Raw genomic sequence first — 57671 nt, forward strand, 5'->3', positions numbered from 1 at the left:
TAATTCCTGGGCAGGAAGGGCAGGTGCAAGAGTGGGTGTTCCCCGGCTCATGTGTTCAGTTCGGGGCAAGGATATTGAGTGCCTATGGATCTCGAAATCGCGGTCATCGACGATGACGACTCGTTCCGAGTGGCACTCGTGGAATCGCTGTCTTCGCTGGGATATCAGGCCGACGGATATTCCTCTGCCGAAGACTATATTGGCAGGGTAGGCGGCAAGTTATTCAGTTGCGTCGTCACGGACATTCATATGCCCGGAATGAGCGGACTGGATTTGATGCAGCGCCTGTTCGCCGAAGGCTCGACAACCCCCGTCGTGTTGATCACGGCACGTTCCGATACCAATCTTGAGGCGAAGGCGGCGGCGGCGGGGGCGGTCTGCCTGCTCAGAAAGCCATTCGAGATAAACGACCTGATCGGCTGCATCGAAGGCGCTGTAAGCGACTGAGCGTTGCCGATCGTTCAATTTCGAGGATACGCGAACTGGCTATATGACACGCTTTAGCTGCCTGCAGATGCGTAGCGCGCTTGCCAAAGCTTTCTGAACTTGCTGCAGACGCTGTCAAAAAAGCAAAATACTCACGAGCGAGCGATAAGGTGCGGTTCAACGCGGCGGAAGCCAGCGATCCAGGCCAGGAGTGGTCGGAAGGTGTTGTCGCGTTGCGCAGGATTCGGCGCAACGCGAGCAATGATGCTACAGGCGCTCCGGTCACCGTGCTCGCGGCTTGTGAGCCTCCGGCCTCAGATGGCCCGAACGGGCTTGCTCATGAATACGGGCTGGCCGAATATCTCGATCGGGAATGGGCGCTCATGCCGCTGGAACTCGTGCAGGAGCCCGACCGGACATGTCTGACGTTCGAGGATCCCGGCGGTGAACTGCTCAGCCCGTTGCTGGGCGCGCCTATGGGCATCGAGGCGTTCCTTCACCTCGCGATCGACATCACCGCCGCTGTCGGCAAGATGCATCAGCGGGGTCTGGTCCACAGGGACATCAAGCCCGGCAATGTTCTGGTGAACAGCAGCGACGGCGCGGTGCGGCTCACAGGCTTTGGAATTGCATCGCGCATTCCGCGCGAACGACAGCCTCCAGACCCCCCGCAGTTCATCGCCGGCACGCTTGCCTATATGGCCCCGGAGCAAACGGGCAGGATGAACCGGTCGATCGACTCACGCAGCGACCTCTATTCGCTGGGCGTGACGTTCTACCAGATGCTGACGGGAAGTCTGCCCTTCGACGCCGTCGACGCGATGGAATGGATCCATTGCCACATTGCGCGCCGCGCTGATCCGCCCGATGTGCGCGTCAGCGGAATTCCGCAAGTTCTTTCGTCCGTCGTGATGAAGCTTCTCGCGAAGACCGCGGAGGAACGCTACCAAACCGCGCGAGGCGCCGAGGCCGACTTGCGGCGTTGTCTCGCCGAATGGCAGCTCAACGGATTGATCGAGCCTTTCGTGCTCGCCGCGCACGACGCGTCAGACCAGTTGCTGATTCCAGAGCAGCTCTACGGCCGGGAGCGGGAAATCGAAGCTTTGCTCGCTGCCTTTGATCGGGTGGTGGCGCAGGGCAAGCCTGAGCTCGTCTTGATATCCGGCTATTCCGGGGTCGGCAAATCGTCGGTGGTGAACGAGCTGCACAAGGTCCTCGTGCCGCCGCGCGGGCTGTTCGCCGGCGGCAAATTCGACCAATACAAGCGTGACATTCCCTATGCGACCCTGGCCCAGGCCTTCCAGCGTCTCGTCCGCCTGATTTTGGCAAGGAGCGAGGGCGAACTCGGTCGGTGGCGCGAAGCCTTGGTCCGGGCGATCGAGCCCCATGGCGGTCTGGTCGTCGATCTCGTTCCGGAGTTGAAGTACATCATCGGCGAACAGGAGCCGGCGCCCGAGTTGCCGGCGGCCGACGCCCCGCGTCGCTTCCAGTTATTGCTTCGGCGCTTTATCGATGTCTTCGCTCGTCCCGAGCATCCGCTCGCCTTGTTTCTCGACGACCTGCAATGGCTCGACGCGGCGACGCTGGATCTGCTTGAGGATCTCCTCACGCAGGGCGGCATATCGCACCTGCTTCTCATCGGAGCCTATCGTGACAACGAAGTCGATGCATCTCATCCGCTGATGCGGAAGCTCGCGTCGATCAAGGCGGCAGGCCGGTCGCCCGTCCAGGAGATCAAGCTGGGAGCGCTCAACGCAAAGGACGTGTCGCGGCTTATTGCGGATGCGCTGCATTCTGGGACGGATCGAGTCCGGGACTTGGCGCAGCTCACTTTGCAAAAGACCGACGGCAATCCCTTTTTCATCAATCAGTTTCTGTCGGCGTTGAGAATTGAAGGCCTGATCGCATTCGATTCCGCAAGCTCGCGCTGGTCGTGGGACCTCGAGCTTATCCATGCGAAGGGCTACACCGACAATGTCGCCGACCTGATGATCGGAAAACTCGCCCGGCTTCCTGATGCAACCCAGCGGGCGCTGCAACATCTGGCCTGTCTAGGCAATATCGCGACCGCCGAGATGCTGGCCAGGGTTCACGACACCACCGAGCAGGACCTGCACGCCGCGCTTGTCGAAGCGCGCCGCCAGGAGTTGGTCGATGTTCTCGAGGGCTCTTACCGCTTCGTGCATGATCGCGTCCAGGAAGCTGCCTATGCGTTGATCCCGACCGAACAGCGCGCGACTGTGCACTTGCGGATCGGCAGGGCCCTCGTCGCGCATACACCACCGGACAAGCTGGACGAAGAGATTTTCGGGATCGTCAACCAGCTTAATCGTGCAAAGTCCCTGCTCGCAGCGCCGGAAGAGCGCGAGCAACTGGCCGAGTTCAATCTCATTGCCGGCAAGCGTGCCCGTGCCTCGTCCGCCCACGTTTCCGCATTGCATTATCTGACCACTGGAGCCGCCTTATTCACGGAGGATGACTGGAGTCGGCTTCGTGAACTCAGGTTTGCCCTCGAACTCAACAGGGCGCATTGCGAGTTCGCGTCCGGAGCCATCGCGGATGCCGAACAGCGCCTGCACGGCCTTGCCGTTCGCGCGGCCACAGCCGGAGAGCTGGCCGCGGTGGCCTGTCTCCAGGTCGATCTTTACCAGGGCGTTGGTCGCACCGACGAGGCTCTCGCCGTCGGATTGCGTTCGCTGCGTCAACTCGGCTTCGAATTTCCTGAGGATCCAACGGAAGAGGATGCTCAACGCGCCTATGACGACATCTGGGTTCGCTTGGGCGACCGTGCGATTGAGGATCTCGTCGACCTGCCGCGCATGAGCGACCCGGAGTCGTTGGCTGCTCTAGAGCTTCTGAACAGCATCGTGGTCCCCTCGAAGTTCTATGGCTCCCGTCATCTGTTCGCCGTGGTCCTTTGTGCGGCGGTCAGTCTGGGACTTGAGCAAGGTCACGGTGGTGCGTCCTGCTTCGCCTACGTGCAGCTGGGCTCCTTGGCAACCTATCTCGGGCATTTCGATGCCGGTTACCGCTTCGGACGGTTGGCATGCGAGTTGGTCGAGCAACCGGGATGGCAGAGCTTTCAAGCCAGGACATTCCAGACGTTTGGCATCGTCATGCCCTGGACGAAGCCGGTGCGAAGCGCGCGCGAATTCCTGGTACGTGGCTTCGATCTTGCTAGCCGATTCGGCGAAATAAGCTACGCGGCCTATTCCTGTAACCAGCTCAGCACCAACTATTTCGTGGCGGGAGACCCGTTGATCGAGGGACAGGAGCAGGCCGAGCATGGTCTTGCCTTTGTCCGGAGGGTCGGCTCCCGGACGGTCGAAGCCTCGCTTCTGGGGCAACTCGGCGTCATCCGCTGCCTGCGCGGGTTGACGACACGCTTTGGCGCTTTCGACGACGCTGAGTTCCGCGAAGCTGATCTTGAGCGCGAGCTTGCCGGCAATCCGGCGTTGGCGCTCTCGGAATGCTGGTACTACATCCGCAAGCTGCAGGCTCGCTACTTCGCGGGCGAATATCTGGATGGCTTGCAGGCAGCCCTCAAGGCGCAACCGATGGTCAGCAGCGCCCTGCCTCTGTTCGAGTTCATCGAATATCACTTCTACGGTGCGCTCTGCTGCGCGGCGGTGTACGACACTGCCTCGCCCGAGGACCGCATGTCTCATCGCGCGCGACTGAGCGAGCACCTGGGGAAACTCGAGATCTGGGCTCTTCATTGCCCTGAGAATTTTGCCGATCGGGCAGCGCTCGTTGAGGCCGAGGTGGCCCGGATCGAGGGGCGCGCCGGCGATGCCGAGCGCCTGTATCAAAAGGCCATCCGTTCGGCGCGCGCGAGCGGCTTCGTCCACAACGAGGCCATCGCTTACGAGGTGGCGGCGCGTCATTATGCGGCGCGCGGCGTCGACGATATATCGGATATGTATCTTCAGCGAGCCCGAGAGTGTTATCGGCGCTGGGGTGCCGACGGCAAGGTGCGGCGGCTCGATCGGCTTTTTCCTCATCTGGCTGCTTCGAACGCACAGCATTCCGCCGCAATGGTTGGCTCCTCGGTTCAACACCTCGATGTCACGAGCGTCGTAAAAGCCTCCCAGGCTTTGTCGAGCGAGATCGAGCTGCCGAAGCTGATCGAGCAACTCATGACAATCGCGATCCAGAACGCAGGCGCGGACCGTGGGCTCTTGATATTGCCGTCAGACGACGAATACCTGATCCGGGCCGAGGCGCGAGCGAGCGGAGATCAGATCGAGGTTGCCCTGTGCCATGATCCGATGACGCCGACCGCATGTCCGGAATCGCTGGTTCGCTATGTCGTCCGGACTCAGGAAAGCGTGATTCTCGACGATGCCTCCAAGCCAAGTCTGTTCTCGGGAGACGAGTATCTGCGCGACCGACGGCCGAAGTCGATCCTCTGTTTGCCGTTGATGAAGCAGCGAGAGTTAGCCGGAATCCTCCTGCTTGAGAACACGCTGACTTCGCATGTGTTCGCACCGAATCGAATGACGGTTTTGGAGCTGCTCGCGGCACAGGCCGCCATTTCGCTGGAGAACACGCGCCTCTATGGCGATCTCGCGCGGGCGGTCGAGCGCAGGAAGCAGGCAGACGTCTACCTGGCAGGAGAGAAACACGTCCTGGAGATGATGGCCACGAGCTGCCCTCTTCGAGACGTGCTCGCCGCGTTATGCCGATTCTTTGAAGATGCCGCGCCGGATTGCCACTGTGGCATTTATCCGATCGACAACCGCAGCAAGGCCTTCGAGTTCGGTGTCGCACCCTCGCTCCCGGTCAGCTACACCAATCCGATCGAGGGGACGCCGATTGCCGAGGATGACTCTCCACGCGGCCGATCAATCGCCGAAAAGATCCAGGTGATCACGGAGGATATCGGATCAGACCCTCGCTGGGCACACGCTCCCTGTCGAGCCCATGTTCTTGGGCACGGCCTGAGATCGGTTTGGAGCACGCCGATCTGCTCAAGGGAGGGAACGGTTATCGGCACCGTCTGCGTCTACCGGGAAAAGGCGTCCAGCCCGTCCTTGTATCACCAGGAGGTCATCGCACATGTTGTGCACCTTGCCAGCATAGCGATCGAGCGATCTCAGGCCGAGGCGGTGCTAAGGCGCGATGAATTTTATCTCACGGAGGGCCAAAGGATTGGCCTTACGGGCACGTTTGCATGGGACGTGACAACGGATGAGGTGACGTTCTCCGATCAGCTCAAGCGTATATTCGAATTTGACTCGGATACTGTGGTGACCATTCCGCGACTTCGAGAGCGCATCCATCCCGATGATCTCCGATCGTCAGGCGTATACCTGCAGGAGGTTCAGGCCGGCAGCGACAGTCCGGACTATGAATTGCGGCTGCGAATGCCGGATGATCGGATCAAGTATTTATCGGTCTGCGCGCGCATGGTGAGGCACGAAGACGGTCAGGTGGAATGCCTTGGTGCCATCCAGGATATTACACGGCGTCGCCTCGCGGAAAATGCGCGGGACAACATTCGATCCGAGTTGGCGCATGTAAGCAGAGTCGTCAGCCTTGGTGCTCTGACGGCGTCAATCGCCCACGAAGTGAACCAGCCGCTCGCGTCAATCGTAACAAGCAGTGAGACAGCGCTACGTTGGCTGAATCGGCCGGAACCTGACTTCGGGAAGGTGGAATCGGTTCTCAGGCGCGTGGTGAGCGATGCGCGGCGCGCGGCCGACATCATCAATCGCATCCGCACAATGGCTGGCAAGGGTGTAACGAAGAGGTCGGAAACCACCCTTGCCGAAATCATTTTGGAATGCATGGCATTGTTGCACCACGAGTTCCAATCAAGGCAGGTGTCAATTTCGCTCGATTTGGACCCTAGCGTGCCGAAGGTCATGGTCGATCGCACGCAGTTGCAGCAAGTCGTCGTAAATTTGGTCATCAACGCGGCGCATGCCGTGTCGAATGCAGGGACAGCGGAGCGAAACGTCGCGATCCGAACGCGGAATATCGACCCGGGTAAGGTATGCTGCATTGTGGAAGATAGCGGTCCTGGCATCGAGCCAGAGCATTTGCCTAAACTGTTCGACAGCTTCTTCACGACCAAGGAGACCGGAATGGGGCTCGGCCTGCCCATAGCCCAGTCGATCGTAGAAGCGCATTACGGTCGGATACAGGCCGACAACGAATCGTCGCTTGGCGGGGCAAGGTTTGTCTTCGAATTGCCGGCGAGCCCATTGTCAGGGGCCGAGACTGGCCGCGTCGCGGAACATTAGGTCGCGGGCGACTCGATTTTCGTGGGCGCCTTTTCCTCGATCGGCAGCGTCATGGAGAACACTGCGCCCTGAGGTTCGTTCGGTGTTGCCCATAGCCGGCCGCCATGTGACTCGACGATCGAGCGGCAAATCGACAATCCTATGCCGAGGCCCGTCGACTTGGTCGTGTAGAAGGCCTCGAAGAGACGCGCGGTATCTGTTGAGACAGACCCGGGCCCAAATCGAGCACCAGCGACAAGCAAATTGCCCGGTTCGCCTTCAGCGCTGTTGATCTGAAGCTCGCGCGATCCTTCACCGACTCCGCTCATGGCCTCAACCGCGTTCATGAGCAGGTTCAGGATCACCTGTTGTAACTGGACCTTGTCGCCGAGAATGGGCGGCAGCCCCTCCGACAATTGTAGCTTCACCAAAATGCCATTGGCGGACATCGCTCCGCGGGCAAGTTTCGCAATCTGAAGGATGGTTCGGTCGACGTCCAGCGTCCAAGGCCCCTCCCGAACGGGCTATCAGCAGGCTTGCCGCTGGCTAGTCCCTCGCGTCAGGCGAAGGACCGGATGAGATATCGTAGGTTTGGCTGGTGTGGGGAAAGGCGGTAGCGCTCCCCCGCTACCAATCCTGTGATTTTGCACGCCAAACTCCGATTTTGTACGTCCGATGGTAGCGTCTCGGATAGTGGAGCGGTGCGACGGGATGGCACCTTTTGCCTTTGGGCGCTGCTTTTCATGGGCGAGCTCAGTTCGGATCGACAGGGCATCGGCAGCTCAAGGCGTGAAGCCTAGCGCTGCTTGGTTGCGGTGATGCTCGACCAGTCCTGCTTTCAATGCGAGGACGGGGAGTTTCACCGCCGAGTTGCGCCACGACGCAATCCCCAAAGGCTCGTACCGACGATCCTTGTCGGCTTGCGCGCGGGTAGATCAAGCGGTGACCGACGGACCGGATATCGTTGGCTCGTCCGGCCAATGGAACCACCAATCGACCGCTGGCTAGCTCGCGTTCGGCCAGAAGAGTTGATTCCAATGCTACGGCCAAACCTTCGGCAGCCGTCGCGATCGCAAGAAAGCTCCGATCGAAGCTCATGCCATGAAGCGCTGGAGCTTCCAATCCATTCGCGGCGAACCAGTGATGCCACTGCACCTATTTCACGTCTGAGCAGATCAGGATCTGATCGTCAGCCTTCCGGCTATCGCCAGCTGACCAATCCGGCCCATGCCAGTGAGCGCGGTGATCCGTCGCTAGTTACACCACGCAACGGGATCCCGGATCATGCTTAGATCGCGTCGACCGCCGCCTTCAACTCGCCGCGGACCTTCTGCGCGATGGCGCCCAAGGGCTCGTTATGTATGGCCTGCATTGACGCAACCGGATCCACCGCTGCGACTTCCGTCCCGCCCTCGATCTCCTGAACAACCACGTTGCACGGAAGCATGGTGCCGATCTTGTCTTCGACCATTAGCGCCTGATGCGCCATTTTCGGATTGCAGGCACCGAGAATGACGTAGGGTCGAAAGTCAGCGCCGATCTTCTCCTTCAGCGTCGACTGCACGTCGATGCGGGTCAACACGCCGAATCCGCGTGCCTTCAGCGCGGCTATCGCTTTATCGACGGCCTCAGAGAAGGGAAGATCGAGCCTTTTCGAGAAGTAGTAGGACATCTCCAACTCCTATACTGACTGAGCGGCGGCGCTACGCTGATTGGTCCGCTCCTTGGTGCGACCAAATCAGCTCAGCCGACTTTAACCATCAGCTGGTCCAAAAAGTGCAGTTCTATAAATATCAATCGCTTCACAACTCGAGACTCCTCGCCCGCTGGGTGATGGCAGCGCGAAGAACTTGATCTCTCGACCGCCAATCTTCATCCGGTCAAACGGCTGGGTCCGGTCGATAGTACGATCATTGCGGCGACATTCGCGATAAGCACGGAGGCGAGCTGACTGCCCCATTTCCATAGGGCTCGCTTTAGCGGCCGAGAGAGGCCAGCGGCAAAGAGATGACGACCGAGAGGCCGCCCGGATTCCAGGTGCGGCGGATGCCGCCACCGATCCGCTCGATCGTCGTCTCTACCAATTTCGTGCCGAACCCTGTCGACGTGGGAGCCGTCACGGCTTCCGCGCCTGTCTCCGCCCAGCCGATCTCCAGACGATCGGCGTCGACCGACCACGTAACGTCGATGGTGCCCTTGTCGCGGCTCAGGGGGCCGTATTTGGCGGCATTGGTGGCCAATTCGTGGAACACTAGCGCCAGATGATTGGCAGCTTGTTCGCCGATCGCGACCGGCGGCCCATTTAGATGGGAGGTCGCCACTCCGTGCGGACGAAGGATGCAGCCGACAAGGTCGCCCAAGCTGGCGACGGCCGCGACGTCGTCGCCGAAAGAGCGTCGGATCAGCCCGTTGGCCTCCGACAGCGCGTGTAGCCGCCCCGAGAGGGTTTCAGCCAATTCTTCCTTGGTCGCGGCGTTGCGGGCCGTCATCCGGACCATGCTATCGGCGACGCTGCGGCGCTTTTCACGCCTAAGGGCACGAGCAGCACCTCGGGAACTGTGATGCGGGCCTCGCCAATGCAGTCGTAGGCCCGCTCCGGATGTTCCATAAGTGTCGGCTCCGCGAGGTCCAGGCACACGCCGCAAGGACTGAAATTGCGCGGCGTCGTGGCGCCCTCGAAAGTCGAGAGCTCGCCCGCGAGCGCGTACCAGCGGAATTGGTTGGCCTCGGGCTCGAAGATGCTAATGCCGGCGGAATGGGCACCGCAGATTTCCATGCCGGTCCTGACCAGCCGGGGCAATATCTCTTCCGGATGATCGGACATCACTTCAGCGAGATCCTGGATCGCGAGTTTCTCGCGCAGGAAATCGGGGGCGGCCGACTGCCGGTCGGCGAGCTGGTCGCTGATGATAATGGCGGCGACCGGATCCGGAAGCCGGGCCTGCGATCGCATGGGGGCACCTGGAGATGTGACGACCGCGCTATCCTGCCACCGCCGCTGGATCGCATCAATGTTCGTCGCATCCCTGCTCGGCATCTGGGTACCCGTCGCCAATTCTTGCCCGGCTCGCTTCCCGCCCTAATCAGGAACGAACCCAAAGCACCTGGTCACATGAAGCCAGGCGGGAGAAGAACCTGATGATGTGAGGGGAGTTCACCTCGGCGGCTGCAATCCAGCTGAGCTCACCCATTCGTCCAAGTGAGCTGCCGTATCTGCCCTGCTGGCTCTTTTGAGCAGGTCTTCTCGGCGACGAGTTGGTGGCAGACTCAATGCTTCCCCGCGCAGGTCTCTTGCGAAAGTCGACAGGCGCTCCTTCAATGAGACAGTTTGTTTGACCCGGCGTCTTCGCTTGATCATGCCCTTTGTCCCGCTAAAGAAAGATCGGTTGCTGGGATTCGGCAGTTCGCGCTTCTACATAAGCTAAGGGATTCACAAAAAGCCGGACTTCCAAGAAATCAGAGGAGAACAAGTTTCTCCGGCGAATTCAGCACGTGAAGATAGGCGGGATTAAACTCCGCGAGCTCCTCAAGATCGGTACGGCGGAGGAGCTCTATGGTGTGCCCTCGCCAGTCAAGAAGGCCTTGCCGCCGCATCTCCTGCACCGTTCGATTCATATGCACTACCGAGATGCCGCAGGCTTGAGCGATGATCCCCTGAGTGAAGGGAGCAACAAAGCTCTTTTCCTTGCAAAGTCCAACACTCCCTAAACGAGCCGCGATTTCACACAGAAGATGGGCGACACGCCCCAGAGCTTCGCGCGAGCCAAGATTGTCTACCCACTCGCGATGTATTTCGGCCTGTATCAAGGTTTCCCGCCAAAACGCGTTGGTCAGCCCAGCGGAGCCGGCCAGAACATTCCTGAGACAGCTATGAGTGACGACGGCTATCGTGCTGTCACCGACGCTGCAAAGCTCGCGGTCCATCACAGGCATGTGCAGCGTATGCAGATCGGGCATATCGCCGGGCACATATATCGACGTGACCTGATTGCGGGATGCGACGATTCTTTGCCGGCAAAGAAAGCCGCTTAAGACTACACAACAACTGAGAGGGCGCTCTCCGGGCCTAGCCACGATGTCGCCCTTCGCAAAATTCTTGATGGTGTAGGGCATCCGTTCGAGCTTAGCTCGATCGTCGTGCGAGATACCCGATATCGCTTGGAGACGCGCAATGAGTTTTCGATGAGGCAAAAGCTTGCTCCCTATATTGAGGCGGGAGCGCTATCGGTCTCTCAGGCACCGACGCCTGGGCAGAGCCTCAGCCGGTGATGAAATAACAATAAACCTTTCGGTGAGTAGTTGCTACTTTAATCGTCTCAGACGAGCACGCCACGCTGATCCCATAACGGCTTACCGGCCGGCGGCTACCGCATCGGTCAGACTCTGTCCTCAAGGTGCCGGATCGAGGTTTTCAGTTTTACCTGAAAAGCTGACGTTTTCTGAGGAGCATGGAAATTCGCCGACGGGCCGCGGAAACAGCGCCTGGTTGAGCGCGGTCGCATCGGCAATTCGGGTAATAGTGAGATGGCGGTGCCGCGTCGCCCTTTAATTCATGTGCCGCGGTTCCTATATGCTGTCCATGACCCAATGGACGCTTAAGCGGGAACCCGCAAAGACCAAGGACCAACTCCGCGAGATGTTGGCGGAAGCTGTCCGCAATACTCAGCCCAAGCCGGAGCGTGCGCCCAAGACTAAGGAACATCGCGACCCGCCCGCTGGCCGAGTTTGAACTGCTTGCGATGAAAAAGCCGGTCCTTTCGGTTGACGAACCAGAGCCGACAAAACGTTCGCGAGCGGACCGGCCTCCTGCTGAGGGATTCGTCACGGTCGTAGACGGCCATTTTAAGTCAGAGTTCGAGACGCGCGATGCCGCCGAAGAGTCGAGCCGGAAGCTGAAGTCAGCTTTTCCGATGCTTCAGATCGCAATTTACGATGCCGCTACAAAGGCGCGAACCTTAGTGAGCTAAGCGGCGGGGTGCAGCGGGGCTGATCGCACGCCGTGCGCCGAGAGGCAATGTCAGCTGCCAGGCCACCTGCCGACGCAGGAACGAGCGCCAAGCTTTCTGCAGTGCGCTGACGATTTGTCGTTGCACGAGCCGAAAAGCGAAGGCTGGACGGCTGAACTCCCAGTTCGGCCCTAGGAGCGGCGAGGAGCTAAGTCTCAAGCTGAGCGATGTTTACAGGCTGCCCCGGTAAGATGGTTCAACCTTCTGCCGACAACGTCGGCGTCCTCACTAGGCGTGGTGCATTTGAAACGTGATATGGTCACTGCAAAGCAGGAGATTCAATGAGCATCGTAAAACGTCATCTGGCCGAGCAAGAAGAACGCCTGGTGCTAATTGAGGAAATTTGCATTGATACAGGGGCGCTTGTCTTGGATGTCGCCACAGACGAAATCTACTTCTCTGCAGACGAACTGGCGTGCAAGAACGCCTACGTGACCGTGTTTCAAGCCTGGGCGAAGGGCACGATCAAGGGGACAGCGGAACAGATATTCGAGGCTACAAAATCCATTCTGGAGGATTAGAGTTTCCGCCTTGGACACGAGCGGGCTAGGTAAAGCCGCAACGTTGAGGAAAACACACATGCCGCACGCCTATAAACTAAATGAAGACGTTCGCCACCAAGCTCAAGGCCCGCAAGGACGCGCCGCAACTGAGCCGCCGATGATTTACACCGTCGTACAGCACATGCCGATCGAGTCCGATGGGCGAGTGAGGTACCGTATCAGGTGCAAGGCCAACAAGATCGAGCGCGTCGTTACGGAAGATCAGCTTTCGTATTTTCAGTGATCTCTCGTATCAGTCCGGAAGCATCCAAGGGCCTCCACGGTTTCCGGAGGCAGCAAGGAAGAAAAATGGCAGACCGGCGGGAGCTCTATCGCAGTCCAAATGGCGACGCATGGTTCATCGCACGCGAACCCACAAACGGTTACGCGTTCATCATCCACCAGCCCAATGCGCCCTCTGGTGGCCGGCTATCTCACGTCGAGCTGGGCGAGTTCTTGCGTGATGGGAAGGGACCCGAACAGCAAGCTATGTTGCGGTTGATCGGAACGCTGGTCGAGGTACCGCCGTTCGCGTAGCACTCTTTGCCCGTTGATTCTGGCTGCAGCGCCTTACAAAGCTGATGGCCATTAACAGCGGTGCGACCTTTGAAAGTGCAGCGAGATCTCAGCGGACACAGCGTTTAGCACCCTCTTGCGCGAGAGAGTTTGGGCCGCCACCTAGCCCAGGGCTCCGCCGCCGCCAAAATTACTCGTCGCGTCTGGGCCTTTCATCAGAACGATCAACGCAAGGGTTAAGTGCCGCGCGGGTGCCCGCTGCGCTGTGACATCTTCGTCTGCGGTAGGTCACAATAGTGCTGGCTATTGCCGCGCGAGCGGCGCATGCTCGGGTCCAGCATCGGTTGGGGCTTCACTTGCGAAAGGCAGCGTGCATGACCATCCGCTCGCGACGAGAAACCGTCACCTTCAAACATCCGTTCCGCATCCGCGGCATCGAGCGCGTCTTGCCAGCCGGCGCTTATGAGGTCGTCACAGATGAGGAGACGATCGAGGGGCTGACCTTCTCGGCCTATCGCCGTATTGCGACCATGATCACCGTGCCCGGTGAGACCGGTCGCGGAACGACGGAGATGTTGTCGATCGGCTCGATCGATCTTGCGAACGCACAAGCTGCGGACGCGAGCATGGTCCATGACTGACCTGCCGTTCGATCTCGACGAGCGCCGCGGCATGGCCGCGCAGAAGGCCACCGAACTGCGCCGCGAGGTCGAGGCCAATCTCCGCGAGGTGCGTGTTCGCGAGGCTGATCTCGAAAACCGCATGATGACCGTTCCTGCGGCGTCCTGGCCGGAGGCGGCTGTGAAGGCGCGCCATCTGCTCAACCTCTATGCTGTAAGCCTGCTTGCCCAGGATACGCGCCATCGCGCACTGGTGGCAGCCCTATTCGACGATTTCGCCCGGCTGTGGGGGAGAGCTGAGGCGAGCGTCGGCCGCTTGCATTCTCGGCCTGACCGGGAAGCAGGGGCAACGGACGGTGATTGGTGGCACGCCCTCGCGGGTTCCGATCACGCAACTGGAGCAAGCCGCGACGTTGACCTGCGAAGGCGGGAGATGCCTTCAGAGCCTCTCGCGCTGGCGTCGATGCTCGCTAGAAGCGGTGCACATGATAAACAGATATTTCTTCGATATCAGAGACGATCGCGAGCTCTACCCTGATGAAGATGGAATAGAGTTTTCCACGCAACGAGAGGCCGAGATAGAGGCGGCTCACACGTTGGCGGGATTGGCACGCGATTTGGCGGGGCAGGAAGACCGCCCGGATGTTGCAGTCGAGGTCCGAACAGAGGCGGGCCGCCTATTTCAGGCGGCACTGATCTTCGAAGCCAATAAATGCAAGCAATAGACCGCTGCTTATCGCGCGTTTGGAGTCTGTGGGGGCTCTGTTCCGCGCTTGGTTGGCAGTTGCATTGCCGAACTCGCAGCTGGGGCGATCAACAGACGAGTTCGTCGGTCCAAACCTTGAAGTCCAGTAGGGTATTGGGGCCGAATGTCTGGGTGATTGGAACGTCCGCGGCATCGCGGCCCTGCGCGATTAGCACGCGACCGATCCGCGGAATGTTGTTACGGGGATCGAATGTGTACCAGCGCCCGCCGATATAGGCTTCGAACCAGCCGGCAAAATCCCCGGCGGCATATGGAGGTGCCATGCCAATGTCACTGAGGTATCCCGTGCAATAGCGCGCGGGAATGTTCATGCAGCGACAGAACGCAATAGCCAGATGTGCATAATCCCGGCAGACGCCTTTGCCTTCGTTAAACACTTCCCAGGCAGTCTTGGTGGGGCGGGCGTGTTCGTAGCCGAAAGCGATGTGGTTATGGACGAAGTCGCAGATGCCCTTGACCCGTGCCCAACCAGGCGCGGTCTTCTCGAACAACTTCCACGCCATGTCGGTAAGTCGGTCGGTCTCGACATACCGGCTCCCGAGCAAATACACGATGGTGTCCGGAGGAAGATCTTCCACCGCATGTTGCTGCGCTGATGGTACGATTAGGTCGGCCTGACCGCTATCTCGTACGATGCCGTCCGCTGTGAGGCGCATGCGGCCGGCGGGCGCAACGAGACGGCTACACCAATTTCCGAAACCGTCTCGATAGGGCGTAATCGGCACTGACGGCTCGCTGACAAGATGATCGGGCACGACGATGTCGGATGCCCGCGTGAAGTGCGTGCCGACAACTGCAATCAGAGGTGTTGGTTGCGGAAAGTCGTAGATCATCTCGAAGCCAACGCGGATTTTCATGGGATCTGGCTCCAATGAGACGATTGAGAACGTCGCAAGACTGTCTGCGCATCATCACCGACGAATGCTGCGAGCGCTCAGGCGCGAATAGTATGACATCGCAGCTGCGGCCACCAGCAGCATGCTCGATTGCGACGGATCAACCGTCCAACACCTGACCGGAACCCATTCCAGACTGAGGGCTTTGCAAATGATGAAAATGCGATCCAGAGTCAAACCCATGTCCGTTCAGCCGGTGCAAGACTGGCTGGCCCAGCCCATATCCGACAAGGCGTCCTATCAGGGCGCGCGTCGCACTGTGAGTGCAGCCGACGCTGACATTCTGAGGAAGCGCGCATTAAAGAAGCAGCGCGCATTGATCGGCACCCTCAATGAACGTGTGCGACCATGAGAGAGTTCAAGTGTCCTCATTGTGGGCAGCTATCGGCCTTCGAGGCTTCCGAATGCAATGGCTGTACGCAGCCGCTGATGTTCGATCCTGAGAATATGGCAATGGTTGGCGTGAAAAGTGCCCTTGAATGCGTGAACCGGAATATCATCGGTTGCAACTGGTGCGCTGTTGCGACAACTCCCTATTGCCTGTCCTGCTCCCTGACCCAGGTCATTCCCAGCACGCAGAATACGCAAAATGTCTCGCTTTGGACGCGCGTGGAGGACGCCAAGCGCAGACTGATCTACGACCTGCGACGGCTCCGCCTGCCCATCGCGTCCGCTGGTGGATTTCAGCTGGCATTCGAGATTCTGTCCGACGAGCACGGGCCGGTCCTGACCGGGCACGAGTCCGGCCTGATAACGGTCAACCTTGCGGAGGCGGACGATGTGCAACGCGAGATCAGGCGTGTTTCCTTTCGCGAACCCTATCGCACCCTTCTTGGTCATTTTCGACACGAAATTGGGCACTTCTACTGGAATGCGCTGGTACACGAAGGAGGCTTCCTATCGCCCTTTCGGCTGGTGTTCGGCGACGAGACCGAGAATTACCAGGCTGCGCTTGCTGCCTATTACGCCCGTCAAGATTGGTCGGACGATCCGACAAGTCACATCAGCATGTATGCGACATCTCACCCCTGGGAAGACTGGGCCGAAACCTTCGCCCACTTCTTACATATCGTTTCGACCCTGGATTCGCTGGCAGGACTTCCGCTGTCTTTGGACGCGCGCGCTCAGCACACGCTAAACGACCCTTATCTCGAAAGCGATTTTGGCGCACTTTTGGAGCTGTGGGCCCCGCTCGCACTTACGATCAACCGCCTCAACCGCTCGCTAGGGCTTGCCGACGCGTACCCATTCGACATTTCGCCCGCAGTTAAAGGCAAACTACACCTGGTCCATATGGCGATTTCGGCTTTTAGAAATCGGCATGAATCAAGGGCAGCGCGGTAGATTGTCGATGGTCGGGAGCTCTATTCGTTCTGCCCACGCTTCCGGCGCTCGAGCAATCTCGCTGGCACGGAGGCATGGTCATTGTGGCTCAACATGCCGGCTACGAAACAATACTCAGCCTATTGATTTTAAAGTGGATGCTTCCTTGGTAATGGCCGAGATGGCGGTGCCAGACTTGCGAACGACGCTTGTCGCAAGCGGTGTGTCAGCTGGTCGAAAGCGGTCTTAATGTGAAGGAATCCTCCTAAGTAGAACAAATGCACCCGCAGTCGGTGAGAAGCTGGCACACCAGATTCCGAAGCCGAATTGGCGACGATTTGCCGAGCGCGCAGGCAGGCGTATCATTAGTGCCATGCCCGAGCTGATCGGTCTTGCATCTGTACCGCGTCTCTGATCCCGTAATTACGGAGTGCCCTGATTGGTGGAATGCCCGGAGAACTAGAAACGCCCGCGAGTGGGGACATGCAGCGCTACATCGAAGAACAGAACATCGCTCACTTCCAGCGGCTCCTCTTGGAGGAGACCGATCAACGATCCCGACGTTTCATTCAAGAGCAGTTGTTGGCCTCGAGGCGAAGACTCGCGACCCTCATGGCGGTTGCGACAGGACTGAAGACGAATCCACAGATCATCCGGGAGCGGACATTTCCGCACCCCGAGACGAAGCTCATGAGCAAGTTCCGGCATGAGTTCGAGATGGCAACGACGCCGCAGTTGCTGATCGACCCCGGCGGGGGCTTGCACATCGTAGACGCCAATCAGACTTATGCAGCGGCGACGATGATCGAGCCCCGGCAGAGTGGCCGGCGAAAGGATGTTTGACGTCTTCCCTGATAATCCAGGCGATCCTTTTGCCGATGGTGTCGCAAGCCTATGCGATTCCCTTCGCATTGTTGCCGAGACCCGTCAGCCGCACGGGATGGCCATTCAACGATATGATGTGAGAGACCCAACCGGGAAATTCGCCGAGCGATACTGGCAGCCGCTCAATAGGCCAGTCCTGACGAAGTTGACGATCTCGCTTTCATCCTTCACCAGCTGATCGACGTAACGGCGCAATTTGCCCGCCGGCCTCGGCAGTCTGCCTAGGCTCTTTTGTACTTGCGGCGGGACCGGCCAGCTTGATCTGAAAGTCACTCCGGCCGGTAGCCACCGTCTTTCACCTGCCGCGCGATTACAGCGTTCGCTTCTCGGATAGCGCGGCCTTCGTCTCCGGTTCGCTCCAGACAATCGTTGGCGATCTTTGCCCAAAGCTCCTCAATTTCCACGTTGTCGCCTTGTGCGTGTGCCTTTCGGGACCATTCGCTGACCTTCATTTGATCAAACTTCCTTACCCATCTCGCGAGCCGCTTCCGGTGTAACCGCCTCGAGATGGTCCCGAGCAGCTCGCGCTAAATCCCAAGCCCGGTCGAGCGCCACCTCGCGCTTCATCGACCAAGTTTACAATACGCCACGGCTCCACTCCGCACTCGGATATCGGAGCCCCGCAGAGTTTGAGGATGATCACGCCCGCCAAGGGGTCCTATCCGCGGCTTGATCCTGTCCGGCTAGAGGGGTGCACTCCAGTCGGGGGTTAAAAGCGGCGCCGATCCGATCCACACCTCGGTTCGCACAGCTACGCAGTCCTACTTTTTGGTGAGAAGGAATCTATCGGCAAGCGCACCATCGAGGTGCCGGAAGAACTCAAACAAGTCGTGCTGCACGACTCGCGCGCCCAATCGGCGGCTGCTTTTTGAAGGCTCGCAAGATTAAGGGTTGCGTTTGATGGGCCCGGCCTTTGAAACTGAGGAAGTAGTCTGTACCTTGGTAGCCTTAAGCGCTCTCAGGTGGGCCTCGATAGTGCGGTTGAACTGCACAGCTTGACCTGCATCGAAGCCTCCACGTTCGCCAGCCTCAGCGAGCGTCTGGTAAACGGCCAGCTGACCCGGTCCGCGTTCAGAGCTTCCCTCGCACGCGCCGATGGCAATTGAAAAACCACGTCGCCAAGGATCAGTGATGCCGTAAGTCATTGCGCGCTTCGTCCACACGCCGTTGAGGGAGTCATAAAAATCAATAACGATGGTGAACTTACTTTGCTTGAGAATGTCCGAAACAAGCTCATTTTCGTATTTGATACCTGAGGCGATCAACTTGAGGCCGTCTGTTTCAAGGATATCGTTCTCAGCAGTATTTGTCTCGGGTACGGAGCCAAACGTTCCGACAAGCTGCTCCGCGCCTTTGAGCGCGCCGCCACCCGTCAATCCCAATTGAATCCAGGCCCGTGCATCGCCGGGGAGGCGGTCGAACGCCATCTGGTAGCCAAATTCCGCGGCATATTGATTGTAGATTGAGTTCACCTCGGCATGGGCGGCGCTGAGCGCCTCGGCGCCTTGGTCCTTTGATCGTTCGAGAATATCCCGCGCCTTATCCTTCACGCCGTCGGCGACAACCTGCTCGGCTTGGCTGAGGATCATCTGACGGACGTCCTCCCCGGTGATGAAACGGCGCGCGTAATCCATTCCCTGCTGGGCTTCGGGCGGAAGCACCTGATGAATCGCTTGGTAGGCGACATTCGTCACATTCTCTCCGGTCGCCAGGCCATAAAGAACCTGGTCGGCGACCTTCAGCGTAGCTGTCACCGAACTGTCGAGATTGAGGCTATCAATGAACACGTCGCCGACCCGTTCGCCCCGTGCAATGGCGACGCCCGCCTTGTAGACCATGCCTGATTCCGGCTGCCCGGGAAGCGCGCCGCCGATCCCGTCAATCAGCGACTGGTTGACCGACTCGCCTTCGGCAAGCGACACGCTCGTGTTGATCGCAAAACTGAGCGCGGTTCCGTAGATCGGGATGTAGGAGGCGATCATGGCCAGTCCGCGTGCGGCGACCGGCAGCGCGTCGAGGATATCGGACCAGGCGGCTTCCAGCCACGTCTCGCACCTCTGGCACCAGAGAAACTCGGGATTGCCCTGATCATTCCAGCGAATCTTCCGCTCGCCGGGAATGCGAACCCAGCGGGAGGGTTGGGCATGTTGGGCGCGGGGCGGGGCGAGGGAATCCAGTAGACTCCCTGCCAGCGCATCCACTCGTCGGCACTTACAAACTCGGGCCTGTAGCCACTTTTCGGACTCTCGACCCAAGCATAACCTTTGTTTTGGGCGGCATGGTCCGACTCCCCTGTTGCGTCTTCCACCAGGATACCGGCCATCACTCGAAAAGCGAGCGGGTTTCCGTCACCGGGTTCGTCGCCATCGTGGAGCAGATGGGTTTGCCAAACCGGCGCGCGATTGCGGCAACACTGTTGCTCCCGATGCACGCCTGGCCTTCCCATGAACCGCGTGTCAAAGGCGCCCGGGTCATCATTCTCGATGATATACGTGTTGCGCGGATCCTCGAACAGCCGTCTGGGAGTGCTCATCGCAGGACCCTTCCTTGTGAATTAAAAAGGTTCGATTGGCGGCCGCGACATCGCTCTACGGAGGCCTGCTTCTCTCGCTTGAATCTTAGCAGTAACAACAACGCGCCTTCGCGCGCATCGAGTCGGAAGGACAGCAACAATACTGGTCGCCAATCCAAAATTTGGATAACTTGCCGCGCCCTCTGCCGCATCCTAGCAGGAGAAGCGTGCGCTGATGCTTTCGTTCGCGCGGCAGTTCGGCTCTGCGTCAAAAGCTGCTGGCGTGAATGGGCCGGTCCATGTGCGGCTTCGAACCATCCTCATGCTGGACACTCCATAGCTATTTGATCTTACTCGCCCAGGTGGGACTCTCGCCTGTGGATCGGCTCCGAGCTTTGACCCCTATCGGCGCCAAACCGTGACCCCAGCCCACGGCTGATTTCCATCACAGTGTCAGGGACATCGAGCGGCACGGGTGGGGTCAACCTTGGAAGCCGATTGGGGGTCAAATAGCGTGCCTATTCACACCTGTCATGCTTATTGGGCCGTCGATCTCGGTCGATTCGCGGGCCCTTTGAGATATTGCGATCACGTGGGGATTGGCGATTGGAACCAAGGCCAATCCTCGTCGTTGGCTAAGGTTTTGATCTCCGCGGCTCGATCAAGGTATTGGGAGCGGAAGAGCGGCTGCCAGGGGTAAGGGATGTCGAGTGGAGTTGAGCGACCGATCTCTGCCATAAAAGCAAAACCCTATCGCTCCGAGACGAACGAGCCCGGACCGGCGGTGCTATCGGCAATCCTGGCCGGCTCACCCGACCCGATCTGGTGTTGGCGCATCGACGGCATCATCACCCAATGGAATCCCGCGGCAGAACGCCTGTTGGGGTTCGAGGCATCGGAAATCGTCGGGCATTCCCTGCTGGATCTGGTCACACAAGCGGACCGCTCAGTCGCCGAGAACATTATTGATCGCGTGAGCGCCGGCGAATCCGTTGGCCCTTTCGAAACCGTCAGAGTGGGCAAGAAGGGCAGAGCCCTCTCCCTGGAGATTACAGCCGTCCCGCTGCGCGACCAGAACGGATTGATCGTGGGCGGAGCATCGTTTTGCCGGGACACCAGCGAGCGCAAGAGTGCTGCTGAATTTCTTTCGCGGACCGTTCGCGAGCTCGGAACTCTCTTTCACCTGACAGAGCGCCTGCAGGCTGCCAGAACCGCGCAAGAGGTCTATGAGGCGGCGCTCGAAGCGATCACGGAAGCGCTCGCGTGCGAGCGCGCATCGATCCTGCTGTTCGACCCGGCTTCCGTGATGCGCTTCGTCGCTTGGAGGGGCATCAGCGAGCAATACCGCAAAACAGTAGAGGGCCACTCGCCGTGGACACCCGAAACGACCGACGCGGTCCCGATCTTCGTTGCCGACATCAGGGATTCTAACGAACCTGATGCCCTGAAGAAGGTAATCGAGGGCGAAGGGATTCGGGGCCTCGCCTTCATTCCGCTGCTCCGCGATGGACACGTCATCGGCAAGTTCATGACCTACTATAGGTCTCCGCATCAATTCAGCGAGGGAGAAACCCGTCTAGCCAGCACCATTGCACGCCAGTTGAGCCTGTCGCTGGACAGAATAATGACGGAAGAGCAATTGAGGGAATCCGAACTGCGATTCCGTCTTATGTCGGAGCATGCTCCTGTCATGATCTGGATAAGCGACTCCGCAGGCAAATGCCTTCACCTCAACCGGCTACTCCGCGACTTCTGGGGGGTAGAGGAGGCAGGCATTGCCGACTTCGACTGGTCGTCAACCATACACCCCGACGACGCCGCAGCCGTCCGCGTACAGGTCGGGACCGCAATTGCGCAACGGGTTCCTATCGAGCTGAAAGGGCGATACCGCAGCGCATCAGGAACATACCGGGTGTTAGAAACCGTCGCGCATCCTCGCATCGGCGCTTCCGGTGAATTTCTTGGGATGATTGGCGTCAACGTCGATGTCACCGAGAGAGAGGAAGCTGAGGCAGAACGTCGCCGCACCCAAGAGGAGTTGCAGGTAACGAATGTTGCGCTGCGAGAGAACGAAGAGCGGTTGCGGCTCGCGACGGCCAACGCGGACGTCGGCTTCTGGGATGTGGATGAAGTCAATCAAGTCCTGCACTGGCCGCCCTTGGTTAAGGCAATGTTCGGTATCGCGCCGGACACGCCCGTGTCGATGCTGGACTTCTACTCGGGCCTTCACCCCGAAGACCGGGACGCCGTTAGCGCGGCTTACGCGGCTGCAGCGGATCCCGATATGCGCGCTCTCTATGACGTCGAGTATCGAACCATTGGCAAGGAAGACGGTCGCATCCGCTGGGTCGCGGCAAAGGGACGGGGCGTGTTCGATGCTGAGGGGCGCTGTTTGCGGGTGACCGGTACCGCCATCGACATTACTGCCCGCAAGGCCGATGAGGCAAAGCTCAAAGAGCTTAACGAGACTTTGGAGCGCCGCATCTCGGAGGTTCTGGCTGAAAGAAAGGTTTTGGCCGACATCGTCGAAGGGACGGATGCATTTGTCCAAGTCGTGGACCTCGAATTCCGCTGGCTCGCCATCAACAAAGCCGCGGCTAACGAATTCGAGAAGATATTCGGGGTTCGTCCGCAGGCCGGGGCATGCATGCTCGATCTGTTGACACATCTGCCTGCCGAGCGCGAAGCCTTACGCGCGGTGTGGGCCCGCGCGCTATCCGGAGAGGAATTTACGGAGATCGCAGCCCTCGGTGAGCGCGAACGTCGTCACTACGAAATGAAGTACAATACCCTCCGAAATAGCAAAGGAGAGCAGATCGGCGCCTATCAATTCGTCTACGATGTATCGGAACGTATCCGCGAGCATGAGCGGCTGGCAAGGGCGAAGGAGCAGCTACGTCAGGGCCAGAAAATGGAGGCGATGGGCCAGTTGACCGGCGGCGTCGCCCACGACTTCAACAACCTGCTGACGCCAATCGTCGGCGCCCTCGATGCCTTGCAACGCAGAGGCGTAGGCGGGGAACGCGAGCAGCGATTGATCGCCGGGGCGATGCAGTCCGCAGATAGGGCCAAGACGCTTGTGCAGCGGTTGCTCGCATTCGCACGGCGGCAACCGCTCCAGGCCAGAGCGACCCAAGTAGGCGACTTGATCCACGGAATGGGCGAGCTGATCGCCAGTACGTCCGGTCCGCAAGTCAAGGTCTCTGTCGAGATCGAACAGGACCTGCCGGCGGCAAAGGTCGATGAAAACCAACTGGAGATGGCTCTCCTCAATCTGGCGGTGAATGCGCGTGACGCGATGCCCGACGGCGGTACGCTGCGCATTACCGCCGACGCCCAACACATTGACGCGAAGCATGGGACAGACCTGAAACCTGGACGTTATGTCAGGATATCCGTTGCGGACAGCGGCATCGGCATGGACGAGTCTGTGAAGGCCCGAGCAATCGAGCCATTCTTCTCAACCAAGGGCATCGGAAAGGGCACGGGCCTCGGTCTGTCGATGGCTCACGGCCTCGCGTCGCAACTAGGCGGGGCACTGACAATTCAAAGCCGCCCAGGGCTGGGTACAAATATAGAAATTTGGCTTCCATCGACCGATGAGCCTGTGGCGCCGGAGAACCAGCAAACGGCCTCAGTGCCCCCCGTTGGCGCCCTAGGGACAGCGCTTCTCGTTGATGACGAGCCCCTTGTGCGTGCCGCAGCCGCGGACATGCTCATGGACCTCGGTTACGCCGTTCTCGAGGCTGGTTCGGCCGAAGAGGCAATTCGGTTGATCGGTGGGGGCGTCAAACCCCAGCTGCTTATCACCGATCACCTGATGACAGGAATGAACGGTACAGATCTGGCCCGTCTCGTTCGTTCCGAACTGCCCGGAACGCTCGTGCTAGTGGTGTCGGGCTACGCGGAAAGCGAGGGCGTCGCGCCCGATCTTCCGCGGCTGGTCAAGCCATTCGGCATTAACGATCTCGCTGCGAAACTTGCCAGCTTGTCGAGTGGTCGATAGGTGAAAGCAAAGGCCGCGCTCCGTTGCCAGCTGCAGTCCGCGAGCAAACTGCGTCCTCACGTTTCATTGCACATGCCGCCTGACCTCGCGTCTCGGCCAATGAGACGGTCAAGGCTGGTCAGGCGCCGGCACCGACTCGACGACCGCGCTTCCGGGCGGCTTTTCGTTCGTCGCAAAAGGGGCCGTCCGCCAGACAGTCTTTGAGCTGGGCTCAGGTCTTCTTAACACAAGTTAGCCCGTCGCGTCCGATTAGTCCTTAACCGCCGAGCAATCATTGCGTCCTAGCTTTCGCGCAATGTGAAAGAAAGTGGGACTATGAACACGTGCGCGGGTTGCCGTCTCAGCGAGAGCTTGCCCTTCAAATTCAAAATGGCTTTCCAACCGATCGTCGATCTCTCGGCGGGAGAGGTTTGGGGATACGAAGCGCTCGTGAGGGGGGAAAACGGGGAACCTGCCCATACCGTCCTTGCGCAGGTCACCGACGAGACTCGGTACAGCTTCGACCAAGCGGCCCGAGTCACGGCAATCGAGGCCGCAGGCCCACTCTTCGCGGGCAGAGACATGCGGCTGTCGATCAACTTCATGCCGAACGCAGTATACGAACCCAAAGCGTGCATCCAAAAGTCGCTTGCCGCCGCCAAGCGCGTGGAATTTCCACATCGTAATCTCATGTTCGAGTTCACCGAGAACGAGCGGATGGTGGACCCTGCTCACGTCGCGAGGATCGTGGAAGCATACCGCAAGTTCGGCTTCTGGACGGCGCTCGATGATTTCGGAGCAGGATACGCTGGGCTCGGTCTCTTGGCTCGATTGCAGCCCGATCTTATCAAGATCGACATGGAACTGATCCGCGACATACATGTCAGCCACGCCAAGCAAACAGTTGTAGCTGGCATCGTTAATATCGCGCGGGAGCTTGACGTCCGCGTGCTCGCCGAAGGCATCGAGGACGAAGCCGAACTCGGCGTATTGAAAGCAGCTGGCATCAATCTGTTTCAGGGCTATTACTTCGCAAAGCCGGGATTCATGACGCTGCCCAAAGTTACTTTCATTGCGGACAGGCCCATTGAAGCCGCTTTGGCAGCAAGATGATGAATCAGCCCAATAGCTCCTCCGCCATACGATCTCGTCGGCTGTTCGTTCGATATTGAACTAAGCTGATGCGTCCAAGGCGAGCGGCTCGACTCGATACTCTCCCGTCAGAGCAGCGTGCCGGCAGAGCGCATGCGACACTATCGACCTCGCCCGTTCCTCTCGAGCGAGACCCGCAGTCAGCCTATGAGTTGAACGAGATACCCATGTTGTTCCGATTGGTCTATCACAGTCGCAACTTGCTACGTCGGAAGGCCGTAGCCGGTGGCAACGGGCTGATGAGCATTGCGAAAGCTGCCGAACAAAACAATCTTCAATTGGGGATATCTGGCGCCCTTCTGTTCGACAAGGACACTTTTGCGCAAGTGCTCGAAGGAGACCGGCTAAAGGTCACGCAACTTTTCATCCGAATATGCAGCGATAGTCGACATACCGACATTAGTATTGTCGAGGCAAAGTCGGTCACCGACCGCCGGTTCGCCGATTGGGCTATGGCTCTTATTCCGAATCCTGCTGCGTCGCCCCTCGGACCGAACTTCATTTCCGGCGATGCGGTCGTCGAGATGATGGTCGAGCAGCTCCAGAATTCGGATGCCTCGCTGAGGATCGCTGTTCCCGTCTGGTGAAAACGCTAGGCCGCCGCCAACCTTTTGACAGCTCGTTCAAGTCGCTTTCCTAGAACGAGGCGCTGTTGCCGTAATTATTTTTCGCGGACAATCGCTGCTTATCGATCTCTTCGTGCAGCTCGCCTCGAAAATACCTGTTCGTTGATTTCCTCTAGTGGAAAAGCGGGCCCGAATCGACGGTCGAACCGCTCGTGAGCAGAGTTCGTTATTTTTCACAGAGCTGCAGCGGTCGCCGTGCGCGCTGGCGGCGCGCAGCGGGCACCACATCTTGCCCGTGTGGAATTTTGCATTCAAGAGATGGCTATCCGCCTCGGTTTCCTGCGCTCCTTGCGTGAAGGGGAAGTTGCGTTACGCGAGGGGGGCTCCACGAACCCGCTCGCCACGGCCTTATTCCGGTGGCCAGCCTCCCGTCGACGACGAAATCTCGGCAAAAGCGAACCGTTTCTTCACCGTGCCGAGCTTCGGTCCGGCCGATTCCTCCTTCCTAAACCCGCGTTTAATAAGCCGGATGCCTGTTTGCCGCTGGACCTTGGTCGGGCGAGGCGGCGTTCACGTGCCGCTAACCCTATCTCAACCTGCCCTGATCCAATCGCAGCCCTGCCTCGTATCTGCTTCCGGGAGAACAAATTCGCATGTGGGAAGCTCTGACCTGTCTGCCCGGCCAGCACGACCTGCGCTACGTCGCTGTCGCGGTGCTGGTTTGCGTGCTCGGGTCGCTTTTGTCGATGCGGCTGTTGGCGCGGGTCCGGCGCAACACCAGGGCGCGGCGTTTCAACCTCCTGTTCCTGTCCGGCCTCGTTGCCGGCGGCACGGTGTGGACCACGCATTTTGCGGCGATGCTCGGCTACAACGCGACGGTGGCTCGCGCCTTCGAACCCGGGCTGACCTTCGCCTCGCTGATGATCACCGTGATATTCGCCTGGGTCGGTTTCTTCATCACCACGCGCACAAGGCTCGGACCCGCAATCGAGGGCGGCGGCTCGATCTTCGGTCTCGGCATCGCCGCGATGCATTACACCGGTATGGCCGCGTTCGAAGTCCCGGGCATTCTGGGCTGGAATTATCCGCTGGTTGCGCTCTCCGTCGTATTTGCGGCCGGCTTCGGTGCGGTCGCCGCCAACCGCATCGCACGGCCGATCACGCGCTTCTGCAAATATGGCGGCGCGCTCTCGATGTTCCTGGCGATCGTGTCGCTGCATTTCACCGGCATGGCGGCCATGTCCGTCTATCCTGCGTTCGACCTGGCGGTGCCGCCACAGGCACTGTCGGATACGTTCATGATCACCAGCGTCATCGTCAGCATCAGCCTGATAATGGCGATGGCTGCCTCCGCCTACGCGATCGACCTTCAGGCCGCCAACGAGGCGACCGAAAGCTACAAGCATCAGGCTATGCACGATCCCTTGACGGGCCTGCCGAACCGCAACGGATTGGCGCAGCAACTGCATGATCTGCTCGCCGGACGCGGCGACGACACTGCGCGCGTGGTCGTGGTGGCAATCGACCTGGATCGTTTCAAGGACATCAACGACGTCCACGGCCATGTCGGCGGCGATCATCTGCTGCGGCAAGTTGCCCAACGCATCTCGGCGCAATTGCAGCCCGGGGAATTTCTGGCGCGGATCGGCGGCGACGAATTCGTGGCCGTGAAGAGCGAGATCTTTGCCCGCGGCGAGGCGGTCAAGTTCGCCGAGCGCCTGCGCAACGTCGTGCTCGACCCGATCGAGTGGCAGCACCAGACGCTCGCGGTCGGCTGCAGCATCGGCATTGCATTGTTTCCCGAGCACGGTCGGGCCGGCGATGAACTCACCCAGCGCGCTGATCTGGCAATGTACCGCGCCAAAAGCCTCGGCCGCGGCAAAATCTGCACTTATGAGCCGTCGATGGACGAGGCGAGCCGTGTCCGCGCCGAGCTCGCGATCGACCTCAAGCGCGCGCTCGCCGGCAATGAGCTCGAGCTGTACTATCAGGTGCAGAACGACACCAACACCGGCGGCATCGTCGGCTTCGAGGCCCTGATCCGCTGGAATCATCCGCAGAAGGGACGCATTCCACCCGACGCTTTCATCCCGATTGCCGAAGAGACCGGCCTGATCATCGATATCGGCGATTGGGTGATGCGGACGGCCTGCACCGCCGCCGCGCTATGGCGGCTGCCGTTCAAGGTCGCTGTCAATGTCGCGCCGATGCAGCTCAATCATGACCTGCCGCGGCGCGTAGCGGAAATCCTGAACGAGACGGGCCTGCAGCCGTCGCGGCTTGAAATCGAATTGACCGAGAGCGGCATTATCGCTGACCGCCAGCACGCGCTGCAGGTCGTGCTGGCGCTCAAAGCGATCGGCGTCACCGTCGCCATGGACGATTTTGGAACGGGTTATTCCTCGCTCTCGACGCTGCAGGCGTTTCCCTTTGATAAGATCAAGGTCGACAAGAGCTTCGTCCAGGCGGTCGGGACCAGCGTGCATGCGGCCGCTATCGTCAAGGCGACCTTGCTGCTCGGCCGCAGCCTCAACATCCCGGTGCTGGCCGAGGGCGTCGAGACGACGAGCCATCTCGACTTTCTCCGCGGGGAAGGTTGCGACAGCGTTCAAGGCTATCTTTTCGGCCGGCCTATGCCGGTCGACGTCGTGACCCGGATGATCGATGATGAGAAGGGGTCGCGTCCACAAGGGGCTGATGCGCACAATGAGCTCACGCAGGTTGCGGCCGCCTGAGATGGCCGCTCAAACCTCGCGGCTATGCAGCTTCCAGAGCTCGTAGATAGTGTCCCAATCAGGAACCTTATCGGGAGGAAAGCCAAAGATCCTCCCGGTCCCGAGCTTTCGAAAATTCTTCATGGCCTTGAGGTGCGCGCCGCTTGTAACGAAGGCGCGCATGCTGACGAGATCCGACCAGGCTGTCAGCGTGTGATAGGTACCGCCGATGATTTTCGCTTGAACCGCGACAATTCCAGTGGCACGACGTGCCTGCGCCAGTGATTGGACCGTTCGCCACCAGAACCTGGGCAAGTGCACGATGCCACGCGGGCGGAAGCCAGTCATGGAGACATAGACCATGCTGCACCTCGATTGTGATGAGGCAGGAACGATGCTCAAAAGGGATTGGATCACCTGGAGGCGCGGGCGACAATGGCCATCTGAGAAGTCGCACCATCGGTCGTGAAGCGACTTGGTTGGAACGTCGTTGATAGCGCCCCAAGCGAGCAGGCCGCACTATGCCAAGGCGCGAAGTAGAGAGGTGGGTCGTGCGCAATCGACGGTCGGCGCCCAGAGCGGGTACTAGGCCCTCGCATCATAGCGCAGCGGCGAAGCAAGAATGCCCCTCTTCATCGGCCGCGAATCACGCTCAACGTTGTCGGCCCTTTCAAGGAGCGCCGAATACCAGACATTAGTAGTCGCAGGAACTGGGAGAACGAACCTTACCTCCTCGACTCGCACAGCCCCGCCGGCTAGGGCGGGGCTTTCCTCTCGCACGACGAGCTCAATAACCAAGTTGTCCTAGGCGCTTCGCTGCTCCGAGAATCGCATGAACTGAGCCCGGCAGCCATGTTGCTTGATTTTGAATCCACCTTGCATCTGATGGAGCTTTCGTCTTCAGGAGCCGCAAAAAATTGTCGATCCTGCGAGAAAACTGAAACCGAACTCCACCGTTGCTCGTAGCTTGAGGCGCCTAAGTTTGGCGTGAAGATCGTCAACCATAATTGAACTCATGCGTAAAAGGTGGAGGTTCTGATGAAGTACAGCACTCTGATTGCCTCGGTCACTCTTGCAATCGCCGGCATAGCAGGCAGCGCAACAGCTCCGGCGGCGGCGAAGGAAAAGACAGTGATGGTCGGCGGTGCAGCAATGTACCCCACTAAAACGATCGTTGCTAACGCCGTCCATTCACGAGACCACACAACACTGGTCGCAGCCGTCAAGGCCGCTGGCCTCGTCGATACTTTGTCTGGCCCAGGACCCTTCACTGTATTCGCTCCAACCAATTCGGCCTTCGCAAAGCTGCCGAAAGGCACGGTCGAGACACTCGTGAAGCCGGAGAACAAATCGACTTTGACCAAGATCCTGACTTACCATGTCGTACCAGGCAAGCTCGAAGCAGAAGATCTAACCGATGGGCAAAGGCTGACGACCGTCGAAGGTGAACAACTGACCGTGAGGAAGGCCGGCAGCCGCACAATGATTGTCGATGCCAAGGGCGGTACGTCAACCATAACGATTCCCGACGTCAATCAGTCCAATGGCGTGATTCATGTCGTCAACACGGTGCTAATGCCGGCAAGCTGAATGATCGAACGAGGAGTGCGACCGGCACGGGCGCCAACTCCTCCGCCGCATCAATGGGAACTACGTGTTAGCGCCACAAGCGAACACCGACGCCGCTCGGTCATACCCACGACTGCGCGGCGTCATGCGCGTGGTTCTGGCGGCCTTCTACACCACAGCGGGGATCGCGCACCTGCTGGCGCCGGCACAGCTACTTGCGATAACGCCATCTTGGGTGCCATTTCGGCCCCAGGTCATCCTTATTACGGGTGTCTTCGAACTGACGGCCTCAACAGTGCTGCTCGTCGGATCTCAGCAAAAGTATGCCGGAATTCTGATGGCACTATATGCCCTCTGTGTCTGGCCGGCTAACTTTAAACATGCGATCGAAGGAATCGATCTGCCCTACATCTCGTCCAGTTGGTGGTACCACGTGCCGCGGCTAGCGTTTCAGCCCATCATCATCTGGTGGGCGTTATTTTGTTCGAACGCGATCAATTGGCCGTTCGGATCGTCAAGGGACTGATTGTGAGTCAGCAAATCAACACTGTAGTATGTGTCCCCGGACTTGGCCGATCGCCGCAGCGCCCGGGGCGCTTCAGGAAAGCCGCCGCTGGAGCCCTGAAGGTCAGTGGCATTGAAAAATTAGTCGTCCGTGAGGAGCGGCTAAGCGATTGAGGTAGAATCGCATTTATCGTTGTGGGCTGTTTTGGGATTGCAGGGATTTGATGCTTCGGGCCTCGGAACCTTGCGATTTCATTTTCAGGATTCCGTCGAATCGCCAGTCATGATTCCGTCGTCGCATCGGAGGTGGCGATGCGACCGAAGAAGCAAAGGACGACGGGATCTGGCGATCTGTTCCGGGCCAGACTGGACCAGATCATCAACATGAAGCACGAGCTGGTTCAGCTCGCCGGCAAGGTCGATTGGGACTGGGTCGACGGCGAGATCGCGCCGCTCTACAGCGAGAACGGCCGGCCGGGGATCGCGACCCGCTTCATGATCGGGCTGCTGCTGCTCAAGCACATTTACGGCCTGTCCGATGAGGGGGTGTGCGAGCGCTGGGTCCACGACCCGTATTTCCAGTACTTCACCGGCGAAGAGTTCTTTCAGCACGCCTTCCCGCACGAGCGCTCGGACCTGAGCCACTGGCGCAAGCGGCTCGGCGACAAGCTGGAGCTGCTCTTGGCCGAGAGCCTGCGGGTGGCGCACGAGGCCGGCGCGTTGCGCAGTCAGGACCTCAAGCGGGTCACGGTCGATACCACCGTGCAGCCGAAGGCCATCACCTTCCCGACCGATGCCAAGCTCTTGCACGCCGCGATCAAGGGGCTCAACCGTCTGGCGAGGAAGCACGGGGTCAGGCTGCGGCAGTCCTATCTTCGCATTGCCAAGACCGCGGCCATGATGGCGGGGCGCTACGCCCATGCCAAGCAATTCAAGCGGCATCAGCGGCAGTTGCGCATCCTGCGCAGCCGGCTGGGCCGGATCATCCGCGATATCCGCCGCAAGATCGAAGGTCAGACCGTGCTCGAGAACGCCTTCGTCCTCCCGCTCAGCCGGGCCTCCCAGATCCGCTCGCAGCAGCAGCGCCAGCGCGGCTGGAAGCTTTATTCCTTCCACGCTCCGGAGGTCGAGTGCATCGGCAAGGGCAAAGCAGCCGCCCCTTACGAGTTCGGGGTCAAAGCCTCCATCGTCACCAACAACCGCCGGGCTCCCGGCGGCCTGTTCGTGCTGCACGCCAGGGCGCTACCGGATAACCCGTACGACGGTCACACCTTGCGGGATGTCATCGACCGCACCGAGACACTCACCGGCTGTGCGATCGAGCGGGCCTATGTCGACAAGGGATACCGCGGCCATGACGCGCAGAACCCGCGCCGTGTCTTCATCTCCGGCCAGAAGCGCGGCGTCTTCGGGGTCATCAAGCGCGAGCTGCGCCGCCGCTCCGCCATCGAACCCATCATCGGACACCTGAAGGCCGATGGTCACCTCGGCCGCTGCTACCTCAAAGGCCGCGCCGGCGATGCGGCCAACGTCATCCTCTCCGCCGTCGGCCATAACTTCCGGCGCATCCTCGCATGGCTGAGAGCTCTCTGGTGCCTCTTCCTGGCCACCCTCATCGCCGCCAGCAGCGACGGCTCACCGCTCAAATCGGCTTCTTAACGGACGACAAATTATGCCGCGTCACTGCGCGGTGCCGGATCAACGACGCTTTCCAAGAACAGGGCATAGTCGCTTCGGAGGGAGTGATCTCTTCCGTCGCAGGCGGAGGTTGACCGAAAAGAAAACCGACGATTGGCGGAGAAAGTCAAAATGCAAGAGGCGGCCACGCTGATCCTGCCAGGTCTCTTCATGAAAAGCGAGGGGCCTATTCGATCACGGTGATGATCGACCTCTTGAAGACTTAACCGATCGAAGAGGCTCCGTACCCCTCATTCGGCGAATTCGGCTTGCGCTGGGCGAACGGATCAATTCCGCGACCAGCGGATTTGGGTAGCGGCGTTGCTGGGTGACGGCGAAGAACTGCTCCTTAAGTGTATTCAGCCTGATGCGCTCGACCAGAAGGCCGGAGCGGAGTTCGTCGATGACAACGATCGGCGGAACCAACGCCAAGCCGCCGCTTTCGCGCGCCATCAGACGCAGCATGGCCATGTCGTCAACCTCCGCCGCTATGACCGGCCTGATGCCGCTGCGACCGAGCAGCGCATCGAAGGCCGAACGTAGCGCGTTGCCTCGTCCAGGCAGTATGATGGGCAGACGCGCGAGGTCCTGGGGAAAGCCAAGGCGCGTAGGCTTCGCCGGCTTGTGGCTGACAATGCTGACACCCTGCTCGTCGATCAGCGTGTTCTCAAAGCTACTGCGTGCATCGGGCGACGCCGGATGATTGGCAAGTACGATATCGAGCTTGTGCGCATCGAGCGCCTCGAGCAGATCATCGAACAGTCCAGTGTGGATGATGAGTTCGACATCAATGCGGCCTATCAGTGGCCGCAGAAAAGCGATTTGAAAGTTGCGTGATAAGGTCGCTGCAGCCCCGACCCGCAGCACTTGGCGTCCGGGCCGCAGGCCGGACAACGTCTCCATCAGTTCATGACCTGACTTGAAGACGCTGCCGGCATAGTCGACCGCGATGCGCCCGGCCTCCGTCAGCTGCAGCGTGCGACCGACCCGCTCGAACAGCTGCTGGCCAAGCTGCTCTTCCAAAGCCTTGATCTGCACCGACAGCGAGGAGGGCGAGACGTTGAGCCGCTGCGCGGCGCGGCTCATGCTGCCTTCGGTCGCGATTATCCAGAAATAGCGCAAATGATGGTAGTTGAGGTGCGGCATGACGATCATTCTATTTGATATAACGATCTAGTTCAATAATTGAATTTTTAACAAACGACGTCGCGCGGTATGGACGGGGACCGCCGGATCAACCCTGCCGAGATGCCATGTCAAAGTTTCTGCCTTGCCTCGCCGTACTCGCCCCGCTGACCCTCTGCCTCGTCGGGTTCCTTCCGTCTCGCGCCAGCGTCAGGGATTACGTCGGACTTGCAATCGTCGCCGCAGCGGCGTCGCTCGTCGTTGTCGTCGCGGCAGGTCTCGCCTGCTTCGTTGTCGGGCCGGGACGCTCGAGGCTGCTGGGAGCCTCCGGGCTAGGACTCTCGCTGCACGTCGATGCGCTCTCAACGATCCTCTGCGTGCTTGTCGGGTTCGTCGGGCTCGTCGTCGTCAAATACAGCCGCAACTATCTGGATGGCGATCCCGGCCAGATCAGGTTCACGCGCTGGCTGCTGCTGACGCTTGCCTCCGTACTGACCGTGCTGATATCTGGCAATCTAGTGCTGCTGCTGGTTGCCTGGATCGCCACCAGCGTCTCGCTAGGCCGGTTGCTGCTGTTCTACCACACGCGGCCGGCCGCCATCCGGGCCTCGCGCAAGAAGTTCGTCGCGAGCCGGCTCGGCGATGGGTGCCTCGCGATCGCCGCCGTGCTGCTCTACCTGCACTTCGGAACGCTCGAGGTCGCCGATCTGGCCACCAAGGCGCGCAGCGGTGCCGAGATCGGTTCGCCGGCCATCTCCGCGGCAGCGCTGCTGATCGTCGTGACCGCTATGCTCAAATCAGCGCAAATGCCGCTGCATGGCTGGCTGAGCGAGGTGATGGAGACGCCGACCCCGGTCTCGGCGCTGCTGCATGCCGGTATCATCAATGCCGGAGGCTTCCTCGCCCTGCGGCTCGGCGATGTGCTGCTGCTGGCGACGCCGGCCCTCAACGTGCTGGCCGTCGTCGGCGGCATCACCGCGCTGTTCGGCTCGCTGGTGATGCTGACGCAGACGTCGGTGAAGGTCCAGTTGGCCTACTCAACCGTGGCCCAGATGGGGTTCATGCTGCTGCAATGCGGGCTCGGCGCCTTCTCCGCCGCGCTCCTGCATATCGTCGCCCATTCCCTCTACAAGGCGCACGCCTTCCTGTCATCGGGCAGCATCATCGACCTGGCACGCGCGTCATGGACGCCTAGCCCCGGTGGCCAACCGCACCCGGCGCGGCTGATCCTTGCGCTCGCGGGCGTGATCGGACTGACGCTCCTGATCGGCTGGGGGCTTGGTATGACCTTGCGCAGCAATCCGGCGCAGATCGCGCTGGGATCGGTGCTGCTGATGGGGCTCGTGCACCTCATGGCCAATGCAATCGACGAGCGGCCCAACGCCTTCGTCGTCGCCCGCGGCATCGTCACCGCGGCCGGTGTCGCCGCGCTCTACTTTGCACTGCAAGCGGCGACGGCGTGGCTGGCCGCCGGAAGCGTCCCGGTCGGACGTCCGGTGGATGGCACAGCGCCGATGCTAATCGCCGCGCTAGTTGTGATCTCCTTTGCGGCGATGACGGTGTTTCAGAACCAGATGATGCGCCGCGCCGACACACTGTTTTGGATCGCAGCTTACGTGCATCTGCGCAACGGGCTCTATCTGAATACGCTGGCTAACCGCCTAGTGCTGGCGCTTTGGCCACGCACGTCGAACAAGCTCAAGACCACCCCCTGACGCCGAGATAACCATGAACCAGGCCGCCCTAGCCCTGAAGATCACAGCGACCGAAGCCGACACGGACGTCACGCTCGAGGCCCGCATCGCGGCCGCCTGCGCGCGCGTCGCACCGCTCTGGCCGCTCAAGCATTTCGTTGCGGTCAATCCGTTCCTCGGCTTCACGGGCCAAAGGTTTGCCGCCACCGCCGCGACGTTCGAGCGCGTGGTGCGGGCGCGCATCCTGATGCCGCGGGCGTTCTACCGTCACGCGCTCGCGGAAGGCCGCATCGACGATGCGGCGATGGCGCAGGCGCTCGCGCTTCACCCCGACGCTGGCCTCGACATCGACAGCCTCAAACAGGCGTTGCGCTCTGATGCGCCGGCCGGCGCGCCTCCGGCCGTCGTCGCCACTGTGGCCGAGGTGCTGGACGGGCTTGCTGAAGGCGACCGATACGTCTCGCTGGTTGCCTTCATGATCGACGAGATCTCGGCCTTCTGCGCCAGCTATTTCGACGAGGGCCAGGCCAATTGGCCGAACCCGACGCGCAGGCTCAGGCCCTACGCGGCCTGGCGGACGCTTGCGATCTACGACCGCAATCCCGAAGTCATGGGCATCAGGGGTTTTCGAACGTCTGTTGCGGCTCTGCCTACAGATCCCATCGAGGCCATCGGCGTCATCCTCGACCGCCTCGGGATTCCCGATCGCGCGATCGAGGATTATCTGGTGCGCGCACTGTTCGACCTTGGTTGGTCGGCCTACGCGCGCTATGTCGGATGGAGCGCGGAGCTCGAGGGCCGTCGGGACGACACTCTGCTCGAACTGCTTGCGATCCGGCTCGCCTGGGGTTTTGCGCTGTTCGAGGCGCGGACCGATGACGCCTTCAGGACAGCCTGGGCGCGAGCGATGGAGCAGGCGGCGAAACTGCCCGTCGATCACTGCCTAGACGAGACTCCCGAGCTCGCCGTCGACGTCGTCCTGCAGGAGGCCTACGAGATCGTCTTCCGCCGCAACTTGATCGCCCGACTCCTCGCCAACCGCGGCAGCGCGGCACAGTCTGGTCGGATGGACCGGCCTGCGGTCCAGGCGGCCTTCTGCATCGACGTGCGCTCGGAAATATTCCGGCGCGCGCTTGAGACCCTTTCTCCGGAGGTGGAAACGATCGGTTTCGCCGGCTTTTTCGGCTTCCCCATCGAATATGTTCCGATAGGCCACCTTCGGGGCGGCGCGCAATGTCCCGTGCTGCTCAAACCGGCGTTCATCGTCTGCGAAGAAGTCAAGGACGCCGAGCCGTTCGAGGAAGCCGAAGTGCTGGGCCAGCGACTGCTCCGGCGGCGAGTGGCGAAGGCTTGGAAATCGTTCAAGGTCTCCGCAGTGTCGTCCTTCTCCTTTGTGGAGACGGCAGGCCTCGGCTTTGCGGCGAAGATCGCGACTGACAGCGCGGGCGTAACCCGACCGGTGCCATCGCCGGTCAGCGATGGTCTCGATTCCGACGTCGCTGCGAGGGTCGGCCCGCGTCTCGCGCCTGGCAAGCTCAAAGGGCGTTCCACCGGCTTTACCGACTCGCAGGCCGTCGATATGGCCGAGGCGGTGCTGAAGGCGATGTCACTGACCGGGCCGTTCGCGCGCCTCGTGCTGCTGACGGGCCACGGTAGCACCACGGTCAACAATCCACACGCCTCGGGCCTCGACTGCGGCGCCTGTGGCGGTCACACAGGCGAGGCCAATGCGCGTGTCGCCGCCGCGATCCTCAACGATTCGCAGGTCCGCGATGGCTTGCGGGCGCGGGGCATCGACATCCCCGCCGACTGCTGGTTCGTCGGTGCGCTTCACGATACCACCACTGACGACGTAAAGCTGTTCGACGAGGAGGACCTGCCGGCGCAACTCGCCGACGATCTGGCACGGTTGAAATTGCGCCTGGCCGATGCCGCTCATCTGGCGAGGCTCGAGCGCCGCGCGCTGCTGGGCGTCGGAGATGCGGCGGATGCCGACGCCGCGATCAAGGCGCGTAGCAAGGACTGGTCCCAAGTCCGGCCAGAATGGGGCCTCGCGGGAAACGCCGCGTTCATCGCTGCCCCGCGCAGCGTCACGCGCGGTCTCGACCTGTCCGGCCGCGCCTTCCTGCATTCCTATATCCACGAGCAGGATCGGGATCATCGGGTGCTGGAGCTGATCATGACCGCGCCGCTGGTGGTCGCGAGCTGGATCAATCTGCAATACTACGGCTCGACCGTTAATAACGCGGCGTTCGGCAGCGGCAACAAGATGCTTCACAACATCGTCGGCCAGCTCGGCGTGCTCGAAGGCAATGCCGGGGACCTGCGAGTCGGATTGCCATGGCAGTCGGTGCATGACGGCTCGCGCTTTGTCCATGAGCCGGTACGCTTGAACGTCTTCATCGCCGCTCCCGAAACTGCAATGGACGATGTCCTGCGCCGGCACGCAGGCATCTGCGATCTCGTTACCAACGGCTGGATCATGCTGCACTCGCTCGGCGGCCGTGGCCCAGTCATCCGCCGCTGCGTGCGGCCGGGCATTTGGGCTGCTTCATCTTCTGAATAAGATCGCGGCTGCATGTCGCCCATCGATCGGCTTCCCAACCTTGAGGTCTTGAGCGTGAAGGATCGTAAGGAAGTTTGCGCGCCCCAATCGCGTCCAAAGCAGGAGGCCCAGTGTGTGGATCGGCTCCGAACTTTGACCCCTATCGGCGCCAAACCGTGACCCCAGCCCATGGCTGAGTTCCATCACAGTGTCAGGGACATCGAGCGGCACGGGTGGGGTCAACCTTGGAAGCCGATTGGGGGTCAAATAGCGTGCCTATTCACACAGTGCTTCTGCCGGCCGCCCCGGTACGGCCGGTCCCGGTGCTTGGAGACCAGCCCCTCCAGCCCCATGCGGCAGGCGGCCCGGAACAGGTCGGTGCCGATGGCGCCGGTCTCGAACGGCGCAACGAAGATGCCGTCCGGGCGTCGGGCGAGCAGGCGTGCGAGGTTGGTCTTGCGCAGGCGGAGCGAAAGGTCTCGGAAAATATGCGACTTGGTAGCTCGTCAATCGGCGTGCTGACGCCGAACTTTGCGGAGTGCGCTCTTCAGGAACTGGTACAGGTACCAGAGCAGTTGCCCTGCGACCGCCCCCACGAGGGCGATAACCGGAGAAAATGGGATTAGAATGATAGGAAGGAATGCAATTCCTTCGACGGCATCTCGCCGTCCAAACAACATCATCAAGTATGCGCCCGCAAAGGGATAGCTTACGACCAGCCAAGAGACCCACACACGCCAACGATGCATGGAGTCGGTTGGATCAGATAATGCAGCGAGGAAAAAGATCGCCCAATAAGAAGGAATGGGCCAGCCGATTAGCAAGATAAGGTAGCCGAATTCGCTCGGCGCGGGCGGCTCGGCAATCGCATACAAGAGCCAAGCGCAAGTATGGAACGCAAGCGTGACCAAAACAACATGGACGGCAAAACGCCAAGACAGCGCCTGCGGGCTTATTAGCCGATCCAAGAGGTTGCCGCTCATAAACTACAGCTTCCCGAAATCTCTGTCATGCACGTTGACTTGGCGCAAACTCGGCCGTTCGGAAGGCCATACGTTCTAAACATGCAGGGCGAGACATGCGCATCTAGACGCTCAGACGAGGACGCGTCCGCGTACCGCGAATTATCAGCGGACATTTTCAAGTGGGCGGTGCGGGTAAATGCGCTGTTCGGGTTGCTGCTCGCGGTCACAGACATGATCTTCAGCGATCACCCGGAGGAGTTCTTTTTGTGGCCTCTGCTGGCTGGTTTCCTGACCTTGCCGTTTCTGCTGATCGCGATGATGCCGATAGCAATTCGTCGCTACTCGGCTCGCCCTGCGTTAGGACGCGAACGATTAAAGGCAATGAACGCGTTTACGGCCATGATCGTCCTGTTGTGGGCACCGGGGGTCGCCAAAACCATTTATCGCATAAACAACCCTGCTGCGGGCGATGGAGGAGCTTGGGGGGGGGTGCAGCACTGCTTGTTCTCGTTCTCGCGCCACTGATTATCCTTTGTACGAGACTGGAGGAGGGACTGTTCACAAGGATCAGCGTCAGACTGTTTGGACTGAATGGCCGAAACGAAGCAAAAACAGGTCCGACACTCGCAGTTATGCTCGTTAGCAACCTACTCCAGGCAGCGACCGCTCGCCATCTATCGCGAACTGCTTGGTCCGGTTCTTCAGCGCGGCCTCGACGATCCAGGGAAACCGCTTCGACCAGTCGTTGCCACCGCGCGTGATCAGGCGGACGCGGTCATGGTCGCGGATGACCAATAACCTGTAGCCGTCGTACTTGACCTCGTGGAGATAGTCGGGGCCGGTCGGCACGGTCTTGGCCACGGTGGGCAGGCAAAGCTCGAACGTGCTGCGCATGGGCCGGAGATAGGAATCGTCCGCTGGCATTTGAAGCCCGGAACAAGCGGCAAACGTCAGAACCCACGCCCGGTCTCTGATCAGATCCGGACATCCAGCGCGGCGACACCGACAGCAGCTTGTGACCCAATTCGGACTTCGCGCTATCTCCGGTAAAGGCCCTCTGGGGCCCACAACAAGGTGTTAGTATGGCAACCCACAGAGCGGAGTCTTCAAGGGGGGCGTATGCGAAGGCGGGAGTTTCTAGCGGCGATTATAGCGGCGTCGGCCTGGTCGCGACAGGGTTTCGCTCAATCGACAAACAGGCGAATCGCGCGCATCGCCTTCTTGGGTAATGCGAGCCCGTCAACTATTGACGCCGCCCAAATTGCTGCGTTTAAAGAAGGGTTGCGTGAAAATGGGTTGATAGAAGGCAGCAACGTCGATGTCCAATATTTCTGGATTGAGGGCAGCTTTGAGCGCATGCAGAAGTTGGCGGCGGAGCTCAGCCAAAGCAATTTCGACGCCATCCTGACGGCCGGCTCAAAGGCAGTACAGACGCTTCTGGCCACCGGAACAAAGACTCCGATCGTTTTTGCAGTGATCGCAGACCCAGTCGGCAGCGGTACGGTCCAGAGCCTCGCGCGGCCCGGTGGAAACGCCACCGGCCTGTCGATGTCGGACATCGATCTGGAAAGCAAGCGCATAGAGGTTCTGAAAGAGTCGGTGCAGTCCATCACGCGGGTCATGATCCTGCGCGATCCGGTCGTGGGGGTTCCGACAGGTGCTGCCGAGGCGGAGGCCACGGCGCGGGCTCTGGGCCTTCATGTCGTTGTCGCCGAGGCCGCGAGCTCCGACCAGGTCGAAGCTGCGTTCAGGCGCGGACGAGAGCAGGGCGTCGACGCGGTCGCTGCGATGGCATCGGCTTTCTTCAACTTCCATCGCAAGCAGTTGATCGAGCTGGCCGCGCTGTATCGCCTTCCCTCGATCTGGGAAACCGGCATCTACGTTAAGGACGGCGGCCTGATGTCGTACGGACCGAATTTTCCAGACATGTACCGTCGATCTGCCGAATACATCGCTAGGATCCTTAAGGGCGCAAAGCCCAGCGATCTGCCCGTTCAACAGCCAACCAAATTCGAACTAGTCGTCAATCTGAAGGTGGCGAAGATCCTTGGAATTACGATACCGCCCACGGTGCTCGCCCGCGCCGACGAGGTGATCGAATGACTGCTTATGGCCCCATCGCGCCATTCTGAGCACGTCTGTTTTTGGTCCGCTTCTCGGGACAAAGCGGGTGAGAGCTGCAGCTCTCACGATCAAGCGAGAGGGTTTGCCTGCGTCAGCCGCAGAAACGTCCCCGACTCGTGCAGCTCGATCCAGCCGCGCTCGTGGGCGAGCGCGATGCCTGCGCGAAATTCCTCGCCCGTGCCGCCCATCTTGAGGAACGGCACGTTGACCAGCTCGATGTAGATGCGGCCGTCCTGCACCGGCTCGATGCCGCTGGCGATCTCGACCAGCTTGCGGGCGGCGGTGGCAGGATCGGCGAGAGGGCGGGCAGCGGCGTATTTCATGCGGCATCGATACGTCGAGTCGGGCTGGGTAGGCTATCCGGGAAAAGCCATGAGGTAGAGCAGCGCGCAAGCGACCAGGGTCGTCCAGATGATCGCAGCGGCAAGTAGCCAATCGTGGGAATGTCTCATGGGGACCACCGAGGTAAAGTGGCTGTGGTGGTCGGTCTCCCATATTGATCTGGATCAACCCGAAGCAAGCCTTAGTCGTCCCAGAAGTGCCCCCCGCATTTTGAGCACTTATACAGGCGGACCAACTTGCCGCTCTTAATGTCGAGCATCGCATGGTTGAGACGTGAGACCGCTCTGCACTTCGGGCAGCGCGGCTGTTCATCCTTCTCCTCGGGAGGCATCTGATCCACGACTTGGCCCTCCAGCCAAGCCAACACGATGATCAAAAGGGAACATTGCCGCCATCACATAGGATATGTGGGACTATCGCTCTTCGCGGGTGTCGATACCGGCGATGTTGAGGCAATCCCGCTCGGCTCGCGCAACAGTCCTTGCCCGATCAAGTGCCTCTGCTCCTGTAAGCAAGTCCGGCCGAAGGCGTCGGCTCGGTAGGTTGTCCCAGTAGAAGTATCGGCTGGGCCTGCCATCAGCGAAGCGCACCTCGAAGCTGCCGCAGTCGGGCACGGCTTCGTGCTTGATCAGACGGACTGATTGCCAAGTGGTGTTCTGGGATCGCATGGCCGCATCAAAGCGGCGGCGAAACCGGCTGGCGAATTATCGATTTGTGGTGGGCAGGGCAGGGCGCGAGCCACTGCCTGTCGTGGGTGTCGAGCGCAAGGTGGGATTAGCTTAACCGGGTGTCCATCAAACCGGCAGCAGCTCAATAGTGGACCGCCTGCAACCGGTTTGGTCCGCGTTGCGCTACCCTGCGCGGTAAAGCTTCAAGAACAAGGGGACTGTTTGGGTGGGGGACCGTTCGTAGCGCTCCCCCGCTACCACCTTTCCCCACACTCCTTTGACTTGATTTGGATAGGCCTTTTCCCCGAGCAGGGCGTTTAGCCGGCCTGCTATCTCGACCGCTACACCGCCTGGGCGTCCTGGGTCGCGGAACACAGTGACCGTCTCGACCAGATCTCTGATGGCTTCTGCGGCCTCTCCGTCACCCGCACTAACACCTTTACCCAGTGCTTCTTCAAGCCGACCGAGTTGCTCCTCATATCGTTTGAGGATGGCCGGATGCAGCGCGACTTCCTTCGGGGCGGGTGGTTCACTCTGCAGCTCCTCAGATATCCGCTTGCGCTCGGCATCTAAGGCAGTCGATCGCGGTCCAAGAACGGACGGATCGCCATGTCCTTTCGCGATCGCATCTACCAGTCTTTCGATTTCCCGGTTTAATTGCCCAAGCTGCTGTTCAAGGCGCTGCCGTTTCGTCGCCTTACTCATCTTCATGGGATGCATCGGCACCGCTTACTGCCTCGGGAGCTTTCCGCCGGCGGCCAGGATCACGATGATCATCGCCATCACGACTGCCATCACGACTCTGCTCCTTTCCGAAGAAGCGGTGATGATGAATCTCAGCGTCAATCTGCTGCCCCTCAGCCCTTCATGCTCATTTGGTTCGTAGAACTAAACCGCGGCGAGCGCCAAATCCGCCCCGCTTGGCCACTCACCATCATCTGATAGCCCTTATTTCCTTGTAACGATTGCAAGCCCGTAGGTGCTATCCTGCAGGGGCATCAGTACATGCCATTTATTCCCGAATTGGAACCAGGACCTTGGCGGGCCGTTTTTGCTCAGCATTCCGTATGGCAGGGAGGGACTGGTCTTGCACACCGTCAAATATCGGTTGAACGATCCGCGCCTGGCCCCGCGCCGGACGAAGCTCGAGATTCCAGGCTGGGCTGGCAGCCGAGATCCTCGGAAGGACGGGTCGCATGAGCAGGTCTGGCACTGCGTGCCGTTCTCCGAGGGAGCGCAGTACGGAATCGAACTGTTCTACCCGTACGACAATGAACTGCGGGTCTCCACGAGAGACGGCACCCTGCGCCTCGAAGGCGATTGGGGAGAACCGCCCGCACCAGGTCTGCAGTGGCCGCCATTCCGCAACTTCGGTGATAGTTACTACACCTACCAGCTGCTGTTGGACCTGAAGCTTGAGAAAGGGCTCGCCATCCGGACGGAGCCGCATCCGCGCTTCTACACTGATCGCAGCGACACGGTGCCGATCGCGGTCCCGGCCCTCGTTCGCAACTGGTGGCCCATGCTGTTCTTCTGCGTCTTCAAGTCGCCCGCGGAGGGATGCACGCACATCTTCCGACCGGCCGAACCGTTTGCGCAGATCATCGTGATCCCGGAGGAGGCGAATTTCGAGCTCAGTCCGATGAACGAAGAGGAAGCTGCCGAGCGCGAATTGCAGGCCCGGCGCATCTACGCCAACAGGCCCAACCTGGCAGCTGGAACGGAATGGACCTCCACTACCGATACGGTCTTTGATGGAACATACCGGCATCTCCATCGTGCCGCCAAAGATAAGGCGAGGCAGGATTGAGCGCCAAGCGCTCATGAAGAAGAGCCAGCTCAGGCCAGCTCTTCTGTATGCGCGTCCGGGATCAATAGCGGAAGTAGACGCCGCTGTGGTGGTGATGGTGGTGATGATGGTGGTGATAGAATCGCCGGCGCGGAACGACGACCACACCGCCGCGATAGTAGCCGTGGTGATGATGGTGGTGCCAGTAGCCATGGTGGTGATGGTGATGATGGTGGTGGTAGTACAACTGGGCCACCTGAATGTTCGCTTCGGCAGGCTCGGCGGCAGCCTGCTCTTCTAGGGCCTGTAGGGTTCGTGCCGCGTTCGGAATTGGCTGCAAGAGGTCCGCATAAGTGCTTGCCTTCAGTGCGTCGGAAGGGGCTGGGCTGGCCTGCGCCCCTGCCAGAGTGCTCAGCGCGGCTACCGCTCCTAATAATCCGGCGATCTTCTTTTCCATCATGTTTGCTCCAATTTGCCGCCGGACGATCCGGTACGACGAATCTAAACGGGAACAACTGGCAATCTGTTCCTAAAGCCAGCTCATCTCCGCTGGCCCTTGGCCTTGAGCTCGAAATCTTGCATGTAGTTCTCTAACGCGAACTGGTCGTCGAGAGTGGTCGCATCGACGTCGATGGACCAGGATTCGGGTCCGTGGTCGCTGCCGTCACTCCAAGAATAGTCGCGCCGCTTTCGCGATTAGTTGAGGTCGAATGCGGTCTGCTCCGTTCAGACTCGCATTGTTGCCTAGCGGGCGGTCTCCGCCCCGGGGGAAGAAGCTAGCGCCGTTCAGCAGATAGCCGACCTGTGTGCCCGCGAAGCCGTGAGGGCGCAGTCATCTCCGTCGCGCTGCAGCACCAAGCCTTATGCTCGAAAAGGGCGGTAGCGTCCCGCAATCCGGGTCAAACTCCTTTGCGGAGACAGCTTCACGCCACCAGGCTCGAGCACGAACTTCGCCAAGTCCGGCCCGAATTGTCGGGCAGGAACTGCGTCGTGATCCCGAGCAACAACGAAGCCCAGGACGTCTGCCGCGTGCCGCTCGATCTGAATTGAGCCACCAACGAGATTCCCGACTGAAGAGCTGCTGGCGCGAGGATTCGTGTTGTCTCAGACGCACTGAAACGAAGCGCCAGCATGATTCCCGCGCTAACATATGTTAATCCGAAATGCGTCTTGCAGTGTGTCGTCGCCGCTACAGCCGATACGCAACATGCCAGCTACGGTGCTCTCAAGGCGGGGACTCTCAAGGACTGATGGGGACTATTGAAATGAGCAAGTTGTTGGCTTCGGCCGCATTCGGAGCTTTGATTTTGGGCGCGGCGTCTGCTTCGGCCGCGGACCTGGCTGCGCGTCCGTACACCAAGGCGCCGCCGGCGGCTGTCGCGACCGTGTTTGACTGGAGCGGCTTCTACATCGGCATCAACGGCGGTTGGGCACAAAGTCATGATCGCCGGGTATTTGATCCGACTGCGACGCTGATCGGCAGCTACGATGCGAATGGCGGCACCATTGGCGGCCAAGTCGGCTACCGCTGGCAAAGCGCGGGTTGGGTGTTCGGGCTTGAAGCTCAAGGCAATTGGGCGGACATCTCCGGCAGCAGGGCTGCGCTGGTACTGCCACCCCCGGGCGACACCGTCCGCTCCAAGATGGACGCGTTCGGTCTGTTCACCGGTCAGGTGGGCTACGCCTGGAACAACGTGTTGCTGTACGTGAAGGGCGGTGCTGCGATCACCGATCGCAACTATCAGTTTCTTACGGCTGGCGCGGTGACATCCCAAACCGGCTATAACACGCGTCTCGGCGGAACGGTCGGAGCCGGCCTCGAGTTCTCATTCGCACAGAACTGGTCCCTCGGTGTCGAGTACGACCACATCTTCGAGAACCGCCACAGCGCGACCTTCACCACGCCAGGCGGCGTCGCTTTGGCCGGCTTTAGCACCGGCGGCGACACCGACATGATCCTTGGTCGCTTGAACTATCGCTTCGGTGGTCCGGTGGTCGCGCGTTACTGATCAACGAGCTCACGTTCCGGTCAACTGCAAAGCCCCGCGAAAGCGGGGCTTTTCTGTGTGAGGTTCTCGCCGGCCGTGGTCCTCAGCCGCGCCGAGGGGGACGCGTATTTACTCGATGCCAACGGGGTTAGTTCGGCGTGAAGGCAAATTCGTAAACCACACCCGACTCTCGCGAGGGCGAAGGAAATTGCCGGAGGTTTCGCCAGACCTGCAGAGTGCGTTTGTAAAGGGCGCAGATCGTCAGTGTTACAGAGTGAACCCGCCGTCGCTCGGCACTGCTCCCGTGGGGTTGGATGCTCGGGCGGCCTAAGGCCGTGCGAGCACGTCTGCTAAGGCCAGTGCGAACATTGCGACCAGGAAAACAAGTCCTGAAATTGCCGCGACCCGGATCAGCGGCTTCGCTGAGGCGAGCTCCATGAAGAGCAAGACCACGAGGGTCGATTTTGCTGCAGCAATGATGATGCCGCTGGCTGTCGTTACTCGCCCCATAGGAATGTAGGCCGCAAAGAGGCTGAGCAGGAGAAGCGCTAGAAGCGCGGCCCAAATCAGAAGATTCTTCGCCATCAGACGGCGGACAGCACCGCTCGATTCAGTTCGTTCGCTCATGATGCGCGGCCCGGCAGGTAAATCAGCGGGTATAGGAAGATCCAGACAATATCGACCAGATGCCAGTACAAAGCGGTGACCTCGATCTCCGGATTGTCATGCAAGGGCAGCTCGTGCCGGAGCAGCACCCACACAAGGCGGCCGACCAACGCGATGCCGATCGACAGGTGGATCGCGTGAACGGACGTGACCAGCCAGTAGAATCCGTAGAAAAGCTGGGCCCCCGCTTGCGGCAAGGCGAATCCGGCGCCCGGCACCAGGTGCTTGTCGATGTCCTCCCTATATTCGAAGCCCTTGATGACGATGAAGGCGATGCCGAGCAGCGCCGTGGCGATGAGGCCGGCAAGGACGAGCCGCCGCAGCCGTACCGGCGCTTCGGCGGCCTGCGCGGCGACTGCCATGGTCAGGCTGCTGGTCAGCAGCACCGCGGTATTGATGGTGCCGTACCAGATATTGGTTTCGCGCCCGGCGGCGGCGAACGCGCCCGGATGCTCGATCCGGCACACCGTATAGGTCAGCATCAAGGCTCCGAAGAACAGCGTCTCGCTGGCTAGGAAGACCCAGATGCCGAACTTGCCGGCCTCGCGCTGCCGGCTGAAATCGAACCAGGGTTCTCTCAGCAGTGCACTTTCGTCACTCATCAGATCTCTCTCGCATTTTGCATCTGGGGAGGGGCAGTCCCGGCCGACATGCCTTCCGCGTGGTAGTCGTAGGGTCCCCGATCGACGCGCGGCTGCCGGTCGAAGTTCTTCGGCGGCGGCGGCGAAGTCGTGGTCCACTCGAGGCCCGTCGCGCCCCAGGGGTTCCTGGCCGCCTTGCCGCCGTAGAAGAGCGACCATGTCAGGTAGCCGAGCGGCAGCAGATAGGCGATCGCGAGCACTGCCGCGCCGGCCGAGGACATCACGTTGTAGATCTGGAATTCCGCCGGATAGGTGTGATAGCGCCGGGGCATGCCGAGATAGCCCGCGACGAATTGCGGCAGAAAAGTCATGTTGAAACCGGCATACATCAGGATAGCGGCGAATTTCGCCCAGCTCTCCGGATAGAGCCTGCCTGTCACCTTCGGCCACCAGAAGTGCAGGCCGGCGAAGAAGGCGGAGACGGAGCCGCCGACCATGATGTAGTGGAAATGCGCCACGACGAAATAGGTGTCGGTGACGTGGATGTCCACCGGGATCGAGGCGAGGAACAGGCCGGAGAGCCCGCCGGTCGTGAACAGCCCGACGAATCCGAGCGCATAGAGCATCGGGGATTCGAAGCTGATCTGCCCGCGGTACAGCGATGCCGTCCAGTTGAATACCTTGATCGCCGAAGGCACCGCGATGATGAAGGACAGAAACGAGAACACCAGGCTGGCCAGCGCCGATTGTCCGGAGACGAACATGTGGTGGCCCCAGACGAAGAACCCGATGCCGGCGATAGCCAGCATGGCGTAGACCATGAAGTCGTAGCCGAAGATCCGCCGCCGCGCGAAGCAGGGGATGATCTCGGACACCACGCCCATTGCGGGCAGCACCATGATGTAGACGGCCGGGTGCGAGTAGAACCAGAACAGGTGCTGGAACAAGATCGGATCGCCGCCACGTGCTGGATCGAAGATCGGCAGGCCGAACACGCGCTCGGTGATCACGAGCAGCAGCGAGATCGCGAGCACCGGCGTAGCGAGCACCATGATCAGCGACGTCGCGTAGATCGCCCAGACGAACAACGGTAGCCGGAACCAGGTCATGCCGGGAGCGCGGAGCATGTGGGTGGTCGCGATGAAGTTCACGCCCGTTGCGATGCTGGCGAAGCCGACGATGAACACGCCGGCCGCCGCCGCAAAGACGTGGGTGTTGGAGAACATCGACGAATAAGGCGTGTAGAACGTCCAGCCGGTGTCGACGCCGCCGGCGACGAGGGCGTAGACGGTGAATGCGCCGGCTGCGATGGTCAAATACCAGCTGAACAAATTGAGGCGCGGAAAGGCGACATCCGGCGCCCCGATCATCAGCGGCAGCAAGAAATTGCCGAACGTGTTGGGGATCGACGGCACCAGGAAGAACCAGACCATGATGATCCCATGAAACGAGAACAGCTTGTTGTAGGTGTCCGAGTTCATCAGCCATCCATTGGGCTGGAACAGTTCGAGCCGCACGGCCGTGATCGCGGCGCCGCCCAGGAAGAAGAACACCGTGATGGTCACCGCGTAGAGGATGGCGATGCGCTTGTGGTCGGTGGTGGCGAGCCAGGACCTCACCGTGGCGCCGTGGCGCAGATAATCCGGACGCGGCGGCAGAGGCAGCTCTCCGGCGAGCAGGGCATCAGTCATGTGGCGTCTCCTCCCCGAGCGAGCGGATGTAGGCGGTCAGGCTCTGGATCTCGCCATCGTCGAGCAGCCCTTTGAAGCTCGGCATGATCGGTTCGAAGCCCGCGACGATGTCGCGCTTCGGCTGCAGGATGGAATCGCGGATGTAGGCATCGTCTGCCGTGACTGTGCGCCCATCCGCCAGTTGCACCGCGCGGCCATAAAGGCCGGCGAGGCGCGGTGCGTGGACGCTCGACGAGACCGCATGGCAGCCCGAGCAGCCCTGCGCCACGAACAGCTTGGCGCCCTCATGCGCGAGGTCGTCGCCTTCGGGTTGCCGGGTTAACCACTGGGCATAGTCGTCCTGGCGCATGACCACGACCGTGCCTCGCATCATCGAGTGATTGGTGCCGCAATATTCGGCGCACAGCAGCGGAAAGGTGCCGCTCTTGCTGGCCTGAAACCAGATGTCCGTGTCGCGGCCGGGCACCACGTCCTTCTTGACCCGGAACGCCGGCACGAAAAAGGAATGGATCACGTCCTGCGAACTCATCAGCAGATGGACCGGCCGATCCAGCGGAACGTGCAGCGCGTTGATCTCACGAGCACCGTTCGGATGCTGCGTCTTCCACATCCACTGCTTCGCGACGACGTGGATCTCCAGCGCTCCCGCTGGTACCGTCAAGCTGCTGAGATCGGCGGAAGACGCCCACCAGAACAGGAAGGCGAAGGTGAGGAGCGTCGCGACGGTCCAGCCAATCTCGAATTCGCGGCTGAGGAATTCCGGCATCGGGCCGCGCTTGGCAGGCGATCCGCGCCGGTAGCGAACGGCGAATAGCAGGATCAGCCCGAACACCAGCACCACAGTGGCACCGGACAGCACCATCAGTAGCTCAAAGATGTGATCCACCGTGACGGCGTGGGTGCTGGCCTCCGGCAGAGTGAACAGCGAGTTCATGCCGAAGCTCCGCGACGCCTGCTTCGCATCAACATGAGCCCAATCAGTCCCGCCATGACGACGACCGTCCCGGCTCCGAAGATCTGAAGGACGGTCGTGATCCTGCTTGTATAGATGCCGTGCACCGCGTCGAAGCCGTAGCAAAGCAGCGCGATGCGTCCGGCAAGTCCGCCGTTGCGACCATTGCCGGCCTCCAGCAATGCAAGGCGCAGATCGCCGGGCTGGAGCGCCAGACTAGACAGCGCCCGGACGAGCCGCCCGTCCGGCGCGAGCGTGACGAACGCTGCCGGATGCGCGATGGCGTCGTCGTCGCCGTCGACCTCGGTATGATAGCCGATGGCGTCGAGCAGCGCGGCGATGGTCTCGCGCGATCCGGTCAGGACCGCTGTTCCCGCGTCCCCAATCTGCCCCTGTGTGAAGCGGCGTGCGTCATCGATGCCGTCGCGCGGGTCGATGCCGACAATGACGAGGCTGTAATCCCGTCCCGGTGTGAGGCCGGTCTGACGCAAGGCTGAGCTTGCGATGGTCAGTGCCGGCCCGCAGATCTGCTGACAGGTGAAGTCCGCCGGGATCAGCAAGGTCGGACGTCCATTGATCGCCTCGCGCACGGATACCTGCCGGCCGTCGAGATCGGTGAACGTCAGGGAGAGCGGCACGTGCGCACCGGCGAGAGGGTCAAAGCCGACACGCCTGATCTGCTGCTCGGTCAAGCCGGCCCGTGCAAGGGAGGGCCACAGCGCAAGCATCAGGAGGAGGATGGCCCGCTTCATGGAGAGCCTCCGCTTGGAGCGGGAGTGGCCGCGGGCGGAGCCAGAATGGGATCATAGGCGTGTGCGCCGCGTTGCGCGACGAGCCGCATCGCCTCCACGATCGGGATGCGCGCGATGTCATGGTCGCGATCGATCCAGGCATAGCCGGAGAGCCGGGCTTGCTGCGCGGTGGTGAGCCGCGCGAGGTCGACTTCAGGCGATGTCTGCAGCTCCGGCGAGGGGAACTGGCGTTTCACGCGCGGGCTGAAGGAGTCTGGCGCCTGTGAATGCATGAAGAGCAACAGTCCGGCGATGGCTGCGGCGACGAACAGCAGGAAGCCGCCGACGACTGCGAGCACGGCGCGGTTATCGATGTCCGCGGGTTGCGGACGCGCCCGGTTGCCCATTTCCTCAGCCGGCATGGTGCGCCTCCGCGGAGGCAATGCCCCTGCCGAAGAGTACGGACGCAACGCTCAGGCAGACGAGCGAGCAAAGTCCGGTGAGCGCAACAGCAGAGGGCCGGACGAAGGCGGGGACGATCAACCACGCAAAATGCAGGCTGGTCCCGAGCAGCAGCAGAACACCGACCGCGCGCAACCCCGCGCGGCTGCGGCGCACGCGAGTGAGCAGGAGCATTGCGAAGGGCAAAACGGCTCCGAGCGCAAAGGTCGCAATCAGCAAGCCGGTCCAGGCTTCCGAGGCGCGCCTGAGGAACCACGCGGCCTTGTGAGGCAGATCCCCATACCAGGCGACGACGAACGTCATGTATTCGAGATAGACGACGCCCAGCAACGTTGCCATCAAGAGCATGCCGATATCGCCCCACGCGTCGCCCGCGACGTCCGAGGTGCCGAACACTGCTGCGACGCCCAGCGCCGCCAAGAATTGTTGTATGGTAATCATGGACGCGAACGCGGTGGATACGTAATGGGGTTCGACCGAAAGGAACCAGTCGACCGCGACCATGCTGATCGTGAGACCGAAGAAGGCAAGGCCGAGCGCGGCCAGCAGCCGCCCGCCGAGACCCGACGCAAAGATCACAGCAAGCGCAGACCATCCGGCGAGGGCGACGGCCGCGCGCAGGATGAATGACGTCTGGCCCAGATACCAGACTGCGACATCCGGCTTGATCTGGCCGGGATCCGCAGCCCAGGGATAGATGGATGGCAGGCCGGCGAGGACCGGGAGGCAGGCGATGGCGACGAGCGGCATCATGGCGGCCAGCGCACGCAGTGTCGGTCCGGCGACGACGCCCCAACGTCCGCCGGTCAGGCGGTGGATGAGCAGCAATGTCATGCTTCCGATGGGGGCGCAGCTCCATATCGCGAACGCGACAAGCCAGCCTCGCAGCAGGGCTGGATAGGGACCCAGGCGTCCGGCAGCCAGTACCAGCGCGGCCGCGAGTGTCAGCAGGGAAACACCGACCGCAACGCCTGGCCTGCCGAATGCACCAAGGGTTTGGTGGCGCAGCGTGGCAATCATGGCAGCTTGCTCCTCAGCTGCGGCACGTCCGCCATGTCGGTGTGCTGCGATTGCTGGAGCGCGCGGATATAAGCGACGATGGCCCAACGGTCGCGCGGCTCGACCCGGGCCGCATAGGAATACATCGCGCCGTAGCCGTTGGTGATCACGTCGAAGAAGTGCCGTGCGTCGGCCGCACGAAGCCGGGCGGAATGGTAGGAGGGCGGGGCGGGAAAGCCGCGCTGCACGATCATGCCGTCGCCATGCCCGGAGAGCCCATGACAGGGGGAGCAGTAGATGTCGTAACGCTCCTGGCCGCGCGACAGCAGCGCCATGTCGACGCCCGGCGGCGTCGACACCTGCTGCGTGCGCTCCAGATCACCCTGCGCGACGGTGCCTGTCGGCGGGGATTGGGCCTCGGTGCCGTCCCTGAACAGTGCGGCCTTCGAGAACGTGCCGTAGCGATTCTGCTGGGACATGGAATGATCGCCGCAGCCTCCGAGCGCGGCTGATAGCATCATCAAACATGCCAGCCGCCGCATGGTCATGGCTCGCGAAGCTCCGTGACGGCAACGGCTCCTGCCTCGGTGAGCACCGTCCGCAAATCGGCTGTGTTGTCTCCCGACGCCGTCAGCAGAAAATAGCGATCCTGCGTGGCGCGCTCGAAGCCCGGAATGTCGAACAAGGCGTCGTGCAGCCGCGGCAGGCGGCACGACCGAAAAAAAGCGATCACGCCGCTGAGCGCAGCGGCAAAAATGCCGATTTCGAAGGGGACCAGCAGGAACACCTGCCAGGAATTGAGCGGCCGTCCGCCGCTGTCGATCGGATAGTCGATCACCGCGCTGTACCATTGCAATGCGAACGCGAAGGCCGCCGTCGTGAGCCCGCCGACCAGCATCGCGACACGAATCCGCGAACGGTCCAGCCCGAGATGGTCAGCCAGGTCCTCGATCGGATAGGGCGTGAAGGCCTCGAGGGCCGCATGCCCGGCGCCTCTCACGCGCTGCAGCGCCGCCTTCAGCGTTTCGCCATCCATGAACTCCGCCAGCAGCTTCTCTGTCATGCGGCTTGCTCCTCATGGGCGAGTTGGCGCATGTCGAACATGGAGACGCTCGGCACCAGCCTCATGAACAGCAGGAACAAAAACGCGAAGAAACCGAGCGGCGCGACCAGGAAGCTCCAGTCCCAGAAGGTGAAGTGGAAGCTGCGCCAGAGCGAGGGCATGTAGCCGTGTGAGAGCGTGTTCCAGACGATCAGAATGCGCTCGAGCCACATGCCGATGTTGATCGCGATGGCGACCGGTATCAGCACCAGCAGCGAACGTCGCGCAAACGGCCACCACAGGATCTGCGGGATGAGGCAGTTGCAGGCCAGCAAGGCCCAGTACAGTGGCGCGTATGTGCCGGTGAATTCGAAGCGCACTGCCTCCCGCTCGGCGTGCTCGCCGCCATACCAGCCCATGAACCATTCGGTGGCATAGGAGTAGAACATGACGATGGACGCCATCAGCAGGATGCGGGCCATTGCGTCGAAATGGCGCGGCGTGATGATGGCCTGGAGGCTAAGACCCCACCGGATCGCGGCCGCGAGCACCACGACCATGGCGAAACCCGAATACATCGCGCCGACGACGAAGTAGGGCGGGAAGATGCTCTCCTGCCAGCCGGGCATGAGGCTGGCCGCGAAGTCGAGACCAACGATGGAATGCACGGAGCAGACGAGTGGGACGCCCAAGGCAGCCATCGTCGTATGCAGCGTTTCCAGGCGAGACCATTCCCGCGCCGAGCCGCGCCATCCGACTGCAAAAGCGCCGTAGAGCAGCTGGCCGGCCCGATGGGGCGTGCGGTCACGCATGGTGGCGAGGTCAGGGATGAGACTGACGTACCAGAACAACAGCGAGAACAGCAGGTAGCTGATGATGGCCCAGAAGTCCCATACAAGGGCGCTGCGCCATTGCGGCCAGAGTGCCATGGTGTTCGGATAGGGCGCGAGCCAGTACGCGTAGATCGGCCGTCCGAGGTGGATGATCGGCATCAGCCCCGCGATCGCGACGGCGAACAGCGTCATGGCTTCCGCGAAGCGGTTGATCGAGGCGCGCCATCTCTGCCGCGTCAGCAGCAACATCGCCGAAATCAGAGTGCCTGCATTACCGATGCCGATCCACCAGACGTAGTTCGCAATCGCGACACCCCATACGATGGTCGAGTTGATGCCCCAGATGCCGATGCCCTGATAGAAAAGCCAGATGATTGCTCCGAGCAGCCAGAGCACGAAGGGGAAGGTGATGAGGAGCGCGAACCACCAGCTTCTGCCGAAACCGGTGAAGAGCGGATCCGCGATCGCTTGCGTGATGGCGACGTCACCTGCGCGCCCGGACGAGATCCAACGGTGTGCCGGAGGGTCCCGGGCCACGAGAACCTTACTCATGTCCGTTCCTCCGCGTCCGGCCCGGCCGGGTTGCGAACATCGGCCAGGTAGGTCGTCCGAGGGCGCGTGCCGAGATGGCCTAACAGGGCATAGTGGCGCGGATCGGCCTTGCGCGTGTTGACCTCCGCTTCAGGCTGGTTCATGTCCCCGAAACTGATGGCGCGAGTGGGGCAGGCATTCTGACATGCGGTCCGGACTTCATCGGGATCTATCGCACGGTTCTCGCGTTCCGCGGCCCGCCTGGCTGCGCTGATTCTTTGAACACAATAGGTGCATTTCTCCATCACCCCGCGCGCGCGAACGGTCACTTCCGGGTTCTTCTGTCCGCGATAGGAATCCGCGCCGAGGTTGCCGTATTCCTCGCCATCCGCGTAGCCGAAGAAATTGAACCGCCGCACCTTGTACGGGCAGTTCGCCTCGCAGAAGCGGGTCCCGATGCAGCGATTGTAGACCTGAGCATTCAGGCCTTCATGATCGTGGACGGACGCTGCAACCGGGCAGACCGGCTCGCACGGCGCATGCTCGCAATGCATGCAGGGGACCGGTTGAAAGCCGAGCTGCGGGTCGTCGGTGGCGCCGTGATCGTAAACGTCGACACGCATCCAGTGCATGTCCCGTCCCATTGCGACCTGCTCCGGTCCCACGACGGGAACGTTGTTCTCGGCCTGACAAGATACCACGCAGGCGTTGCAACCAATGCAAACCGACGTATCGATCACCATGGCCCAGGCATGCCCGTCGTCGGTCTTCGGGGGGCGAGGCATCAAGCTAGGTTGGTCGGGGGGCGTCGTCGAGGGCAGCGCGCGGCCAAGTTGATACGACGGATATAATTGGCGGACGTCTTCTGGCGTTCGGACGATGTTCTGGGTCGTCAGTATCGGTTCTCGACGTCCCGTCCGCGTGATCGAAACCTGCGCAAGGCGCCAGGGGTTGTCCGAGGTTCGGAGAGCATAAGCATTGGCGCCGACGCCATTGCCGATTGCGCCGGCTTTTTGCCGGCCTCCGCCAAACGTAAGCGCACAGACTCCGATCGCTGAACCGGGTTCGATCAGGACGGGGACTTCGATCGACCGGCCAACCGCGGCGATCGCCACGAGCTCGCCGGATTGGATGCCAAGCCGGCTTGCATCCTTCGGATGCAAAGCTAGCGCATTGCCCCAGACTTGTTTGCTCAGCGGTTTCGGACATTCCTGCAGCCAAGCGTTGTTGGCAAACGAGCCGTCCCACATGCAAGGGTCGGGACGAAGAACCAGGCTGAGACCGTTCTTCTTCTCCTGAGCTTCGGCGCCCGTACTCGAGGGGGAGACCGATACAGCAGGTTTCACGGCAGGAGCGCCGGTTCCCGGAATGACGCCCTCTTGCAGCACCCGTTGCCACCACGCCTCGAAATCTTCCGGAGCCGCATCGCGCCAAGTCTGTCGAACCAGCTCATAGGAGCTCGCGTCCTGTTCACCGGCCATCCAGGCCAGAACCTCGTGAATGCCGAAGCTGCTGTACAGAGGCTTGATCAAAGGTTGGACGATGCTCGCTGTCCCGTCGCTGGCCCGCAAATCTGACCACGCCTCGAGCTGATGATTCTGCGGCACATGCCAAGTCGCGAGAGCGGCGGTCTCGTCGACATACTCTCCCATATGCAGCCGAAACTGCGCCTTCTGCGCTCTCGCCTCGAATTGCAAATCGACCGGCGCGTCATAACCCGGGTTGGCGCCGATGATAAAAAGCTGACGCACGCGCCCGCCCTCGAGATCATCGGCGAGCTGTTGAAGCGTTCCGGCCTGCCTGCCCGAGGGAGTGTGATCGATCGGATCGATGAGCCGAACGGGTGCATTCAGCTGGGCGTTTATCCAGTGCGCAATTGCGTGGACTTCCTTCGACATCCCAGGCCCTGCGACGACGAGCGCTTCGCTCTTGTGAGCATTCAGGTCCAGCAAGATGTTTCGGAGCAGCAGGCGCTCACGCTCAGGAAGCTCGGGCGCGCCAATCGGCGCGCCGAGTTCCCGTGCCAGGCTTGCGGCGAACTGCTCGATTGCTTCGGGGCGGAGAGCAAGGCGTTCGTCTGCCTTGGCTCCGGTCAACGAGAGCGCACTTTCGAGGCAATAGAGGCGGGAGAAGGCGTTGGCGTCGTTGCGGCGCATTGCGAAGCCGCGGCCAATTCGTATCTGGTCGGGCCCGTGCCCCAGGGGATCGGCATCGAGGGCGACGATCATCCGTGCTTGCGCGAAATCGGCCAAGCTGCAAACGGCCTGACCAAAAGCGAGTTGCGCACCCTGACGCGCGTTCTCGTCGTCGGTCGGATCGTAGGCGTGCCAAGCCGCGGTCGGGAACGCCTGAAGCAGACCATCGATTTGGCGTAGAAGAGTGGGGGAGGTGGTGCGGCAGGTCAACAGGCGCAGGCCATCCCCTTGACGACTGCGGGCCTCGGTCAGCTCTGAGGTAAGCACTCCAAGGAGCGCTTCGCGCGACGCTATGGCGCCCTTGTGCAGAATGGTACGCGAGCGGTCTGGATCATAGAGCGAGAGAACGGCGGCTTCGGCGAAAACATCGGTGGCTCCAAGGCTGCCCGGATGACGCGGGTTGCCTTCCACCTTGATCGGCCGGCCGTCTACCGAGGTCACGATCACGCCGCGGCCGATGCCGGCCAATCCCAGTGTCGTCGCGAACTTCAGCGCTTCGCCGGGAACGATCCGTTCCGGCATCCTGACATAGGGCAGGATTTGCTCGTCCGGTTTGCTGCAGGCCGCGAGGCCACTTGCCATGCCGGTCGCGAGCAGGCCGAGTGCCTGACGGCGGTTGAGCTTGCTGGGCCGAACCGGGTCGGGGCGCGTCGGCAATTCTTTCAGCGGTGGCATATGGTGCAATCCGTCAGATGACCGGTCTTGATGTGGTAAGTTGCGGCGAGCTTGGACCCCGCCTCGCTCTGGTTCTTCGGCGCTTGCCAGTTCGGATCGAAAACCGCCTCGGGAGGACGCAAGTGAGGCTCAGGGTTACGATGGCAGTCGAGGCACCATTGCATCGTAAGAGGAGCTGCTTGCCGCATCAGCCGCATCTGTCCGACGTCGCCATGACAGGTGGTGCATCCCACTCCTTTTGCGACGTGGACCGAATGATCAAAATAGACATAGTCGGGAAGCCGGTTGACGCGCGTCCAAGCCATCGGCTTGTTACCGGCAAGGCTCTCCCGTACCGGCGCCAGCATCTGCGCATTCGTCCAGATCTGCGAATGACAGGTCATGCAGGTCTCGGTCGGAGGAATGCCGGCAAAGCGCGCCTTCTCCACGGAGGTGTGGCAATAGCGGCAATCGAGGCCGAGCCCGGAAACATGATGCTCGTGGCTGAACGGCACCGGCTGATTCCGGGTGACGTTCTGGTTGGTGACGTAAGGAGACCGCATCACCTCATAGGAGAGCCCAACTGCAAGCACCGGTGCTGCTCCAATAGACGCCATGACCAAGGTCGCAATCGTGTTTGCGCCTGGACGAAAGAGCTGCATTGTTCGCCCCCAACCGCGCTAAGACGCTCACGCGCGAATTCGGACAGGAACTGATTTTGCGGCCGGCGTCTTCGAATGTATGTCGTGGTGCGACAGCGGGATCAGCGGGTTCATTTCCGGATAGTAGGCACCGACGCAGCCGTCCGGCAGTCTGAACGGGGTCACCTTGAGCGGCCCGACCTCCCGCGCCACGCCATCCTCGGCGTCGCTGACCAGGAAGACCATTTGGCCCTCCTGGAGGCCGGCGCGCGCGATATCGTCTGGATTCATCAGCAGCACGTCCCTTGTGCCCGCAATGCCCCTCATCCGATCGCTGTAGCCGTAGATCGTCGTATTGAACTGATCGTTGCTGCGCATGGTCAGCAATCGGTAGCGCCCGGGCGCATCCGGGAAGCCGGTCGAACTGAGCGTCTCGGGGACGGTAAACTCGGCCTTGCCGCTTTCCGTCTTCCAGATCCGTTCGCGGGCCGAATTGCCGCGATAGAAACCGCCGGGCGTGAACATCCGTGCGTTGAAGTCGTGGAATTCGTCTGGATAAGTCTC

Annotated in this window: 50 protein-coding genes and 3 pseudogenes (1 of these 53 cut by a window edge); 24 read left to right on the forward strand and 29 right to left on the reverse strand. The window is 60.8% G+C overall.

The window, feature by feature from the left end; all coding sequences use genetic code 11:
• Positions 1–84: 84 nt before the first annotated feature.
• Complete coding sequence (locus tag X265_RS16225) at positions 85–447, forward strand: response regulator transcription factor (RefSeq protein WP_244659322.1); 363 nt, start codon at positions 85–87, stop codon at positions 445–447.
• Between the two features lie 80 nt (positions 448–527).
• Positions 528–6677, forward strand: a complete 6150-nt coding sequence (locus tag X265_RS16230; protein WP_128965713.1) for a trifunctional serine/threonine-protein kinase/ATP-binding protein/sensor histidine kinase — start codon at positions 528–530, stop codon at positions 6675–6677.
• Here the strand turns inward: X265_RS16230 and X265_RS16235 are convergent.
• The 6 genes and pseudogenes from X265_RS16235 to X265_RS16260 all read right to left on the reverse strand — a co-directional run.
• Positions 6674–7060, reverse strand: a pseudogene (locus tag X265_RS16235) (ATP-binding protein); the annotation flags it as partial. The gene X265_RS16230 and the pseudogene X265_RS16235 overlap by 4 nt on opposite strands.
• A 445-nt stretch (positions 7061–7505) precedes the next feature.
• Positions 7506–7844: pseudogene (locus tag X265_RS16240) on the reverse strand (LysR substrate-binding domain-containing protein); the annotation flags it as partial.
• Between the two features lie 100 nt (positions 7845–7944).
• Positions 7945–8328: a DUF302 domain-containing protein gene (locus X265_RS16245; RefSeq protein ID WP_128969301.1), complete on the reverse strand. Its 384-nt coding sequence runs from the start codon at positions 8326–8328 to the stop codon at positions 7945–7947.
• A gap of 304 nt (positions 8329–8632) precedes the next feature.
• Complete coding sequence (locus tag X265_RS41065; protein ID WP_208764282.1) at positions 8633–9145, reverse strand: sensor histidine kinase; 513 nt, start codon at positions 9143–9145, stop codon at positions 8633–8635.
• Positions 9142–9609, reverse strand: coding sequence for a hypothetical protein (locus tag X265_RS41070; RefSeq protein WP_208764283.1), 468 nt, complete (start codon positions 9607–9609; stop codon positions 9142–9144). Before X265_RS41070 ends, X265_RS41065 begins: the two co-directional genes overlap by 4 nt.
• A gap of 503 nt (positions 9610–10112) precedes the next feature.
• Positions 10113–10769: a Crp/Fnr family transcriptional regulator gene (locus tag X265_RS16260; protein WP_244659323.1), complete on the reverse strand. Its 657-nt coding sequence runs from the start codon at positions 10767–10769 to the stop codon at positions 10113–10115.
• Positions 10770–11943: 1174 nt separating this feature from the next.
• On the opposite strand from X265_RS16260, the gene X265_RS16270 reads away from it, so the two are divergent.
• The 6 genes and pseudogenes from X265_RS16270 (at position 11944) to X265_RS41390 (ending at position 14065) form a co-directional block, all read left to right on the forward strand.
• The gene (locus X265_RS16270) at positions 11944–12183 is read left to right on the forward strand and encodes a hypothetical protein (protein WP_128965717.1); all 240 of its coding nucleotides are present in this window, start codon (positions 11944–11946) and stop codon (positions 12181–12183) included.
• A gap of 58 nt (positions 12184–12241) precedes the next feature.
• A complete protein-coding gene (locus X265_RS16275) occupies positions 12242–12448 on the forward strand; it encodes a hypothetical protein (RefSeq protein ID WP_128965718.1) in 207 nt (68 codons plus the stop codon).
• Positions 12449–12513: 65 nt separating this feature from the next.
• Entirely contained in the window at positions 12514–12741 is a 228-nt protein-coding gene (locus X265_RS16280; RefSeq protein ID WP_128965719.1) for a hypothetical protein, read from the forward strand.
• Between the two features lie 353 nt (positions 12742–13094).
• Positions 13095–13361 carry a hypothetical protein gene (locus X265_RS16285; RefSeq protein ID WP_128965720.1) on the forward strand — a complete coding sequence of 89 codons (267 nt, stop codon included), beginning with the start codon at positions 13095–13097 and terminating at the stop codon, positions 13359–13361.
• A pseudogene (locus X265_RS16290) lies at positions 13354–13632 on the forward strand (hypothetical protein); the annotation flags it as partial. The gene X265_RS16285 and the pseudogene X265_RS16290, both read left to right, overlap by 8 nt.
• Before the next feature lie 193 nt (positions 13633–13825).
• Positions 13826–14065, forward strand: a complete 240-nt coding sequence (locus X265_RS41390; protein ID WP_373291644.1) for a DUF6894 family protein — start codon at positions 13826–13828, stop codon at positions 14063–14065.
• A gap of 88 nt (positions 14066–14153) precedes the next feature.
• Here the strand turns inward: X265_RS41390 and X265_RS16300 are convergent, their stop codons facing one another.
• Positions 14154–14963 (reverse strand): transglutaminase-like domain-containing protein, encoded by an 810-nt coding sequence (locus X265_RS16300; RefSeq protein WP_128965721.1) that lies wholly within the window; start codon positions 14961–14963, stop codon positions 14154–14156.
• 387 nt (positions 14964–15350) lie between these two features.
• On the opposite strand from X265_RS16300, the gene X265_RS16305 reads away from it, so the two are divergent.
• The 3 genes from X265_RS16305 to X265_RS41400 all read left to right on the forward strand — a co-directional run bounded on the left by X265_RS16305 (position 15351) and on the right by X265_RS41400 (position 17388).
• The gene (locus X265_RS16305; RefSeq protein ID WP_128965722.1) at positions 15351–16346 is read left to right on the forward strand and encodes a zinc-binding metallopeptidase family protein; all 996 of its coding nucleotides are present in this window, start codon (positions 15351–15353) and stop codon (positions 16344–16346) included.
• A gap of 462 nt (positions 16347–16808) precedes the next feature.
• Entirely contained in the window at positions 16809–17168 is a 360-nt protein-coding gene (locus X265_RS41395; RefSeq protein ID WP_244659324.1) for a hypothetical protein, read from the forward strand.
• Entirely contained in the window at positions 17161–17388 is a 228-nt protein-coding gene (locus tag X265_RS41400) for a hypothetical protein (RefSeq protein ID WP_244659325.1), read from the forward strand. Before X265_RS41395 ends, X265_RS41400 begins: the two co-directional genes overlap by 8 nt.
• A 91-nt stretch (positions 17389–17479) precedes the next feature.
• On the opposite strand, the gene X265_RS40500 is transcribed toward X265_RS41400, so the two are convergent.
• Positions 17480–17662 carry a hypothetical protein gene (locus tag X265_RS40500; RefSeq protein ID WP_164938338.1) on the reverse strand — a complete coding sequence of 61 codons (183 nt, stop codon included), beginning with the start codon at positions 17660–17662 and terminating at the stop codon, positions 17480–17482.
• A gap of 432 nt (positions 17663–18094) precedes the next feature.
• Positions 18095–19411, reverse strand: coding sequence for a hypothetical protein (locus tag X265_RS16315; RefSeq protein ID WP_128965723.1), 1317 nt, complete (start codon positions 19409–19411; stop codon positions 18095–18097).
• 1014 nt (positions 19412–20425) lie between these two features.
• Between X265_RS16315 and X265_RS16320 the strand changes: the two genes are divergently transcribed.
• From X265_RS16320 to X265_RS16335, 4 genes are all read left to right on the forward strand, one after another.
• Positions 20426–23728, forward strand: coding sequence for a PAS domain S-box protein (locus tag X265_RS16320; protein ID WP_128965724.1), 3303 nt, complete (start codon positions 20426–20428; stop codon positions 23726–23728).
• A gap of 369 nt (positions 23729–24097) precedes the next feature.
• Positions 24098–24820 (forward strand): EAL domain-containing protein, encoded by a 723-nt coding sequence (locus X265_RS16325; RefSeq protein WP_244659326.1) that lies wholly within the window; start codon positions 24098–24100, stop codon positions 24818–24820.
• A 206-nt stretch (positions 24821–25026) separates the two neighbouring features.
• A complete protein-coding gene (locus X265_RS16330; protein WP_164938622.1) occupies positions 25027–25446 on the forward strand; it encodes a BLUF domain-containing protein in 420 nt (139 codons plus the stop codon).
• 632 nt (positions 25447–26078) lie between these two features.
• Positions 26079–28160: a putative bifunctional diguanylate cyclase/phosphodiesterase gene (locus X265_RS16335; protein WP_128965727.1), complete on the forward strand. Its 2082-nt coding sequence runs from the start codon at positions 26079–26081 to the stop codon at positions 28158–28160.
• A gap of 9 nt (positions 28161–28169) precedes the next feature.
• Here the strand turns inward: X265_RS16335 and X265_RS16340 are convergent, their stop codons facing one another.
• The gene (locus X265_RS16340; RefSeq protein WP_128965728.1) at positions 28170–28502 is read right to left on the reverse strand and encodes a hypothetical protein; all 333 of its coding nucleotides are present in this window, start codon (positions 28500–28502) and stop codon (positions 28170–28172) included.
• A gap of 675 nt (positions 28503–29177) precedes the next feature.
• On the opposite strand from X265_RS16340, the gene X265_RS16345 reads away from it, so the two are divergent.
• The 3 genes from X265_RS16345 to X265_RS16360 all read left to right on the forward strand — a co-directional run bounded on the left by X265_RS16345 (position 29178) and on the right by X265_RS16360 (position 31871).
• Positions 29178–29729, forward strand: a complete 552-nt coding sequence (locus tag X265_RS16345; RefSeq protein ID WP_128965729.1) for a fasciclin domain-containing protein — start codon at positions 29178–29180, stop codon at positions 29727–29729.
• A 124-nt stretch (positions 29730–29853) separates the two neighbouring features.
• A complete protein-coding gene (locus X265_RS16355; protein ID WP_128965730.1) occupies positions 29854–30234 on the forward strand; it encodes a DoxX family protein in 381 nt (126 codons plus the stop codon).
• 290 nt (positions 30235–30524) lie between these two features.
• Positions 30525–31871 (forward strand): IS5 family transposase, encoded by a 1347-nt coding sequence (locus tag X265_RS16360; protein ID WP_128963208.1) that lies wholly within the window; start codon positions 30525–30527, stop codon positions 31869–31871.
• Between the two features lie 213 nt (positions 31872–32084).
• Here the strand turns inward: X265_RS16360 and X265_RS16365 are convergent, their stop codons facing one another.
• Positions 32085–33035, reverse strand: a complete 951-nt coding sequence (locus tag X265_RS16365; protein WP_128965731.1) for a LysR family transcriptional regulator — start codon at positions 33033–33035, stop codon at positions 32085–32087.
• Between the two features lie 107 nt (positions 33036–33142).
• On the opposite strand from X265_RS16365, the gene X265_RS16370 reads away from it, so the two are divergent.
• Together X265_RS16370 and X265_RS16375 are read left to right on the forward strand one after the other, a co-directional pair.
• Positions 33143–34729: a proton-conducting transporter transmembrane domain-containing protein gene (locus X265_RS16370; RefSeq protein WP_128965732.1), complete on the forward strand. Its 1587-nt coding sequence runs from the start codon at positions 33143–33145 to the stop codon at positions 34727–34729.
• A 13-nt stretch (positions 34730–34742) separates the two neighbouring features.
• The gene (locus X265_RS16375; RefSeq protein WP_128965733.1) at positions 34743–37274 is read left to right on the forward strand and encodes a YbcC family protein; all 2532 of its coding nucleotides are present in this window, start codon (positions 34743–34745) and stop codon (positions 37272–37274) included.
• Positions 37275–37759: 485 nt separating this feature from the next.
• Here X265_RS16375 and X265_RS16385 read toward each other — a convergent pair whose 3' ends face one another.
• Positions 37760–38236: a hypothetical protein gene (locus X265_RS16385; RefSeq protein WP_128965734.1), complete on the reverse strand. Its 477-nt coding sequence runs from the start codon at positions 38234–38236 to the stop codon at positions 37760–37762.
• An 81-nt stretch (positions 38237–38317) separates the two neighbouring features.
• Between X265_RS16385 and X265_RS16390 the strand changes: the two genes are divergently transcribed.
• The gene (locus tag X265_RS16390) at positions 38318–38743 is read left to right on the forward strand and encodes a hypothetical protein (RefSeq protein ID WP_128965735.1); all 426 of its coding nucleotides are present in this window, start codon (positions 38318–38320) and stop codon (positions 38741–38743) included.
• Between the two features lie 114 nt (positions 38744–38857).
• Here X265_RS16390 and X265_RS16395 read toward each other — a convergent pair whose 3' ends face one another.
• On the reverse strand, positions 38858–39142 hold the full coding sequence (locus tag X265_RS16395; protein ID WP_308421691.1) for an ATP-dependent DNA ligase: 285 nt from the start codon (positions 39140–39142) through the stop codon (positions 38858–38860).
• 297 nt (positions 39143–39439) lie between these two features.
• Here X265_RS16395 and X265_RS16400 point away from each other — a divergent pair, with 297 nt between their 5' ends.
• On the forward strand, positions 39440–40321 hold the full coding sequence (locus tag X265_RS16400) for an ABC transporter substrate-binding protein (RefSeq protein WP_164938623.1): 882 nt from the start codon (positions 39440–39442) through the stop codon (positions 40319–40321).
• Positions 40322–40410: 89 nt separating this feature from the next.
• On the opposite strand, the gene X265_RS16405 is transcribed toward X265_RS16400, so the two are convergent.
• A complete protein-coding gene (locus tag X265_RS16405; RefSeq protein WP_128965737.1) occupies positions 40411–40665 on the reverse strand; it encodes a hypothetical protein in 255 nt (84 codons plus the stop codon).
• 870 nt (positions 40666–41535) lie between these two features.
• Complete coding sequence (locus X265_RS16410) at positions 41536–42063, reverse strand: hypothetical protein (RefSeq protein WP_244659367.1); 528 nt, start codon at positions 42061–42063, stop codon at positions 41536–41538.
• Positions 42064–42439: 376 nt separating this feature from the next.
• Here X265_RS16410 and X265_RS16415 point away from each other — a divergent pair, with 376 nt between their 5' ends.
• Complete coding sequence (locus tag X265_RS16415; RefSeq protein ID WP_128965738.1) at positions 42440–43162, forward strand: hypothetical protein; 723 nt, start codon at positions 42440–42442, stop codon at positions 43160–43162.
• Between the two features lie 61 nt (positions 43163–43223).
• Here the strand turns inward: X265_RS16415 and X265_RS16420 are convergent, their stop codons facing one another.
• A complete protein-coding gene (locus X265_RS16420) occupies positions 43224–43598 on the reverse strand; it encodes a hypothetical protein (RefSeq protein ID WP_128969305.1) in 375 nt (124 codons plus the stop codon).
• A gap of 808 nt (positions 43599–44406) precedes the next feature.
• On the opposite strand from X265_RS16420, the gene X265_RS16425 reads away from it, so the two are divergent.
• On the forward strand, positions 44407–45150 hold the full coding sequence (locus X265_RS16425) for an outer membrane protein (RefSeq protein ID WP_128965739.1): 744 nt from the start codon (positions 44407–44409) through the stop codon (positions 45148–45150).
• Positions 45151–45456: 306 nt separating this feature from the next.
• Here X265_RS16425 and X265_RS16430 read toward each other — a convergent pair whose 3' ends face one another.
• The 13 genes in view from X265_RS16430 to X265_RS16490 are tightly spaced (at most 27 nt apart) and all read right to left on the reverse strand, a layout consistent with a single transcriptional unit that may run on beyond the window.
• Positions 45457–45756: a cytochrome C oxidase subunit IV family protein gene (locus X265_RS16430; protein WP_128965740.1), complete on the reverse strand. Its 300-nt coding sequence runs from the start codon at positions 45754–45756 to the stop codon at positions 45457–45459.
• Positions 45753–46397 carry a cytochrome c oxidase subunit 3 gene (locus X265_RS16435; protein ID WP_128965741.1) on the reverse strand — a complete coding sequence of 215 codons (645 nt, stop codon included), beginning with the start codon at positions 46395–46397 and terminating at the stop codon, positions 45753–45755. The genes X265_RS16430 and X265_RS16435 overlap by 4 nt, the downstream gene beginning before the upstream one ends.
• The gene (ctaD, locus tag X265_RS16440) at positions 46397–48067 is read right to left on the reverse strand and encodes a cytochrome c oxidase subunit I (RefSeq protein WP_128965742.1); all 1671 of its coding nucleotides are present in this window, start codon (positions 48065–48067) and stop codon (positions 46397–46399) included. The genes X265_RS16435 and ctaD overlap by 1 nt, the downstream gene beginning before the upstream one ends.
• Positions 48060–49001 (reverse strand): cytochrome c oxidase subunit II, encoded by a 942-nt coding sequence (gene coxB, locus X265_RS16445; RefSeq protein ID WP_128965743.1) that lies wholly within the window; start codon positions 48999–49001, stop codon positions 48060–48062. The genes ctaD and coxB overlap by 8 nt, the downstream gene beginning before the upstream one ends.
• Positions 48998–49771, reverse strand: coding sequence for an SCO family protein (locus tag X265_RS16450; RefSeq protein ID WP_128965744.1), 774 nt, complete (start codon positions 49769–49771; stop codon positions 48998–49000). The genes coxB and X265_RS16450 overlap by 4 nt, the downstream gene beginning before the upstream one ends.
• The gene (locus tag X265_RS16455) at positions 49768–50172 is read right to left on the reverse strand and encodes a hypothetical protein (protein ID WP_128965745.1); all 405 of its coding nucleotides are present in this window, start codon (positions 50170–50172) and stop codon (positions 49768–49770) included. The genes X265_RS16450 and X265_RS16455 overlap by 4 nt, the downstream gene beginning before the upstream one ends.
• On the reverse strand, positions 50162–51232 hold the full coding sequence (locus X265_RS16460) for a hypothetical protein (RefSeq protein ID WP_188637402.1): 1071 nt from the start codon (positions 51230–51232) through the stop codon (positions 50162–50164). Before X265_RS16460 ends, X265_RS16455 begins: the two co-directional genes overlap by 11 nt.
• A complete protein-coding gene (locus X265_RS16465; protein WP_128969307.1) occupies positions 51229–51753 on the reverse strand; it encodes a c-type cytochrome in 525 nt (174 codons plus the stop codon). The genes X265_RS16460 and X265_RS16465 overlap by 4 nt, the downstream gene beginning before the upstream one ends.
• A 2-nt stretch (positions 51754–51755) precedes the next feature.
• The gene (locus X265_RS16470; RefSeq protein ID WP_128965746.1) at positions 51756–52274 is read right to left on the reverse strand and encodes a DUF3341 domain-containing protein; all 519 of its coding nucleotides are present in this window, start codon (positions 52272–52274) and stop codon (positions 51756–51758) included.
• Positions 52271–53638 carry an NrfD/PsrC family molybdoenzyme membrane anchor subunit gene (gene nrfD, locus X265_RS16475; protein WP_128965747.1) on the reverse strand — a complete coding sequence of 456 codons (1368 nt, stop codon included), beginning with the start codon at positions 53636–53638 and terminating at the stop codon, positions 52271–52273. Before nrfD ends, X265_RS16470 begins: the two co-directional genes overlap by 4 nt.
• On the reverse strand, positions 53635–56487 hold the full coding sequence (locus X265_RS16480) for a 4Fe-4S dicluster domain-containing protein (protein WP_128965748.1): 2853 nt from the start codon (positions 56485–56487) through the stop codon (positions 53635–53637). The genes nrfD and X265_RS16480 overlap by 4 nt, the downstream gene beginning before the upstream one ends.
• Positions 56475–57128, reverse strand: a complete 654-nt coding sequence (locus X265_RS16485) for a cytochrome c3 family protein (protein WP_128965749.1) — start codon at positions 57126–57128, stop codon at positions 56475–56477. Before X265_RS16485 ends, X265_RS16480 begins: the two co-directional genes overlap by 13 nt.
• A 27-nt stretch (positions 57129–57155) precedes the next feature.
• Positions 57156–57671, reverse strand: the 3' end of a protein-coding gene (locus X265_RS16490) for an FdhF/YdeP family oxidoreductase (RefSeq protein WP_128965750.1). The gene runs 1779 nt beyond the window's last position; 516 of the gene's 2295 nt are visible here — the last part of the coding sequence; the start codon falls outside the window, past its right edge; it ends in the stop codon at positions 57156–57158.

This window comes from Bradyrhizobium guangdongense, assembly GCF_004114975.1.
Classification (GTDB): Bacteria; Pseudomonadota; Alphaproteobacteria; order Rhizobiales; family Xanthobacteraceae; genus Bradyrhizobium; species Bradyrhizobium guangdongense.

Bases quoted from the DNA above. Each gene is read 5' to 3' on its own strand.
- X265_RS16405 (WP_128965737.1), bottom strand. From the start codon at position 40,665: ATGAAATACGCCGCTGCCCGCCCTCTCGCCGATCCTGCCACCGCCGCC.
- coxB (WP_128965743.1), bottom strand. From the start codon at position 49,001: ATGAACTCGCTGTTCACTCTGCCGGAGGCCAGCACCCACGCCGTCACG.
- X265_RS16340 (WP_128965728.1), bottom strand. From the start codon at position 28,502: ATGGTCTATGTCTCCATGACTGGCTTCCGCCCGCGTGGCATCGTGCAC.
- X265_RS41065 (WP_208764282.1), bottom strand. From the start codon at position 9,145: ATGACGGCCCGCAACGCCGCGACCAAGGAAGAATTGGCTGAAACCCTC.
- nrfD (WP_128965747.1), bottom strand. From the start codon at position 53,638: ATGAGTAAGGTTCTCGTGGCCCGGGACCCTCCGGCACACCGTTGGATC.
- X265_RS16330 (WP_164938622.1), top strand. From the start codon at position 25,027: ATGTTGTTCCGATTGGTCTATCACAGTCGCAACTTGCTACGTCGGAAG.
- X265_RS16385 (WP_128965734.1), bottom strand. From the start codon at position 38,236: ATGAGCGGCAACCTCTTGGATCGGCTAATAAGCCCGCAGGCGCTGTCT.
- X265_RS16325 (WP_244659326.1), top strand. From the start codon at position 24,098: ATGGCTTTCCAACCGATCGTCGATCTCTCGGCGGGAGAGGTTTGGGGA.
- X265_RS16395 (WP_308421691.1), bottom strand. From the start codon at position 39,142: ATGCCAGCGGACGATTCCTATCTCCGGCCCATGCGCAGCACGTTCGAG.
- X265_RS16365 (WP_128965731.1), bottom strand. From the start codon at position 33,035: ATGCCGCACCTCAACTACCATCATTTGCGCTATTTCTGGATAATCGCG.
- X265_RS16375 (WP_128965733.1), top strand. From the start codon at position 34,743: ATGAACCAGGCCGCCCTAGCCCTGAAGATCACAGCGACCGAAGCCGAC.
- X265_RS16345 (WP_128965729.1), top strand. From the start codon at position 29,178: ATGAAGTACAGCACTCTGATTGCCTCGGTCACTCTTGCAATCGCCGGC.
- X265_RS16300 (WP_128965721.1), bottom strand. From the start codon at position 14,963: ATGAAAATCCGCGTTGGCTTCGAGATGATCTACGACTTTCCGCAACCA.
- X265_RS40500 (WP_164938338.1), bottom strand. From the start codon at position 17,662: ATGAAGGTCAGCGAATGGTCCCGAAAGGCACACGCACAAGGCGACAAC.
- X265_RS16270 (WP_128965717.1), top strand. From the start codon at position 11,944: ATGAGCATCGTAAAACGTCATCTGGCCGAGCAAGAAGAACGCCTGGTG.
- X265_RS16455 (WP_128965745.1), bottom strand. From the start codon at position 50,172: ATGCCGGCTGAGGAAATGGGCAACCGGGCGCGTCCGCAACCCGCGGAC.
- X265_RS16335 (WP_128965727.1), top strand. From the start codon at position 26,079: ATGTGGGAAGCTCTGACCTGTCTGCCCGGCCAGCACGACCTGCGCTAC.
- X265_RS16260 (WP_244659323.1), bottom strand. From the start codon at position 10,769: ATGCCCTACACCATCAAGAATTTTGCGAAGGGCGACATCGTGGCTAGG.
- X265_RS16320 (WP_128965724.1), top strand. From the start codon at position 20,426: ATGTCGAGTGGAGTTGAGCGACCGATCTCTGCCATAAAAGCAAAACCC.
- X265_RS16450 (WP_128965744.1), bottom strand. From the start codon at position 49,771: ATGAAGCGGGCCATCCTCCTCCTGATGCTTGCGCTGTGGCCCTCCCTT.
- X265_RS16430 (WP_128965740.1), bottom strand. From the start codon at position 45,756: ATGAGCGAACGAACTGAATCGAGCGGTGCTGTCCGCCGTCTGATGGCG.
- X265_RS16360 (WP_128963208.1), top strand. From the start codon at position 30,525: ATGCGACCGAAGAAGCAAAGGACGACGGGATCTGGCGATCTGTTCCGG.
- X265_RS16420 (WP_128969305.1), bottom strand. From the start codon at position 43,598: ATGGAAAAGAAGATCGCCGGATTATTAGGAGCGGTAGCCGCGCTGAGC.
- X265_RS16465 (WP_128969307.1), bottom strand. From the start codon at position 51,753: ATGCGGCGGCTGGCATGTTTGATGATGCTATCAGCCGCGCTCGGAGGC.
- X265_RS16425 (WP_128965739.1), top strand. From the start codon at position 44,407: ATGAGCAAGTTGTTGGCTTCGGCCGCATTCGGAGCTTTGATTTTGGGC.
- X265_RS16435 (WP_128965741.1), bottom strand. From the start codon at position 46,397: ATGAGTGACGAAAGTGCACTGCTGAGAGAACCCTGGTTCGATTTCAGC.
- X265_RS41390 (WP_373291644.1), top strand. From the start codon at position 13,826: ATGATAAACAGATATTTCTTCGATATCAGAGACGATCGCGAGCTCTAC.
- X265_RS16305 (WP_128965722.1), top strand. From the start codon at position 15,351: ATGAGAGAGTTCAAGTGTCCTCATTGTGGGCAGCTATCGGCCTTCGAG.
- X265_RS41070 (WP_208764283.1), bottom strand. From the start codon at position 9,609: ATGCGATCGCAGGCCCGGCTTCCGGATCCGGTCGCCGCCATTATCATC.
- X265_RS16480 (WP_128965748.1), bottom strand. From the start codon at position 56,487: ATGCCACCGCTGAAAGAATTGCCGACGCGCCCCGACCCGGTTCGGCCC.
- X265_RS16470 (WP_128965746.1), bottom strand. From the start codon at position 52,274: ATGACAGAGAAGCTGCTGGCGGAGTTCATGGATGGCGAAACGCTGAAG.
- X265_RS16285 (WP_128965720.1), top strand. From the start codon at position 13,095: ATGACCATCCGCTCGCGACGAGAAACCGTCACCTTCAAACATCCGTTC.
- X265_RS16280 (WP_128965719.1), top strand. From the start codon at position 12,514: ATGGCAGACCGGCGGGAGCTCTATCGCAGTCCAAATGGCGACGCATGG.
- ctaD (WP_128965742.1), bottom strand. From the start codon at position 48,067: ATGACTGATGCCCTGCTCGCCGGAGAGCTGCCTCTGCCGCCGCGTCCG.
- X265_RS41395 (WP_244659324.1), top strand. From the start codon at position 16,809: ATGCAGCGCTACATCGAAGAACAGAACATCGCTCACTTCCAGCGGCTC.
- X265_RS41400 (WP_244659325.1), top strand. From the start codon at position 17,161: ATGTTTGACGTCTTCCCTGATAATCCAGGCGATCCTTTTGCCGATGGT.
- X265_RS16225 (WP_244659322.1), top strand. From the start codon at position 85: ATGGATCTCGAAATCGCGGTCATCGACGATGACGACTCGTTCCGAGTG.
- X265_RS16370 (WP_128965732.1), top strand. From the start codon at position 33,143: ATGTCAAAGTTTCTGCCTTGCCTCGCCGTACTCGCCCCGCTGACCCTC.
- X265_RS16355 (WP_128965730.1), top strand. From the start codon at position 29,854: ATGCGCGTGGTTCTGGCGGCCTTCTACACCACAGCGGGGATCGCGCAC.
- X265_RS16410 (WP_244659367.1), bottom strand. From the start codon at position 42,063: ATGAAGATGAGTAAGGCGACGAAACGGCAGCGCCTTGAACAGCAGCTT.
- X265_RS16390 (WP_128965735.1), top strand. From the start codon at position 38,318: ATGCAGGGCGAGACATGCGCATCTAGACGCTCAGACGAGGACGCGTCC.
- X265_RS16460 (WP_188637402.1), bottom strand. From the start codon at position 51,232: ATGATTGCCACGCTGCGCCACCAAACCCTTGGTGCATTCGGCAGGCCA.
- X265_RS16275 (WP_128965718.1), top strand. From the start codon at position 12,242: ATGCCGCACGCCTATAAACTAAATGAAGACGTTCGCCACCAAGCTCAA.
- X265_RS16485 (WP_128965749.1), bottom strand. From the start codon at position 57,128: ATGCAGCTCTTTCGTCCAGGCGCAAACACGATTGCGACCTTGGTCATG.
- X265_RS16245 (WP_128969301.1), bottom strand. From the start codon at position 8,328: ATGTCCTACTACTTCTCGAAAAGGCTCGATCTTCCCTTCTCTGAGGCC.